Below are 57,671 nucleotides of genomic sequence, written 5' to 3'. Positions count from 1 at the left end.
ATTAATATAAGAAAATAGTAACGTGCTTTTAATTTCAAGAATAGTCCAAATCCTTAAGTTGATGGATGTGGGGTACAGCCACATCGCTATCAAGTTAAGAAATACATTATTCCCCAAAACAAAAAATATATATTTTTAGAACGTACTACAGCTTCTGTTTGGCTACTAAAGTATCTAAACAGACAAGGTCAACGCCAGCTCAGAAACTAGGTTTAACCGATAAACGATTTACTTTAACCGCTATTAATAAATAATTGGGCAATCATTCTATTTTAAAAAGGATGATTTTTTAGAGATTCCTGTGGAATTTTATGTTAAACTCACTATTAATATTTCGAAAATTCAATCTTCGACAACGGGCAGGAGTATTGAACAAGTTTTATGAACTTTAGTGGTTGCATCATTAGTGAAATGCTTTATAACAACTAATTAAGGAGGGATAGAATATGAGAAATAACTTTCAAATCGTTGCGTTACAAGAGAAGGAGTTTCATAACCTATTTCTAATGAATGAAGAAGAATTAAAAAGTATCGGGGCAGTCAAAATAATAGCAAATAAAAATCCTGGATATCCTTGTAGGATAAGTTTGAAGGATGCAGAGGTAGGAGAAGAGGTAATCTTACTGAACTACCAATATCATAATGTTAATTCGCCTTATAAAGCAAGTGGTCCTATATTTATACGAAAGGGGGCAACTACCGCTAAGCTAGGTGTAAATGAAATTCCGCTTATGTTACATCATAGGTATCTATCTATACGCGGCTACAATGCTGACTCAATGATTGTAGAAGCAAGGGTTACAGAAGGTGTAAATTTAAGAGAAAATATAGATGAAATTTTTGATAATAAAGAAGTAGAATATATTCACATTCTTAACGCTAAACCAGGATGCTATAACTGCCTTGTTAATAGAGCGTGAAAAAACTGAATTTCTGCTCCATACACCTCTGTTTTCAAGCGTATTCGTATTTTAGATTCAACTGTATTTCAGCTTCCAGATATATTTTCATCCATTTATCCTGGGGCGGAAGGGTGTAGCCATACTGCTGGAATGAAAATTCAACTTGAATATGATCTATTAAGCGGACAATTCCTACATATCCATACAGGTCCAGGTAAACAACATGATCGAACCTATGGCTCTCTGTGTGTCCCAACTGTAACAGCGAATGATTTGTCTATCCGAGATTTAGGGTATTTTCACTTGAAAGATTTGCAACATATACAAGATAAAAAGGCTTATTATATTTCTTGTATTAAATCCAACACATGTATTTATCAAAAAATCCCAACCCTGATTCTTTTCAAGATGGAAGAATCAAAAAAGGTACGGAGTGATGGATATGGAGGTCTTAATGAATTCTCTTCAGCCAGGTCAAACATATGAAATATCTGACGCTTATGTAGGAATGACGGATAAAGTACCAACTCGTGTGATTGTTCACCGACTTACAGATGAGCAACAACAAAAACTAAGCTATAAGAGAAAAAAGGAAACAACCACTACTCTATTTGACGTTGTATGGGCTTAGCTTGATACCGATGTTAAAGATAAAAACATTCTTTTTACATACATTAAACAAACTCATCGTTTATTTTGCATCCATTCTATAATCAATAAAACACCAGCAATAATAATTATCCAAATTCCGAAAGGATTTATTGTTTTTGTTATTGTTTGTGATAAACCGAAATACTTATATAATTCAAAATGATCAATAACAATAACAAGTATGATTATAAAAAATACAAGTTTTGAAACGATAGATAGATATTTCATAAACTACCTCCTTCTAATGTATTTAAATCGATAAATAGAATGTAATTGTTTTTACGACACCTTTAATTTTCCAATCTGGTACCCAAGTTGGAGCTACTTGTTGAATAGATCTAGTTAACGAATCTTCAATAGAACTAGAAATATCTAAATAATGCCCCATATATTTAATTGCCACTATCATTTTACTTTACAAATAAAATGATAAACTATTGGAAAAAGAATATAAGTCTTTTTGTCTATACATTGATTTGATATAATTCACATAGAAATAACCGGAAATTTAACAAGATGTATCATCGGGAATGTTCAGAAAAATGTTCTCCTTTGTTTTTGGGTGTGAGTGCTGGCTCGTCGTGTGGGGACGAAACCCCACATAGCGTTGATTCGTACAGAAAAATAATAATATTGAGAACGGAAAAACTGATGGTTCGGCTGATATAATTGCTAGTCCAAGTTGAGAAACTTAACCCCGTTTCTGGTCTGTTCGGCTTGTCGAAAGTTAAACATCAGCTGAATTTCGGAATGCAATGGAGGAAAGGTGGAGATTTTTTGAGTGGGTTTCTCCTTTGTTAGTTTAGCCGGGTGCGAACTAGTAAAATATCGGTTTATTGTAATTAATATGTATTTTTGGATATTTTTATATAAGATAAATACTTTTTACATCATGTGAATTGGAGGTTTTGTTTGAATAAATTTCAAGCTTTTTTGTTTAAACTTTGGATATCAATTCCAAGAAATTTTAGGTTAGCAATTCCATTAACCATAACAGTATATTTAATTTTACAAGTATTTTTTGAAGGTGTTATCACTTTCAAAAATTTAGTTTTTGATTTTAGTTCCTTTGGTTATAAATATTTAATTACTTATATGATTATCTCTTTAGTAATTTTTATAATTATTAAAATTACTAAAAAGAGAGAAAGGTAAATAGGAATATTAAATATATTTTAAATGCAATAAATTACAATGTTTGCATTTTTGTCTATTCCTTTTTCTGGTACCGTCAATATTTTTGCGCAAATGACTTTTTAACCTTTTCAGATAGAACGTCACTTTTGGTACGAAAATAACTTTATTTGTAGGTAAAATTTTACGCTTCAAGTTCCTCAAACATCGCTACTAATGCTGCACGTGCCTTATTAAAACCGATGTGGCAACGCGTGGCGAAGCGTTGATTATAGTGCTCAAATTGCGAGACTCGGAAGCGTTCCATTGACTCTTCATTTGGAAACTGTTTTTTACACTTTGAGTATTTTTTGATTTGTTTATTAAAAGATTCAATTCAATGTGTTGAATAAATACTTCTCCAAATCTCCTTTGGGAAGCTGTAAAACGTCAACATATGCTGATTGATTTGAAGTGATTTCACCATTTTTGGATAGGCCTTTTGCCATTTTAAACAGAAAGCATCAAGCGCTTCTCGACCAGATTCTAGGCAATCTGCTTTATAAACAGTCTTGAAATCATCGCATACCGCTTGCCGATTTTCTACGAGAACTTTGTGCGACAACTTGCGTGCTACATGGACTAAACAAGTTTGATATCTCGCTTTTGGAAATACGCTTGAGATAGTGTCTACCATACCTTTTAAACCATCTGAAATAAATAGAAGCACATCTTCCACACCGCGTTCGTTTAGTTCTTCTAAGAGCTCTTTCCAGTTATGCGCTGACTCGGTTGGTGCAATCGTATAGGCAAGTACTTCTTTTGAACCATCTTCATAAATGCCAATAGTGATGTAGACGGCTTCCTTTGACACAATTTCACGGCGCACGGCAATGTATGCCGCATCTAAATATACATACACGTAACGTGTATGTAAGGGCAGTTGGTTAAAAGCTTTTACTTGTTCTGATACAGCTTTGGTCACACTTGAAATGGTTTGAGTTGTGTAATAATGAACGTACATTTTCTCAATGAAATGTGCAATTTCTGTCATCGTAATTCCTTTTTGAAATAGGATGTATAACGGTTGCTTCTAGGGTATCATTTGAGCGCTGATAGGGCGCCACTGTCTGTTGTTTAAATTCACCGTTACGATCACGTGGAATTTGTATGTTTAAATCACCGTACTCTGTGTGTAGTGTACGTGAATAAGAACCATTTGTAATCGAAAAAATTTAGTCCAAACTATACTACATATACATTGAAAGATACAAAGCTGCCAGCACATTAATTTTGATATGTCTTTAAAACACGTTGAGAAAATCATAAGTGATAAAATGCTTTGGATAATATAATTGGTTAATGCAAATTTCCCAACTGTTTAAAATGATTATAACCATTTTAAATATTTCTGTGCTTTCGAAAAGGGGCTGTCCCATAAGTATCGGTGCATGCTTTAACAAGCTAGGGTCTTTGAGGCAGTTTGAGGTTTTAAGTGTCTTTGCTCGTATTACCGCTTCAAAATGCTCCCCACAATGAATAAATCATCCCAACAACAAAAAAAGCTAAAGCTAAAGCAAAAACAACTAAAGCGAGTATTCCATTCTTGTTATTTTCCATAAAATATCTCCTTGTCATGTTATATTCAAGAAAACTTTAGTTATAATTATGGCTAAAGGTTATGGTTATCATACTTCTTAGTTTAGATAATGTTGTATTTTATAACTTATTGTGATTTACATTCGTATAATAACCGACCCACCACCATTGGAAAAAATTTGTTTTTGCTGCTCAACTTTTGGGTAAGTTAGAAAAGGTTATCAACAGTATTGACAGGATATTGAGTTTTATTCGTTGAGATAATTTAAAAATAATCTTTGACTTAATCCACATCTAGAAATCATACAATAACAAGGAATGTAGACGAGCAGGAAACAGTATAATGAATAGGGGGAGTTTCCAAGATGTTACCTCAATATGTATCTGAAGAGTGTTGGTGTCTGCTAGAGGGCGTTTCTCTGTTTTGGGAAAGGACAAGCATATGATAGAGCGTGGACAAGTTCACCCATTCATTAGTGTGGTGCTATTCTATATCTATCATGTGTAGAAGGAGAATGTGGGATATAGTAATGTTATGATAGGCAATTTGTATACATATCCATTAATATTGTAATATATAATAAAATTATTTATTTTGCATTTTAATCCAATGGGTATACATTTGATATGGTGTTTTTTTACTGAGATTGTGAATAGAGTGCTTTGTGAGTATTGGTTATATTACTTCTATTCTTTTTGAAGGGAAAAATCAACATTCTTATTTTTAACTGGAAAAATGAGTAATCCAGCGATGGATTAGTTTAAGCATGGTTAGATGAATGTAAGTGGTATTATGAAAATTTAGAGTAAGATGAGAGGCTCTGCTCAACGACGAATAGCTCCTTTGTTTATTTCTATTAATTTTTGTATGAAAAAGTCTGTAAGATGAGGGGATACAAAATGAAGAAAATAAAGGTATTTCATTATGATGCATTTAGTCATAAACCCAATATGGGAAATCCAGCAGGGATTGTATTAGATGCAGAAGGATTAACAGATTATGAGATGCAGCGTATCGCGGAAAAAGTAGGATTTAACGAAACCGCTTTTGTATTCCCTTCAAATGTTGCCGATATAAAGATTCGTTACTTCACGCCAGGTCATGAAATGAATCTTTGTGGACATGCAACAGTGGCTACTATATATGCTCTTTACACAAGAGGAGTATGGAAAGAAGTCCGTAGCCTTTTGCTCGAAACGAAAGCTGGAATTTTACCAGTATGCGTAGAAATAGATGGGAATGGAGAAGTATATGTTCGAATGCGACAAGTAGAACCACAGTTTCAAGGATTTCATGGCTCTAAAGAAGAGGTAGCACGGAGCATCGCTCTTCATGAAGAAGATATAGATGAAACATTACCAATTGTATATGGAAGTACAGGGGTTTGGACATTATTAGTACCTATTAAAACATTGGTTGCCTGCGAAAAGATGAAACCAAATAATAAGATCTTTCCATCTATTTTAGTAGAAATACCTAACGCGTCTATTCATCCGTTTTGTTTCGAAACGTATCATGAAGAAGCGCATATGCATGGTCGTCATTTTTTATCACCGTATGCTGGAACAATTGAAGATCCAGTAACAGGAACAGCTTCTGGTGTAATGGGAGCCTATTATGCTACATTTTTGAAGGAAGATAAAGAACAGGAAATGATATGTATTGTTGAACAAGGGCAGGAGATACACAAAGATGGACGTGTACGAGTGTATGTGCAGAGAACAGAGAAAGATAATGTATTACATGTTGAAGTGGCAGGAACAGCAGTGTATGTAAGAGAGTTTGAAATTTCAGTGTAAGGATAAAAAAGTTCGGGATATGACCGAACTTTTTTCATTTGTTGATGACTTCAATAAATGATGTTTGTCCATTATGTCTTATTGCAGAATAGAAGTTTTGACTTTCTAATGTTTTCGCAACTTGTGTTAGTTTATTCGGATCATCATGATGAATGAGTAAGCTGTCCGCTCCGCTTTCTTCGATATGAATGTGTTCAATGTGACCAACAGCGTTTTGAATTGCTTGCAAGAAATCAGGTTTCATACAATGCCTCCTATGTGTTCAAAGTATTTTTTTATTATTCCCGTATTTTTTAAATATAAAAGCGAAGAGGGGGATTTGTGAAGTTGAGCGAAGTGACAGCATATGATGAGAAGCAGAAGAATGAAAATATATTCGCTACTGTATTATCAATAAAAACAAATCGTATTTTTTTTATATAATACAAGGATTTCTAAAGGTTTTTTCTCATAATTGTCTAATCATAGATAAGGTGGTTTCATTATGGTAATTCTAAATCTATTTGTGAAGTAGGAATGGGGAAAATGAATGTTTCAGAAATCATTGAACAATTGATTGGGAATGGTGTTATGGATGGTGGTACAATAAGTAGGGTATGTAATAATAAGGAGAGAGAAAAATGAATACATTCGTATGTTTTGGTGATAGCATTACAGCCGATGAAACATTTTGGAATGGTGCGCGTCGGTTAACACCGCGCCTACAAGAGCAATTTCCAGAGTGGAAAGTTGTAAATGCCGGAGTTCCTGGTGATGATACATTTGATGCTTTAAGAAGAATAGAAGAGGATGTTTTATCTTTGAACCCAGACTTTGTAACGGTCTTTTTTGGGACAAATGATGCGGCATTTTATAAGCAAGTGCCAAAGGAAGAATATAAAGAAAATGTAACAAAAATTGTACGAAGCATTTCTCCAGAAAAGGTACTTCTTATTAGTCCTGCGCCAGTCGATGAAGAAAGACAACTTGCGAGAACAAATGAAGTATTAAAGCAGTATGCAAAGGTGATGGAAGAAGTAGCGAAAGAAACAAAAAGTCATTTTCTAGATTTACATTCTCTTATGATACAAGAATCCAATTATAAAAGATTTTTAGAGAATGAAGAACGGGATGGATTGCATTTTAGTGAGCAGGGTTATGAATATTTAGCTACTATAATTGGTGATACATTAAAAGGGATTTTTAAATAGATGTTTCTTTTTCTTTGGTCTACGTATTAATTCACCTCCACAATTTGGACAAATATGATGCGTGTTTTCAGTACATGGAGCACAAAATGTACATTCATACGTACAAATATAAGCTTCCGAATCTAATTGTAGTGAATTGTTGCATGTTTGCCAGTTTTCTTTCATGTCCAATGCCATAGAGATCCCCCTATTGTGTGAATATTTATAAATTAATGGTAACATAAATAGAAAGATACTACCTTTACAAATAGAAGGAAATCATAGAATACAGGTGACATTTGGAATGAAATGTTAGCATATATTGTGAATAATAAACCATCACGTTTGACTGTACAGTTTATGTATTGTATGATGTTCTTAATATAAATGAGGGGGGAAGATCGTTGGGAAGGTGTATCGAATCGGACAGTTGGCTCACTTGGCTCATGTTTCGAAACGAACGATTGATTATTATACGAATCTAGGTATCTTAAAAGCGGAGCGATCTCAATCCAATTATCGCTATTACGACGAGACAGCATTTGAAACACTACAATTTATTGAGAAATGCAAAGAAATGCATATGCCGCTTTGTGAGATTAAAGAGAGGATCGAGGAGAAGAAAAAGCTGCTCGGTATCAATGAACACGTTTCGAAACAGGTGAACGAAGTGACAGAACATATCCAGCGATTAGAAACAGAATTAACACAGTTAAAACCTCTGTTAGATGGATTGACTGATTCACAACGAGAAAAAATATCAAAATCTTTATCTGGTCAAACGACAGCTTTGATGCAAACACTAATGATGTTTTTATAGTGTAAATTGTATCTATCCCCTTTAATTTCTGTATAGCGCTATGTTTTCTAAAGAAAAGAAACGTAAATGAGAAAACATTATAGTATACAGGAGGTGAACACCTTAGTTTTTTACTAAGGGGATTCATTGGAGATATTTAATTTAGTCATGGTTGCGATTTTAATCGCATTTACTGGATTTTTCGTAGCAGCGGAGTTTGCGATTGTAAAAGTACGTTCAAGTCGCATTGATCAGCTTGTTGCGGAAGGCAAACGTGGTGCGCTAGCAGCAAAAAAAGTAACAACGAATTTAGATGAATATTTATCTGCTTGTCAACTAGGGATTACAGTTACAGCAATGGGACTTGGTTGGCTAGGTGAACCGACGATAGAAAAATTATTGCGTCCATTGTTTGAAAAGTGGAATTTAACCCCTTCCATTTCACATGTGTTAACTTTTGGTCTTGCGTTTATGATTATGACATATTTGCATGTTGTAGTTGGAGAGCTAGCTCCGAAAACAATGGCAATTCAAAAGGCTGAAAGGATCACTTTATTATTTGCTGGACCTTTAATGATATTTTATAAAGTGATGTATCCGTTTATTTGGATGCTAAATAGCTCTGCTCGTGTTGTAACAGGCTTATTTGGCTTAAAACCAGCTTCTGAACATGACGTAGCACATACGGAAGAAGAATTACGTCTTATTCTTTCGGAGAGCTATGAAAGTGGAGAAATTAACCAAGCAGAATATAAATATGTAAATAACATTTTTGAATTCGATAACCGCATTGCTAAAGAGATAATGGTGCCACGAACAGAGATTGTTGGCTTTTATCTTGAAGATTCAGTAGAAGAACACATGAAAATTATCCAAAATGAGCGATATACACGTTATCCAATCTTTGGAGAGGATAAAGATGATATTATCGGTATGGTTAACGTAAAAGATTTCTTTATTCGATATATGAACAATGATACGAAAGATTTATCATCCATTCGTGCGTATATGCGCCCAATTATTGAAGTGATGGAAACAACTCCAATTCATGATTTACTTCTACAAATGCAGAAGAAGCGAATTCCGATGGCTGTATTATATGATGAGTACGGAGGAACAGCTGGAATTGTAACGCTTGAAGATATATTAGAGGAAATTGTTGGGGAAATTCGTGATGAATATGATGAAGATGAAGATCCGCCAATCCAACACGTAAATGAACATCATAAGATTGTGGATGGAAAAGTGTTGATTTCAGAAGTGAAAGATTTATTTGGTCTACACATTGAGGAAGAAGATGTAGATACAATTGGCGGTTGGATTATGATGCAAAATCATGAGATTGAAGAAGGACAATGTGTGGAAGCAGAGAATTATGAATTTAAAGTGCTTGAAAAAGATTCTTATCAAATTAAGCGCATTGAAATTCGGAAAATTGATCAACAACAAGAACAAGCAGCAACTGTTTAGGTTGCTGCTTTCTTTCTGAATCAAAAGAAAAATAAAATTGATAACTAGGAGCGGATATTGTTGATTCAAATGGCATTGCGCGTTTATCGATTGCAATTGTATATGATTTTTAGTAGTTTGCTACTTATAGGAACGATTACTCCGTTTTCCAAACAAGTAACCGGCTTTGGGATTGGATTAGCAGTAAGTGCATATTGTCTTTGGCTATTAGCTAGACGAGTTGAGAAAATAGGACGAAATATTATATTGAAGAAACGAGTTCCTGGAATCGGCATTTTAAATCGTTTTGCAGCTGCGATATTAGGAGCCATTATTATGTATGAAATCGAACATGAAATGGAAATGTGGGCATTTGGAACGGGAATTTTAGGAGGTCACTTTTTGATGATTGCAAACTTAGCTTATGCAAACATGCAATTAGTGAAAGAAGAAAACAAGAAAAAATAGAAAGGGTACTACATAAAGAGCGCTATGTGACGTGTAAGAAAATTCTTAAAAAATGTTAGGGAAAACCATCGCTTTCTCGAGCTTTTGTATGTTATGATGACAAAAGACTTTTTGAAAAGAGGTGGATATATATGTTACAAGCGTTACTGATTTTTGTACTTCAAATTATTTATGTTCCTGTTTTAACAATCCGGACGATTTTGCTTGTAAAAAATCAAACAAGATCCGCTGCTGGTGTTGGTTTACTCGAAGGTGCAATCTATATTATAAGTTTAGGGATTGTATTTCAAGATTTATCAAATTGGATGAATATTGTAGCCTATATAATTGGTTTTAGTGCCGGTCTTTTATTAGGTGGTTATATAGAAAATAAATTAGCTATCGGTTATATTACGTATCATGTTAGTTTGTTAGATCGCTGTAATGAACTAGTGGATGAATTAAGAAATGCGGGATTTGGTGTTACATTGTTTGAAGGGGAAGGAATTAATTCTGTTCGTTATCGATTAGACATTGTGGCGAAGCGTTCAAGAGAACAAGAGCTGTTGGAAATTGTGAACAGAATTGCGCCGAAAGCGTTCATGTCTTCTTATGAAATTCGTTCTTTTAAAGGTGGATATTTAACGAAAGCAATGAAAAAAAGAACATTAATGAAAAAGAAAGATCACGCATCTTAAAAAGAGGAGAAGCTTTTCAGTTTCTCTTCTTTTTGTTCACTTTAAGTTTCTAAAGAATGTATTCGCGTTTGACGAATTATCATCATAAAATAATACCAGATATTTTAGTCTATAAATAATTATCAGATAATACTAGATATTTTAGTCTATTAATTATTATAATAGAGTATGAGATGGTTATAATTGAGACAAAAAAGATATATTCCTAGGTGGGGCCTAGGGGGCATATTGCTTTTTATATTTGAGCATAGATGCCGATTCTTTTTTGCCAATATAGGGGATGGAGAGATTATCATGAGCAACATGCAGAAAAAAACAGACGTTATTTTAATTGGCGCTGGAATCATGAGCGCAACTTTAGGATCATTACTGAAAGAGTTAGCACCTGAATGGGAAATTAAAATGTTTGAAAAACTTGAGGGCGCAGGGGAAGAAAGCTCGAATGAATGGAATAATGCGGGTACAGGCCATTCTGCACTTTGTGAGCTTAACTATACATCCGAAAAACCTGACGGATCTATAGATATTAAAAAAGCCCTCAAAATTAATGAGCAATTTCAGCTTTCTAGACAGTTTTGGTCCTATCTTGTGAATAGCAATCTGATTCGTAATCCACAGAAATTTATTATGCCGATACCTCATATGAGTTTAGTACAAGGGGAAAAAAATGTAACATTTTTGAAAAAACGTTTTAAAGCGCTATCAAATATTCCGCTATTTCAAGGAATGGAATTTTCAGATGACCCTGAAAAATTAATGGAATGGATGCCGCTTATTATGGAGGGGCGTACATCAAATGAACCGATCGCAGCAACGAAAATGGAATCTGGAACAGATGTGAATTTTGGTGCTTTGACACGCATGTTATTTGAACACTTACAAAACAAGAATGTTGAATTAAATTATAAACATAGTGTTGAAAATATTAAACGCATGAAAAATGGATTATGGGAAGTAAAAGTTCATGATATGAACAATGGTAAAATTGAATATCATACTGCAAAGTTCGTCTTTATTGGTGCTGGCGGTGGAAGTTTACCTTTACTACAAAAAACAGGAATTCCTGAATCAAAACATATCGGCGGATTCCCAGTAAGTGGACTATTTATGGTATGTAACAATCCAAAAGTGATTGAGAAACATCATGCGAAAGTATACGGAAAAGCGAAAGTTGGTGCTCCACCAATGTCTGTTCCGCATCTTGATACAAGATATATTGACAATAAAAAGACATTGTTGTTTGGACCGTTTGCTGGATTTTCACCAAAATTTTTAAAAACGGGCTCAAATCTTGATTTATTAGGTTCTGTAAAACCAAATAACGTACTTACTATGCTCGCTGCAGGTGTAAAAGAGATGGCATTGACGAAATATTTGATTCAACAAGTGATGCTGTCGAACGAAAAGCGTATTGAAGAGTTGCGCGAATTTATTCCGAATGCGAAAGGGGAAGATTGGGACGTAGTGGTAGCAGGCCAACGTGTGCAAGTTATTAAAGATACTGAAACTGGTGGAAAAGGAACGCTTCAATTTGGTACGGAAGTTGTTAGTGCTGCTGATGGATCAATCGCTGCATTACTTGGTGCTTCTCCAGGTGCTTCTACAGCTGTTAATGTTATGCTTGAAGTGTTAGAAAAATGTTTCCCGCAATATATGGAAAAATGGGAAGAAAAAATAAAACATATGATTCCTTCCTATGGTATTTCATTAGTAGAAAATCCAAAACTTTTCCAAGAAATTCATACATCAACATCTAAGACACTTGGTTTAAGCAAGAAAGAAGCTGTGTATAGTTAAACTAAGGTTTTGTATTTGAAAATAAACATATATAAGCAAGTTAAATAAAACATATTCAATTTGAGCTAGGGATTATAAAAAATAAGAGGGGTGGCTGCCTATAAGTTGGTAAACTGGCTTATAGGCAGCTTATTTTTTAGGTCAAGTAAAGTGGTTACTTTGTTCTGAACGTATGCTCTATCGTAAGCGGCGTTTGTAGTTACTGGTTAAGTAAATACGCTTCTATGTACTAGAAACATTCCCTTTCAAGGTAATGTAGGTGGTAGGTAGTTTGTTAATAATATGTTAAAATAGAATCTAGCAGATTCAATCAACATAAGCAAAAGAGAAATAAGTTTGAAGCGAGGAAACAACATGAGTCAAATCAACACACACAAGCCCAAGAAGCTAAAAATATGTTTGAAAGTATTGATGATTATTATTGGGGCATTCATCACAGCATACGGATTAGAAGCGGTATTAATTCCAAATAACGTATCGGATGGGGGAGTAACAGGTTTAAGTATCGTTAGCTCACAACTATTTGGGTTACCATTAGGGATGCTAATTGGAGTCATTAATATTCCGTTTGTTTGGTTAGGATATAAGCAAATCGGTAAAAGTTTTGCTATTTTTTCCATTATCGGTATTGCTTCACTTGCGATTGGTACGATCCTGATGCATGAAATTCCAACGATTATTGAAGGAGATACATTGCTAGTTACCGTTGTTGGTGGTATTATTATAGGATTTGGGATGGGGCTCGCTCTTCGTAATGGCGGCGCATTAGATGGAATTGATATGTTAGCTGTATTATTGTCTCGTAAATTACCGTTTGGGACAAGTGATTTAATTTTGTTTTTAAATATGTTTGTTTTTATCTTTGTTTCAGCGGTGTTTGGCCTTCAAGGGGCGATTCTGTCAGCCATTGCGTATTTTATTGCATCTAAAGTAATCCACATTGTTGAAGTTGGTTTAAGCGGATCGAAAACATTTAAAATTATTACGAAAGAGCCAGATTTAATGGTAGAAACAATTCGAGAACGCTTAGGACGAAGTGCAACCTATAATGAAGTATATGGCGGTTATTCAAAGGAACAATTTAAAGAAATCACATGTGTGATTAACCGTTTAGAAGAAAGTAAAATGAAGGAACTTATTCATGAAATCGACAAAGATGCTTTTGTTACGGTATACGATGTAGCGGAAGTAAAAGGCGGTAACTTCAAAAAACATGATATTCATTAATAACACTGAAAAACACCTTTTAGTTAGGCTAAAAGGTGTTTTTTATATCTTAATAAAAAATATTGTTTTATAGATAAAACGACGCTTTTATTGTGATGTGTAAATTAGGGAAGTTCATTATATTAGGTGTATAAAAATTTTAAAAATTAAGATGATTAAATTTTTAAATCATGATAATCTTTGATTTGTAGTAAATATGTCTAAAAGGGAGAAAGGCTATATGAATAGTAAGATTGAGAACTTACCAAAATATCGAATTGCATATGTGCGACAAGTTGGTCCATACGGGTTTGGTAACGTGCAAACGATGGAGAAATTAAAAAATTGGGCTGCGGAGAAAAAACATTTAGATGAAACGGCGATTGTATTAGGAATTTCGCATGACAATCCAGAAATAACGCCACCTGAAAGTTGTCGTTATGATGCTTGCATCGTTATTGAAAAAAATGAACCAATTGACGATTTTGTTGCGGAAAGTGAATTACCCGGCGGGAAATATGCGATTTATGAAGTAGAGCATACGGCAGAGGCGATTCAAAAAGCATGGATTGAAATCTTTTCTAACTTGCTAAATAGCGACTATGAAATAGATACAAGACCAGTTTTTGAGCGATACATGAAAAAGATGGTTGATAACCATCTTTGTGAAATTTGTGTACCTATTAGAGCGAAACGGTAATTATTTTGCTAGTGTTACATAGTAAGGAATTAAGTGAAACGAAGATAAGTTATGAATAATGAAAGTTTCGCTTGATAAAAAAGAGAAAGTCATCATTTTGCTTGCACTGTTTCAAAATGATGACTTTTTATATAGGTAAAATGAGTGGTTTTACATATCTTGAATGAAATCTTTTTCTTGTTTTTGTCCAAACTTTTGTAAAAGAGAAAGCAACATAAACCCTGTTATACCTAGTGTGCCAAAGATGATCCAAAGGGCATAGGTTCCTTCATTTTGTGATGTAGACAATGTGCCGGTATAGCTTCCAACGATAAAGCCAATCGCAAGAGAAAGTTGATAGACGCCAAAATATGTTGCTGTATAAGATTCATTACTATAATTTGCAATTGTAATATCGGCGTTAGGTAATACAAGTGTTTCACCAATGGTAAATAAAATCACGCAGCTAAATAGCCAATACGGATGGGACAATAAAGGGATAAGTAAAAAAGAAAGTCCCATTAATAGTACGCCGCATTTTACAATTGAAAGGGTGTTGTAACGATGAAATGCCTTTCGAAATAGAATCATAAATAAAACACCTGTAATGGCATTTACTGTAACAACAAGTCCACCTAGCTTTGTACTATGACTAATATAGGTCATATAAAGTGGAAGAGCAACGGTAAGCTGCGTAAACATAATGTAAAAGAAAATCATAATGAATGAAAAGGAGAGAAAATGTTTGTTTTCGAAAACGTTTTTTAAACCAGATAAAAGATGTATATTTTCAGTAGAAACTTGGAAGTGAGGTTTAAGAAAAATAAACATAATAGCCAATAATAACATCATAAATCCAGTAAGTATAAATGGATATAAAGGGTTCCATGCGAGTAATAAAGTACCAGCAATTGGACCAAGCATCGCGCCGCTGTTAAAAGCGAGATTTAAGTATGTAAATAAATCTTTGCGCAGGTACGCGGGTTGTGAGCCGAATACGGCGCGAGCTGCTGGTTCATAAAGAGCAGTTCCAAACCCGATAAGCGAAGAAGAAAGTACAATCGTATGAAACTCTGAAAATATTCCTAGGAAAATAAAACCACCCCCCCTTAATAGTAAGCCGGCAATCATCATAATCATGTAACCAAACTTATCGGCAATAATGCCAGAAAGGAAAGGGATCATTCGTGAAGTAATAATAATAATTGTTAAAATGGTTCCAACTTGCAAAGCAGAAAAATGTAAGAAATTCGTTAAATAAATGGCAAGAAAAGCGTATACTGCAAAGTATCCAAATGACATAAAGAATGAAGAAATCAGTATAATGCGTATGGGTGTTGAAAAGTTTTTCATAAAGTCTCCTCCGAAAATGTAACCATTAAAACATTTTAATGGTTAACTGTTTTATACTATAATTATACACAAAGTCAGAAAAAAGTAAATTTTGGAAAGATGGTGAGTGTATTTGAATCAAAGTCAAGAAGCTCCAGAACAATTAGAAATTGTCAGGAGATTTTTAAATACGTGGAGAATTCCAAACGATACAAGGGAGGAAGTGGACGAGCTTCATACGATAGAAGATGTACTTCGTTTTACGAAAAGGCATTGGGATGAAGAGATTTCTTTTGGGACAGTGGATGAACTAAAACAGTTTCGAGATGAACTTCGCTTTATAGTTGAGGAAAAAGGCTCATTGCAACAATGGCTTGAAAAATATCCATTTCGTGTGTGTATAACAGAAAATATGGATGCGATTACATATGAACCAGTAGGGGAAAAGAATTTTTACACAATCCTATTACACATTATTTTAGTAGCAGTTGAGGAAGGAAAGTGGAGTCGATTAAAAGCATGTCCAGATTGTCGCTGGGTCTTTTATGATCATTCTCGCAATGGAAGTAAGCGCTGGTGCGGGATGTATGCGGGAGGAAAAGAAGGGAGAGCATGCGGAACGATTGCGAAAGTGAAAAAATATCGAGCGAAAAAAAGGGGGGGATATGGTTAATCTTGAAAAGAAAAAAGCTTTGCAATATGGTGCAAAGCTTTTTTCTACTTGTATATTTTTTTGATTGTTACTCTATCTTTTTGGCTGAAAAATGTGCTGGAAAAAGTATTTGTGATGCAAGTTGTTAACCATTTTATTTGCTTGATACGTACGTTGTTGTTCCAATCGAACACGCTGTTCCATCATTTTTATTTCATGATCTGATAAACGTAACATTGTACGAGTCTCCTTTACTATAAATATAGGTTTCTTGTGACATCGATTCCAAATCATTTATAGTTAAGGAGGAATGCTGTGTAACATCAGTAAAAAGCACCTTCCCTCTCCCATTACGCTTACGAGGTTAGCTGTCGGACTCGGGAAGTGAGAGTTTCCCTACTTAAAAAGATTCGCCCCAAGTAGCAAATGCTACAAAAATGGGTCCCCCGCTCCACATAGTGGATTCAGCAAAAGGTTTTATAATTAAAAAAATAACATACAAAAGAAATTAAGTCAAACTATTCATTTTTTTTAGATTTTTTTAACTTTACAAGAGGTGTTCCATCCGGTAACAAAATATTCTGTGTTGCAATAAATCCGTGCTTTTTATATAGAGAAAGGGCAGGCGTGTTTGCTTTGCCTGTCTGTACAATATATGTATGTATATGAGGGAAGAGTTGGAATAGATGAAGTAATAAGTCAGTAGCAATTCCTCTATGAAAATAGTTTGGTGATACGACGAGTCGATGGATATCGACGAAAGATTCCTCGTTTGTAAATGAAATAAAACCTACTAATGTGTGTGCTAAGAAATAGCCATAAAAGGTTTCTTCACAATTTTGAATATCGGTAACGCGGTCATATAAACGCGGAATGGCATGACTGTTTATATACTTTGCCTCAATTTCATAAGCCGGAATTTGAATAGCAAGAATAGCTTCTGCCATTTCAATAGAAGCTGGATTTAATTTAGAAATCATATGTGTCTCTCCTTTAAGAAAATTTATTTGAATAATTGTGTATGAAATGGTTTGGATAAGATTTTGAATGATTAAGTGTTCTACTTTTATAGATAATAAGACGTCTACCACAAATTTCGATAGGAGTAAGGTCGCTCATCCAAGCACGATTGGTGAAGATGAATAATTAATGAGGGATGAAGCGAAACTTACTTATTAAAGTTTCGCTTTCTTTATGCATTGCTGTGCATATTCACGTGCCCAATTATCTGCTGCTAATACTGCTTCTAAAGAAGGATTGATAATCGTATCGTGAGCTTCAAGTGTAGAGTAAATTGTTTTTTCGATATCAAAGAATGAAATGTCATTTTGTAAGTATCGAGCATTTGCGATTTCATTTGCTGCATTTAAGACAGTAGGGGCTGTACCGCCAAGTTTTCCAGCTTCATAAGCATAATATAAGCAAGGGAATTTCTTGAAATCTGGTTTTTCAAAATGTAAGTTACCAACTTCCAATAAATTTAGTTTTTTATAGTTCGATTGTAATCTAGTTGGATAATGAAAAGCATATTGAATAGGTATTCTCATATCAGGCGCACCAAGTTGGGCCATGACGGATCCATCTACAAATTCAACTAAGGAATGAATGATACTTTCGGGATGAATGAGAACATCCATTTTTTCATAAGGAATATTAAAGAGCCAACGTGCTTCCATAACTTCAAAACCTTTGTTCATTAATGTAGCTGAATCAATCGTTAATTTTGCCCCCATTAACCAATTGGGATGTTTTAAGGCATCCTGGACTTTTAGCATCGCCATTTCTTCCCGTGTTTTCTCTCGAAACGCGCCTCCCGAAGCGGTAATAATTAACTTTTCAATTTCTTGACTGTTTTCTCCATTTAAACATTGGAAAATAGCGGAGTGTTCACTATCGACAGGAATTAAGCGACAATTATTTTGATTAGCAAGATCAGTAACAATATGACCTGCAGCTACTAATGTTTCTTTGTTAGCTATCGCAATATCTTTCTTTTCTTTTAATGCTTCAATTGTAGGAAGAAGACCTGAAATACCAACAACAGAAGTAAGAACAAGGTTTGTATCAGGATGTGTTGCAACTTCAATTAATCCATCAGGACCATATGTGATTTTTATGTTGCCGGAGATTCGCTGACGAAGCGTAGTTGCTAATTCTTTTGTACCAACGCATACAATGCGAGGATGAAATGCTTCGATTTGTTTTTCAAGAAGTTCAATATTATGATTGGCTGTTAAGCCGATAATTTGAAAATGTTCAGGATGGTTAGCAATTACATCCAATGCAGATGTACCGATTGAACCAGTTGAACCTAAAATGGAAATATATTTAACCATGAAAAAATCCTCCAAAGATGAATGAATATTTTGTGAATCTATATATATTTAGACAAAATAAATGAGATTCCTTCTGGACAAAACAGAAAGTGAATGTTTATTAGATAAATATGTGTGTAATCCATACGGAAAATACGACGGTAGGAAAGAGCACATATTTAAAATTTTTTAGGGGTGAATAGTTGGATTGTAAAGAGAATGTAGAGGAGGTAAGTAAAAAAAAAAAGTAAGGGAGTGACAGACTTTCCCTTACTTTCTTTTGTTATGCATATGTTTCGTAACTTTGTTTCGATTGCCACATATTTTCATTGAACACCATTTTCGTCGTCCTGTTTTATCAAGAAAAAGTAAAATACATGCTTCTTATGCACGCTGTATTTTATATAAATTATAAACAAATTATGTTTTCATGTATGTAATGTTTCAATAATACTGCGGAAATTCTCGTAGTATTTTATCGACTCGGTTAGAAAGTGAGGTAAGATGAGGATCTTCTCTTGTTCGAAAAAGTAATGTGCGTAAAAAAGTTTTTATATTGGCGCATAGCATACAATATTCATCAAGGGATAGGCGCTTTCGAATTTGAGGTAGTCGCTTCATTTTCTTATATAAGATGGTGAAAAACGCTTCCTTTGGAAAATCACAATATAGCATAGCTAAAAGAGGAGTAGCAATTCTTTCATCTTCATTATTGTAATATACAGTCGAGTGAATGAATATTTTATTTAACAAGCAATGAATGATTTCTTCATAGCACGGACCGGATATGTGAGGGTTTTGAACAAGTTGATGAAAGGCGTCTGAAATATGTGCGATACTATGAGCCCATCCCTTTTGTTCGATATGTCCTCGGAAGTCTGATTCTAAATTCATACATGTAATAAGTTTTTCTTTTATTTCTAGTATGGTTTCGGGCAATAGAAATGTATGAACATTATCAAATTGAATAATTAAAGCAATTAATAACGCTGTATAAGAACGAGTGAATACCCCATCAGTATGTGGAGATGATATCTCGAAATATAAATACTCTTCACTAAGGCATGTTGTCAATAATAGTTCTAATTGATCGTGGGACAGAAAGTGATGTTGGATAAAATGAGAAAAAGACTCATATATTAATTGATTGCGAATATAGCTATCAGTTGTCCCGATATGCTGCATCATACCTAGGAGCAACTCATCTATATCGAAATGTTGCATTTGTGAGTAATCATTTTGTTGAATGAGTTCCAGTTGTTGCTGCAGCGTTTGGATATTCAAAGGTGAACCTCCTCTTTTCTTTAATTGTACAATGTTTTCTAGTATTCTATATATTCAAGGACAACTTTGTTCATGCAGAAGTACAAGCTAAATGTGTATAACAAAAAATGTTTAGTTTGTGAAAGAACGGTAATTGGGACAAAAATAGCATTTATGTAATACAATAATATATAAACAATACGCAGAAAGAGTTGATGAAATAATGAAACAGCAAAGAACTGGGTTACATGCTAGTGTTGAGCGAAATGAAGAGAATATGTTACATATACAATGGGAAGAGGGGCCGGAGGAAGTTCGTATATATTGGGATACTGTTTCAGAAGGAATTGAAGAAAATGGTGAATTGTTATTGAGAGTATCGGGACAATCATCATGTACAATTGAAAGTCCAAGCGACAATGCGCGTCCCTACTTTCGATTAGTAGGGAGTAATGGGCAGGCTGTTACAGTGGCCGAACGCAGGTTACCACTTCAAGGAGCATTTAATTTCCGAGATTTAGGGGGATATGAAACGACAGATGGACGCAGAGTAAAGTGGGGGAAAATATTTCGTTCGGAAGAATTAGCTGGTTTAACAGAGACTGATATAGATTATTTACAACAATCTGGTTTGAGATTAATTTGTGATTACCGGACAGATTTTGAAGTGAAACATAAGCCGAATCCTCGCATTCAAGGTGTTAGACAAGTATGCTTACCAGTTATGCAAGACTTAGCAAAAGATTTAAATATAAATGAATTTTTCCAAGTGGGCGATGTATCGAAGTTAGGAAAGCCAGGTGAATATTTGGTGAAAATGAATAAAGACTTTGTAACTGGAAATGAAGCGTTTGTGAAGTTTTTGCAACTTGCGCAAAATCCGGAAAACTTACCGCTCGTTAATCATTGTACAGCTGGTAAAGATCGCACTGGCTTTGGTTCAGCTTTACTATTACTTCTGCTTGGTGTTCCAGAAAAAACGGTAATGGAAGATTATTTATTAAGTAATGGATTTCGCGAACAATTAAATCAAAAAATGATGGAACTGTTAGGCGCAAATTTACAGAGTGAAGAGAGTAAAGCGATATTAGGTGCAATGTTTGAGGCTCGTGCTGAATACTTACAAGCAGCGATTGATGAAATGTATAATAAATATAGAAATATAGAAAACTATGCTAAGAACGGCTTAGGTTTCACAAATGAACAATTGGATAGAATGAAAGAATTGTTATTAGAGAAGTAAGGATGAGAAAAACAAACGAAGAGGATGTTGTATAGCATCCTCTTCGTTTGTATATGAAGAAGTTATTCGTCAAATATAAATATTTCATCAATTGTAGTCTGTAATGTTTTGGCGATATCATGTGCGAGTTGTAAAGAAGGATTATATTTGCCTTTCTCTAAATGGCTTATCGTTTCTCGGCGCACACCAACTCGCTTTGCTAGATCTTCTTGTGTCATATGTAACCTCGCTCGAGCTTCTTTTATTTTCGTTATGAACGCCATGGTGTATCTTCCATTTCATCCATTGGTATATCGTAAGCATAAATAGAGAAGCTGAATGTGAGAATCAGTAAGCCGAAAACGATAGCGATATCGAGTTCTTGTAAAGGTGAATTTGGGAGTAGAATTTCTATAAATAGAATGATAGCCGTTGCCAATAATGAAACGATAAACGCATTTCGACACGCTTTATTAACAATTTGTTCAAAGAGTTCATCGTGTTTGACCTTCCTATAAGTTGTAAAAAAGGAAAAGAAACAAAACATACTAAACAATCCTTTATAATAAAAGAACCCTAGGAAGCCGAAGAAGCCAAGGAATCCAAGATATTTGATCCATGTCGTTTTCATGTATAACCTCCTTTTAGATGATATATAACTTTATGTTATAAATATATCACATTTTTTACTAAGTATTAGTAATAATTGGATTTATTTCACATAATAGATGATAAAGAAAGAAGATTGAAAGTTTGGGGAAATGATACAATATAAGCATGATAAATAAAAAGAATAACATAAAATAGTTGTGGAGGAGGGGAAAGAAAATATGAAACAATTAGTGATACTTATGCTGGGATTTGTAGTAGTAACTGTAATTGGAACAGTTATGATAGGTAGGAAAGGGGATGAACATTATAGTAAAGAAACGAAGGGGAATATTAGGAGACTTACGATGATTTATCTTCTACTTGCAGCTGTGTTAACTGTTGGTTTAGGTTTATATATTTATTTTTATGGTTAAGAAAGCGTGAAAATAAAAAATATTAAAATTACAAGATATAACTATGATATAATAAATATACCATATTACAAGTAATACTAGTAATACTTGTAATAGAGGAAAGGATTGAATGGTATGATTGAAATTTCGAATGTTTCGAAAAGTTATAATGAGAATTCATATGCAGTAAAAGACTTAAACTTAACAGTTTCAGATGGAGAAATTTTTGGTTTTTTAGGTCCAAATGGTGCAGGGAAATCAACAACGATTAAGATGATTACAGGTATTCATACAATTGATAAAGGGACAATTGCAATTAATGGAAAAGATGTGGCACAAGAACCGTTGGAGGCGAAAAAAACTTTCGGTTATGTTCCAGATAGTCCCGATATGTTTTTACGCTTGAAAGGGATTGAATATTTAAATTTCATGGCGGATATGTATGAGGTGCCACATAACGTTCGGCAAGAAAAGATTCAATCGTTAGCAGAAAGATTTGATTTATACAATGCTTTATCTGATCAAATTCAAAGTTATTCGCATGGAATGAGACAAAAAATCATTATTATTGGTGTTCTTCTTCATGATCCAGATGTATGGATTTTGGATGAACCGATGACAGGATTAGATCCTAAATCAGCGTTTACTTTAAAACAAATGATGAGAGAACATGCCGATAAAGGAAAAACAGTATTCTTCTCTACGCATGTATTGGAAGTAGCAGAGAAGTTATGCGACCGCGTTGCGATTATTAATAAGGGGAGCTTACAGTTTCAAGGGAATTTAACAGAAATGAGAGATCATTTTAAATCGAATGAGTCCCTTGAAAAAATGTTCTTGGAGATGACAGGAAATGAATAAAATTTGGACATTAACAAAGGTACTGTTGAAATTAAATTATGCTGACATTATAACAGATAAAAAGAAACGATGGGCGTATGTCTTTTCCTTTGTAGCGCTATTATTTGCGGGATTCATATTTATTGGACCACTTACATATGGGATGTATGTACAAATGAAAGCGTTTGGGCAAGAAACGTTGCTGCTTGGTATGGGATTGGCTGTTGCGAGCATATGGGTATTTGTGATTAGTATTACGAATATTTTAACTGTATTTTATTATAATAATGACGTTGAAACGTTATTACCATTACCTTTACAGCCAGCTCAAATTATTACTGCAAAATTTATTACTGTATTAATTGCACAATATGTAATGGCATCATTTATTTTATTTCCTATTTTCATTGTTTATGGAATACAGAGTGGTGCATTTATTACGTATTATGTATACGTTCTAATCATTTATATCTTTTTCCCAATCATTCCACTTGTACTTGCTTCACTTTTAATGACATTGCTTATGCGATATACAAACGTTGCGAAAAATAAAGATAGAGGTAATATATTCATTGGATTAGTAACCTTATTATTGATTGTAGGCATTAATATATTTATGCAATGGAGAAACAAAAATGTAGCGTCAGAAGATATGGTAGCCAACTATTTTGCTGAGCATCAATCCTCCTTATTGGTTCAAATCACGAATTATTTTCCAACAACATATTTCGGAGCGATGGGATTAATAGAAAATGCATCTTGGCAAGGAATTGTTTATGTATTCCTTTTTGCAGTGATTTCATTTTCCTTTTTCGTGTTGTTTTTCTATGTTGCACAACGTACATATTTAAAAGGAGTTATCGGGCTTTCAACCAGTACGGCAAAAAAAGAACGTATTTCGGCAGAAAATTTTAAAAAATCGACTGTACAAAGTTCACACATAAAAGCATATATAAAAAAAGAGTTCAAAATTTTATTTAGAACTCCACAATTTTTTATCAATTGTATCGTGAACACCTTTGTTCTGCCAATTATGTTTTTCTTTATTATTTTCGTACAAGATGGAAACTTAACGTGGATTTCGAAGTTTGTAAAAAATCCAGAGTGGTCTAGTTTAGCGCTAGGCACTGGTTTTTGTGCTGGGTTATTTTTAATGGGGAGTAATGTTATTGCTACAACTTCTTTTTCTAGAGACGGAAGTTCATGGTATGTGAATCGTTATTTACCAGTAAAAGCATCAGATGTCTTTTTGGCAAAAGTATTTACAGCATGGTTTGTGAATATAACAATATTAGCTGTATTTGGAGCTGTTTTGACGATTTTTGGCGGTATTTCACCACTCTTTACATTATTATGGATATTGCTTAGTGCCAATGGTTTGTGGTTCACAAATATAATTGGTGTACGTTGGGATGCACAAACTGCGGATATACATTGGGACTCAGAGCAAAAATTATTTAAGAATAGATATACAACATTATGGAACTTCCTTGCCAATATTTTAATGGATCTAGTTATTGTAGGTGGAGTTTGCGCATTATTTTTCTATTTTGAAGTTGGTATGTGGGGGATGTTTATCATTCTATTCATTGCATTTACCATTATGAATGGAATTATTACTCGAAGTATACAATTAGGTGCGGAACGTATTTTAGCAAATATTAAGTAAAAAATAAATCCTCTGCATGTATGCAGAGGATTTATTTTTTACTTAATGAAAAGGGAAAGGATTATAAGTGGCAAAAATAGCACTGAAACAAGGACTCATTGCAAATAGCGTGAATGTAGAGCTAATAGATAGAATTCGTTTTATTTCCTTACTTAGTAAGGAAATAGGGTGGGGAATAACAGGAGAAATTATTGATGATGATATATAGTGATTAATAATATAATTATGTAAACAATGGTGATGTTATGTGATAAAATGAAGCTTTAATCAGCAGAGTGAATAAATTGATTTTTCTGATGTTTATTTATCAAATAAAGAGATTGTCAAAATAGCAGATTTTTTGATAAGTATACGATTGATAATATGACAATATCTTTTTTCTTTTCTTTTAAATGAGTAAAAAATCTACAAATATCAGCAAGGAATGCATAGTGCAATTCGATAAAAATATGAAGATAACTGTCGGGAAGAAAGTAGTTCGGACAGAAAGGGATTTGTATGAAGAAATAGAATCGTAAAGGGAGAGGATAAATTAGTAATGTAGGGGGCTTTTTTATGAAAATGAAAAAGATAACAATTGCATCGGTAGCGATTGGCACAATGCTTTCTATGACAGCTTGTAGCGGTACTTCCACAGAAAAAGATCAAGTGAAACAAGAACAAACAAATGTCCAAGAAGATGCGAAAACAGCAAGTGCGGATGCAACGACTACAACGAAAGATACAGAAACAAGCACATCCTCTAATGAAAAGACAGAGAAAGATCAAAAGACTAAGGAAACAAATGTGAGTGATCAAACAACAGGAAAAGAAGCAAGTGTAAAAACAGATGATCAAACGGCGAGTGGAAAAACGACAGAAAAAGAGACAAGTACAAAGTCGGCAGATCAAACGACAAATGGGAAAACAACAAAAGGTACGAAGCAAGGTGTAACTGTCAAAACAAATGTAAAAGAAGTTGTTCAACTTGTTGAAAGTTTGGATAAACATTTAGCAGCAAACCCCAAATTAGATACCGTAAATAAGCTGGGAAAACAAATAAATGAAAAATGGGATGTAGTTGAAAAAGAGTTAGAGGCTTCACATCCAACTGATTATAAAACAATCGGCCAAAGTATATATCCATTAATTGTAGGAGCGGAGAAACAAAAAATAGACATAGCAAAAATGAAATCATTAACAACGAAAACGAAAAAGGACTTGAGTCAATTGTTAACGAAACTTTCATAACGTACCGAATATATAAAAAAAGGAGAAACAACGGGAGTTTCTTCTTTTTTCTTTGAAAATATTCACCATAACTATGTTATGTAAACAATATGTAGAATAAAAATAGAAATCAGCAAAGACGAGCCTTCGCTGATTGCGGATGATAGATTAATAAATAATTTTTAAATGTTCCATCTGCAATGCATGAGAGGGGAAGTTTTCTTTCTATTCCTTTTTTATATTACAATGGAAGCAATCATAGCATTTCTTACTTGAATGAAATCTTTGCCAGATAGAAAAATTTGTAATCCTCTTTTGCCGGCGCTAATACTAATGACATCCCAATTCAATGCGGATTCATCCACATATAATGGATAATTCTTTTTCACACCTAAAGGTGAAACTCCTCCGCGAATATAGCCTGTCAGTCCTAATATTTCTTTCATGTGGACCATTTCCACTTTTTTATTATGACTTGCCGACGCAAGTGCTTTTAAATTCAGTTCTTTATGGGCAGGAACACATGCCATAAGAACCCCAGTTTTGTCTCCTCTAAGAACTAATGTTTTAAAAACTTGTTCTAGTTGTAAATCAATTTGTTCTGCGACATGCTTAGCGTTTAAGTTTTCTTCATCCCATTCGTACTCGTGGACATCGTACGGGATTTTATGTTGGTCAAGAAGTCGACAAGCATTTGTTTTGTTACTCATATAGTACACTTCCTTATATATAGTTCTATGTATAGTATACAAAATTTTGCAATGTAAGACAGGGGAAATAAAAAAATATAAGAATATGTAACATATCATGTAAAAGAAGAAAGGGAGAAACATATGGAAAACAGCAGGTCTTTGTGATGCCTTTGAAAATGAGGTACAAGTGTGTTAGCTAACTTTTCAATCATATGGAAAAAACAGTTTCATGGAAAAATTGCTACGGTGAAAGTAAAGGATGATAATCTTTTAGTGAAAGAATCATTAAAAACTGTACCAGCAGGAACCGTTCTCATTGTGGATGATAGTGCGTCTACAAATTGTGTATTACTCGGAGGTAATTTGGCGAGTATAGCGGAAAAATGACAATTAGCAGGTATTATTGTATATGGCTATGTTCGTGATTCCAAAGAATTAAAAAATATAAATATTGGTAATTTGGCGTTAGGTACGATGCCGAAAAGAAGTAAAAAAGAAGGAAAGGGAGAGACAGAAGTTCCATTACATTTTGGAGTAATCGATTGGATTCCAAATCAATATGTGTATGCGGATGAAGATGGTGTGGTTGTTTCGGAAAAGCAGCTTTATGAAGGCATGGAATAAAAAGTTTTTCACATAAAAAATAATCTATTAATCTTAGAAAATAAATCTAATAAAACATAGACAAAATCTTATGTCAATAGTAAAATAATACAGAAATTTATTATTTTATGAATATATGGGTGCGTCGTTTACCGATTCCTTAAAATAGAAGAATTTGTAGTAATGGATATTATTACACGTCTTCATGAGCTACATAGTTTTTTCTATACAAATAGAAATGCTATATATACGTAGAGAGTATGTAATTGATTTTTCACTTTAAAGTGAGATTGTATGCTCTTGAAGGGGCTTTTTTATGTCAATAGTAAGTAAAGGGAGGAATAATTAAGAATGGCAATATTTAAAAAATGGCTGCTGACATCGATAATGTCAGTCGCGCTCGTATTTGTGTCATTTGCAAATACAGTACATATTACGTTTGCGGAAGGAAAAACAGCAACGCTTGCGATTATTGGGGAATCGCAAAGAGGCATTATTCTTTGTCCGAAAGAAGTGTCAATTGAAGATGGGGAAACAGCTTACAGCTTATTACAAAAAGTCATGGGGGATAAAGTAGTAGCTGAAAATTCACAATACGGTATGTTTGTGAAAGGTATCGATGGTTTAATGGGCGGTGCTACAAGTGGCTGGACATATGATGTGAACGATAAGGCAGCAATGGTAGGAGCAGATAGTTATAAATTAACTTCTGGAGACGTTGTCGCATACCGTTTTGTTGTAGATTGGAACAATATGAATCAAGAAACGTTGCAACAAACTGTAGACAAAATAGGAACTTGTAAAACGGGTCAAAATCAGCAAGATGAACAAAAACAAGATAGTCGAGAAAATAAAGGCGTAGAAGGAACAAGTCAAGAAAATACAGGGACAGAAGTAAACGATGAAGCCAACAAACCAAAAGAACCAGAGCTAGAACAAAATACAAAAGCAGAAGAGCATCAATATGTAGACAACAATGAAGTAAGGAAAAAAGTAGAAGAGGCCATTTCTAAAACAGCAGAAAGAATGTTACAAGATGGGATTGGTACGGACTGGATGGCCGTTGGACTGTCGCGTTCAGGACAGGCAGTGCCAATGGAAGACAAAATCAATTATGTACAGTCGGTTACGAAAAAAGTTGAGAAACGTTTACATCGTTTTTCGGCAACAGATATTGCGAGAACTGTAATCGGATTGACAGCGATGAATGCAGATCCAACGAACGTAGCGGGGCAAAATTTGATACCGCTTCTTTATCAATCGGATACATTAAATTCTGTTACCGGCTATACATTTGCGTTAATTGCGCTTGATACAAAAAAATATGAAGTGCCAGTAGGAGCGAAATGGAGCCGCGTTGCTTTAGTGCAAGAAATCTTACATGCACAGCATACAGATGGTGGTTGGACATATAATGTGGAAAGTAGTAAGGAAGATGCTAGTAGTATAGATGTAACAGGGATGGTGTTAGCTGCGTTAGCACCTTATCAAAATCAACAAGAAGTAAAAGAAGCTATTGCGAAGGCAGAACAATATTTATCAAGTAAACAATTAGAAAACGGTGGATTTGAGGCAGATGGCCAAGAGAATGCTAACAGTGTTGCACAAGCTGTATTAGGTTTATCGGCGATAGGAAGTAATCCAACTGAATCTAAGTTTACGAAAAAGAATGGAAATGCAGTGCAAAATCTTCTTTCTTATCAACTAGAGAATGGTGAATTTAAGTGGTTGCCAAGCGATGCAGAAGGCAACACCATGGCTACTGAACAAGCACTTTTAGCGTTGATTCAGTATAAAGCATTTTTAGATCAGAACGGTTCTATTTATGATTGGTCAAATGATCGAATGGAAGCTGAAATTCCAAATCAACCAATTGTAGAGTCTGAGGTAGAAGCACCGGTAGTTGAACAAGAGATGAGAGAACAAATGCAACAACCGAAAGATGAACCATTACATGTTGCTGTACAAGAAGAAGTAGACCATCATAATGAGAAAACGACACAAACTCGTCAATTACCAAAAACAGGAGCAGCAACTGGTGAAGCCGCTATACCGGTCGGAATGGGTGTAATATGTATTGCTTCTGCATACGCTTTATGGAGACGAAAAGCAGCTTAACAAAAATTTAGGAGCAATGATTTGCTCCTAATTTTATTAGGGAAGGTGAAAATAACATGAACATGATGAAATGGTTTTTCACGCTTGTTTTATCATTTAGTTTGCTTGTAGGATGTGGGCAAAACGAAATAAAGCCTAAGCAGCAAGTTGCCTCTAAACAGACGGAACAAAAAGAGGTTGAAAAGCAAGCAGAAAAACAGGATGAACCGAAACAAGAAGAGCAAAAACAACCGGAACAACCGCAATCAAATGAAGAGCAATTAGAAGAGAAAAAACAAGCAGAAGAACAATCAAGTGAGAAACAAAAAGAGCAAAAAGAACAGCCTGAAGTAAAACAAGAAGAGCAAAAAGAACAAACAGTAGCTTCTGAAGAACAACCACTTGAACAACAAAAAGGAAATGAAGAAAAGGCCGAATCAAAACAGCAAGAACAGCCTGAAGCGAACAAAGAGCCGGAAATTGTTCATGAGCCAAAAGAAACGCCAAAGCAGGAACAGTCAGCTCCGCAACCAGTCGTTCCGAAGCATGACCCTAAGACAGATCCACAACAGCAGAAACAACAAGTTACAATTTCTGTGAAAGGGCATGAAGGGTATTTACTAGGTGCAACTAAAGTGGATGTGCAAGAAGGAGACACCGTTTATAAAGTATTGCAGCGTACAGGATTAGATGTAGATGCAAGTGGATTTGGAAATAGTATTTATGTAAAAGGTATTAATGATTTATACGAAAAAGATGTAGCGAGTACGAGCGGATGGAAATATCGTGTAAATGGAACTTTTCCAAACCGAAGTGCTGGTGCAGTGACAGTGAAGCCAGGAGATAAAATTGAATGGGTATATGTGTTAAATTAGGAAAGGGCATTGGGTAAAGGGTTATGAAAATTATTTTTTCTTCTTTACATCCTTTTGTAAATTTTATCTATTATATTGGGGTGATGATACTCTGTATGGTGTGTCTTCATCCTCTTTTTTTAATGAGCGCCATTATTTTGCTACTCATTTTGAACATCATGCAAGGCAATGGTGAAAAAATAAGAAAAATGCTGCCAAGTACGCTTCTTTTTTTTCTGCTCATTATTGCGCTGAATGCTTTATTCACGCATAGAGGAGCGACGACATTATTTCGTTTAGGGGATAATCGCATTACATTTGAAGCGTGTATGTATGGCATTGTCATGGGATTATCTTTAAGTGCCATTATGTTTACATTTACTTCTTACAATGATACGATTTCAAGTCATAAATTTTTATATTTATTTTCGAGAATTTCTCCGAAAGTTGCACTTTTAACGATGATTACAGTCCGCTTTGTTCCGTTGTTTATAAGAAGGCTGCGACAAATCACTCTCGTTCAAAAAACAAAAGGTGTACAACTGGATTCAGGTTCACTTACAGAGCGACTGAAAAACGGAATGAAGCTTTTGCAAGTATTGCTTGTTTGCTCGCTAGAAGAGGCGCTGCAAACAGCAGATTCTATGCAGGCGCGAGGGTTTGGGATTACAAAGCGAAGTACATATATTCGATATCGAATGGCTAAGCAAGATTGGTTTGTAGTCATCTATTTTATAATTGTATTACTTGTTTGCTGTTTATTTAGCTTTTATGGGGCTGGTAAACTGCTTATTTATCCGAGAGTAGAAACGATTCTGTTTCAGCAATATGATGGTATACAATTTGTTTTATTTATTTTGTTTATTAGTTTACCTATTATGATGGAGGGGAGGGAATGGATATGGTGGCGCATGCAGAAATGAAGAATGTATCGTTTATATATGCTGATGAAGACGTAGAAGCTTTAGCAGACGTTTCTTTATCTGTTACACATGGTGAATTTATTGTATTAGCAGGCGAATCAGGATGCGGAAAGACAACGCTTTTAAAACATTTCAAAAAAGAATTACTCCCGATTGGAAAACGAAGAGGCGATATTTTTTATGAGGGAGTTCATTTGCAGGAAATACCAGATATATTATCGGCACAAGAGGTTGGCATGGTATTCCAAAATCCTGAAAATCAACTTGTTATGGATACAGTTATACAAGAAATGGCTTTTTCTTTAGAAAATATTGGACTTCCATCTCATATGATTCAAAAAAGAATTGCAGAGCTCATTAGCTTTTTAGGCTTTCAAGACTTGCTACATCAATCTGTTCATACTTTATCTGGAGGGCAAAAGCAACTTGTAAATTTAGCAGCTGTTCTAGTTTTGCAACCTAAATTATTATTGTTGGATGAGCCGACAGCACAGTTAGATCCCATTGCCGCAAAAGATTTCTTAAGTCTTTTAAAGCGGATTAACGAAGAACTTGGGATTACGATTGTGATGAGTGAACATCGTTTAGATGAAGTCATTCCTCTTGCATCAAGACTTATATGTATGGAAAATGGGCGTATTAAGTATGACGGGAAACCAGCAGCTGTTGTAGCGAATATGTGGCAACATGAAAAGATGCATCCCTTTATTCCGCAAATTCCAAGATTATTTTTAGAATGGAATGTAGGGAGTATTCCTTTTACAGTGCGTGAGGCTCAGTCGCATCTTCGCTCTGGAATGGTGATAGAAAAGCAGAGTAAAAAGCAAGCGAAACAAGAAGATATTATATTAGAAGCAGATCATATATCGTTTCAATATGAAAAACATAGTCCGTTTGTTTTACAAGATTTAACGCTATGTATTGAAAGAGGAAAATGGATCGCACTTGTCGGAAAAAATGGTACGGGAAAATCGACATTGTTAACTGTTTTAGCAGGCTTACAAAAAGTAAGAAGAGGAAAAGTACGCTGGAATGGAGAAGCGATTCATAAACTTCATTCGAAGGAAAGGTTTCAACAAATTGGATATGTATCGCAACATCCATACTATCATTTTTCCTGTGATACAGTGAGGGAAGAAATATTTGAGCGAGCCCGTGAATTGTATGGAGCAGAAGCAAATGTAGTGACAGAAAATATGCTAGATCGGTTTTGGCTTCGTTCTATTTGTGAACGTTATCCACATGATTGTAGCGGTGGAGAACAACAACTCCTTGCATTATGTATCGCGCTATTATCAAAGCCTAGTTTATTATTATTAGATGAGCCGACAAAAGGGTTAGATCCAGCAAAAAAAGAAAAATTAGGCCGGTTGTTTCAAGCTTTACAAAGAGAAGGAACAACGATCGTCATGGCAACACACGATATTGAATTTGCTGCAAAATATGTGGAGCAGTGTATGATGTTATTTGATGGAAAGGTAATGATAAATGATGCATCAAAAGAATTTTTTAGCGGTAACTTCTTTTATACAACAGCGATTAACCGTTTTATTCGGAAAAGGTTGCCTTATGCATTAACGTGGGAGGATGTGTACGAAGCGTGTCCAAACGATACTTTACTTTTATAGTCTGTTTTTTTCTAGTCATTGTCAGTACACTTCTTTTTACATCGCTTATCATGAGCAAACATTATATATTGTCTAGCTTTTTATTGCTCTTTTTGGCGATGTTGCCATTTTATATACGTTTTGAAAAGCGCGCGTTTGTTTCACGTGAAATTGTGATGGTAGCTGTTTTAGCGGCTATAGCGGCTGTTAGTCGTGTCCCATTTTCTATTATACCGAGTGTGCAACCAACTTCATTTGTTATCATTGTATCGGCGGTTGTGTTTGGAAGCGAAGCAGGATTTATGATTGGTGCAACAGCAGCGATTGTATCTAATATTTTTTTAGGACAAGGTCCTTGGACACCATGGCAAATGTTTTCGTGGGGAATGATCGGGTTTATAGCTGGCTGTTTTCGTAACACATGGATGATGGAAAAGTTGCTTGGAAGAGTGATTTTCGGCTTTTTAGCAGGCTTTTTCTTTGGCTGGATTATGAATGCCTGGGGACTTCTTGGTTTTATACAAGATGTGACGTGGAAATCGCTTCTTTCATATTATGCGACAAGTTTTTATTTTGATATAAGTCATGCCATTTCAAATGTGATCTTTCTTATGTTATTTAGCTCTGCATGGATTAAGATTTTAATGAGATTTAAAAAGAAATATGGCATTTTGAATACGAATAGTTAGTGAATATGTGAAACCATTACAGCATACTCATATAGAGTAGGGTCGCGACTTACATATTCGTTTGCCTCTTTCATACTTCTTACGAAGGTAAGAAGTATTTTTTTTATCCACAAAAGTGTCAAGAAATTGATTGAATATATTCTAATTTTTGTATGGGATTTTTATATAATAGTGAATGAGAAAAGTTTTCAAAGAGGAGATGCAAAAACATATGAAGCTTGTAATTCCAAAGCAGCATGGTGCATGGGGAATGCTGCTTATTCCATTTTTACTTAGCATATTACTTGGTAATCCTACTATATATCATATTCCCTTATTTCTTGCTTGGTTATTTATATATTTGGCAACCTATCCATTTCTTATGTATATGAAGCAGAGACGAAAAAAGGAGTTTCTATATGCCGCTTTATTATATTTTATGATTGCGGGCATATTTGGGATAATATCATTATTATACGAATGGAAAATTGTTATGTTTATTGGTATCCTTATTCCTCTTTTTATAGTGAATATATATTTTGCTCATCAAAAAAAGGAACGCGCATTAACAAATGACATTTGTGCTATAATCATTTTTTGTATCGGTAGTCTAATTGGTTATTATTTTTCAATGAAAACTGTTGACACGGTTGCATTATGGATAGCGGCTGTATCCTTTCTTTATTTTTTAGGAAGTACGTTTTATGTGAAGACAATGATACGGGAAAAACATAATTTGTTATATCGCAATCTATCTTGGGGATATCATATTATGTTACCAATTCTATTATGTATTTGGAGTCCGCTTTTTTCTCTTCTATTCCTTCCGAGTTTAATTCGAGCCATTTTATTATATGGTAAGAAAATTTCTATTTTAAAAGTAGGGATTTTAGAGATTTTCAATTCAGTCTATTTTTTCATAGTATCGCTACTAGTGTTACCGTATACAATGTAAAGAAGGGTTCGATTTTTGATATGGATGAGCAGTAACACTTCTACTTTGAAAATTCGTGAGAACTAAGAGAGTTGGACAAGATTATACGTAAAATCCAGCACCGATTACGGTTTATTTCTATTTTTGTTCTAAAAGGTAAACAGTATCATCACATCTTTGCAAAGAATAAAAGGAATCTAGAACATATCTGCGCGCATGTTTCGCCATTATCAAGTCCTGCTTTTTGCGTATACTTGTAGTATGGGATATTTATAAAAAACATAAGCATGTTTATGATTTGACATTTATAAGAGAAGTGGGTATCATTGGAGATAAAGTGAATATTTTCTTATCCAGAGAGGTGGAGGGACTGGCCCAAAGAAACCCAGCAACCGCGATGCAGGTGCTAATTCCAGCAGAACATATTTGTTCTGAAAGATAAGATGAAGAGATGAAACGTAACTTCTTCTTATCGAAGAGGTTTTTTTATTATAAAAAAACATTCAATCATAAGAGAATAAGAAGAAAGGGGCTGCAAATATACGGTGAAACTTGAAAAGTACGTAAAACTGCGTAATGCAGTATATGAATATATGATGGAACAGGATAAAGCGATATCATTGGCAGATATTCAAGACTATATCGAATCGAATCATGAGGGGAAATTTACAAAAAAAATGTTACACCAATTTTATTTATCAAGACTATTAGATGAGTTAAAACTAGATGGGAAAATTACTTTAGCCAATGATGAATGCCATCATAGTGAAAAAGGTGTTTATTATAAGGCGCGAAAAGGGAGCTAGCCTCTCTTTTTTATCCTGCTATTTGAGGGCTCATAATCAGTGGGGATGAAGGAACCCCCACTGATTAAAATTTCACTTTATGCTATTAATTATTCGAAAATTATGACGATATGTAGAGTAAAAGACTGCGAAAGCAGCCTGATACAAGGGAATGGTGTTGAGTGTGTAGTATTAAAAGTTGAATATGCCTTGAAAGAGGCCATTCATTCGGCTAAACATGAAAAGAGACACCTTTGCCGATTAGGTGTCAGTTGTGTTGTCTTATAGGCTTGCTACTTGACATGTAATAGAATACCACATGATATAAAATGAAGTCAAAAGGGAATTTAAGGAAGGAAGGACAGTTCTATGTACGCTTTTTTAATAAACGAGATGAAAAAATGGATTCCTAAGCACATTATTAATAGAGGGTGTGAATATTATGAAGAGGGATATGTAGAAGATGTAGAAGTACATAATGATAAAGTATTTGCACTTGTAAGAGGGAACTACGGAGATTATGAGGTAGTGATTCATCTTGAAGACTTTATAAGCAGTAGTTGTGAGTGTCCTTATGAAAACTATTGTAAGCATATGGCAGCAGTTGTATATGAAATTCAAAGTATTGGAGAAGAGGTGATGAGAGAAAAGCTACAAACATTAGAGAAAGAAGAATTGATAAAAGTTATACAAAGACTATTAAAGAACTCTAAAAATGTAAAGATTGTAGAAAATATATTACAGAAAGAGAATTTTTAATTTTACTTTGGGGATGTAAGGGAAGTGAGTAACGATGAGTGAAGTGGAAAGAATTATGGAATGTTGTGAGCGGCAAGATGATGTATTTCGCACATATATAATGTGTTTGCTCCAACTGAAACAGTATCGCGAGCATTCTCAAAACGTATATCAGGAATTAAGGACCGATTATTTAGCAAGAGGAATTTGTGAGCGGGAGGTTGATCAGCTTATAAAAGAAAGTGAAACATTTCAAGCGTATTATCTCCCAAAAGTACTCTGTTGGGATTTTTTAAGTGAAAATCCGGCATATATAGAAAGTGCTTTAACCAATGTGTTGAAATATGAACCGTTACAACTATCTATTGTGCAATGGAGAAGAGTGATTGCTTGTGTAGAAAATGAAGTATCATATGAGTGATTAATGTCTATTGCACTTCACCATATAATGTATTTTGGATATGGTTTATCTTAACAATTTCAACTTTTTATCTAGCTCGTGTATTAAGAAAAATAGAAATGAAAGAAGAAAAGCTAGTATAAAAACTAGCTTTTTGGTATGATCATTTAAATGAAAAGTAAGCATAAACCGATGATGGCTCCTGCGTAGAGTAAATGAATCACACAAAATCCCATCATATCGCGAGCACCTAATCCTGCAATTGCTAAAGCTGGTAATGCCCAAAATGGCTGGATTAAATTTGTCCAAGCGTCTCCCCAAGCGATGGCCATCGCCGTTTTCGCAGCGGGAACACCGAGCTCTGCACCAGCTGGAATCATAATCGGAGCTTGTACGGCCCACTGCCCCCCTCCGGATGGAACGAAGATATTGACAATTCCTGCACTTAAAAATGTGAATAATGGGAAGGTTGTTTCGTTAGAGATTTGAATAAAGAAATTTGAAATAGCTCCGCCAAGTGAAAGTCCTTCGCTATTTGCACCCATCATCATTCCCATAATGCCAGCATAAAACGGGAACTGTAATAAAATGCCGGAAGCGCTTTTTGTTGATTCGGAAAAGGCACGAATATATTGAATAGGTGTACGATGAAAAATAAGGCCGGCGATTAATAATATAAAAATCACGATATCGAGCGTGAGATTAAAGCCTTTTGTACTAAAGTAATGGATCATATAAATGATTCCTAAAAGACCGATACAAATCGTAATCCAAATACTGTTTTCCATTTTCTCAGCAAAAGTACGAACTTCTGTTTCTTGAGCGGCTGCTTCTTCATGAAATACATTTGGAGCAACAGTAACAGTATGATTCGCATCTGGATGCATTGCTCTATTGATAAGTGGCATTGTAATAAAAAAGACAATGATAGGAACAAGAGCATATGGTGAAAATAATGTTTCGGTAATGGGAATTGCTTCTTTTAGGCTACCAGCCGTTGTTTTTATTAACGTCTCCCCTCCGGACGCTAATGTTAGTGGAATAGAGGCAGAAAGTCCAGCATGCCAGATGAGAAATCCAGAGTAAGAGGAAGCGATTGCAAGACGATAGTCTAATTCTTTTATATGCTTGGCAACTTCTTTAGCATATAAAACGGAGACAACAATGCCAAACCCCCAATTTATGTAGGCTCCTAACAAACTAACGATAGAGATAGCGATAATACCTTGCCCGCTTGTTCTTGGTAACTGAGCCGCTTTCATCAAACCTTTCCGAATTAGCGGGGCATTTGCTAAAGCGGAGCCGGTAACAAGTACAAGGGCCATTTGCATCGCGAAGGATAATAGCCCCCAAATGCCATCACCCCAATGAGCAATCATTTGAATGAGGGATTGCTCTGTAGCAAACATGCCAAAGAAAATGACAAAAACAGTTAACAAACAGGATAAAATAAACGGTTCTGGTAAAAAGCGTTGCACAAGAGCGACGCAGCCATTTGTAAAAGAGCGAAACAAGTTCATCAACCTCCTTCATATTTTTTGTAACTATTCGCTACATGGAGTACAATAACCTTTATTAAACTGAAAATTCAGATATTTAAAAAGAAAAGCTCTCACTCATGTGAAAGCTTTTCTAAATGTTTAGCGATATCTACATACATATCGGAATATGTTGTATGTACATCACTGCTTGGGGCAGCATTAGATGAAAAATGGACAATGACCATATTTGTTTTTGGATCGATATAAAGGCGTTGCCCATAGCTTCCAAGCACCTCGAAGGCACCATGTTCGTTATGAGGAATCCACCATTGATTATGATACGAAATGGATGTCCCTTGCTCAATTGCTAATTCACCTTTACGTACGCTTTTGATATTTTCTGAAATAGAAGAGGAGAGAACTTGCATACCATGATATTGTCCATTATGTAACAACAATTCCCCAAACTTTGCCATATCTCTTGCCGTTGCATTTAAACCAGCACTTGCTTGTTCAATTCCAGTTTCATCGGTAACATAATAAGCATTTTGCTCCATACCAATTTTTGACCAAATACGTTCACTTACATTTTCAGCTAAAGTCTTGCCAGTGATTGTTCGTATAATCCATGCGAGTGTTTCAGTAGATCCATTATTATAAGAAAAAGTAGTTCCGGGCGGGGCAGTCTCTTTTGCCTCGCGTAACAAATCATAAATATTCATCGGACCATCATAATTTGAGTGGCGCGGCAGCATATTGCTAGCTAAATACAATTGTGCATCTTGGTTTTCTAGCCCGGGCTGTCTGAATCCATGCGTAGGATATTCAACAGACACTTGCATGTCCATTAACTGCTGAATTGTCGCTTTTCCAAATGGGGTGCCTTGCAATTCTTTCACATATGTTTCGGCAGTCTGGTTTGCATCGATGCGCTTTTCTTCAATAAAAGATTGGATGAGTGCACCGGTAAATACTTTCGCTAAAGATGCCATTCCGTGTGGGGTATTTGGATTGTATCCATTGAAATAGCGTTCGTAAACAAGCTTTCCATTATGCACAACGACAAATGCATCGGTTTTATTTTCATCTAATAATTTTTTTAAAGGAATATCTCGCCCAATTTCTTGTTTTATAGAGAAACGATCTAAATTTTGTAGTGCGATAGGGAAGTGCGTAACGTTGTTTGGGTCATTATGTACTTCATGAATAAGGGCCAATTCTTTCATATTTGTATAGGACCAACGTAAGTATGGGTCTTGTAACCAATTTTCTTTTGTTACCGTATCTTTAGAAGGCGTTATTTTGTTGTGTTTAAAAAAAGCAAATCCAAGTCCTGTTATGATAAATAACAGTGTGAGAATAAGCAATAAGAGGGGAGATTTTTTTACATTCATGGATGTACCTCCTTATCATTTCTATTATAAGTATACGCTTGTTATTTTTGAAATACAAAATAAGGAAAGTAAACAGAGAAGTTTACTTTCCTTATGAATGTTAAGCAGACATTTGTCCGTCTGTACGTTGTCTTTTGAATTTCTGTTTTCTACCATGTAAAACGTAATAAATAAGCAATGTAAAGGCAACGACAATCGCAGCGATGAAATACATATTATGATAACTTGATCTTGCAGCTATAATACCTAAAACGGAAGAACCAATCCCAATACCGCTGTCAAAGAATGAAAAATACGTAGCTGTTGCAGAACCGCGGCGATGATTTGGAGCAGATGAAACGGCGATGGTTTGGAAACTTGGAATCAGTGTTCCGTACCCTAAACCGATTAATATGCCTGCACCAAGGAACCAAAATGATGTTTGTGCTTGACTTAAGATAAACATTCCAACTGTGAAAATAATAATAGAAGGATACACAAGCATATTCTCACCAAAACGGTCAAACATCTTTCCAGTAAATGGACGAGATAGTACAACAACAAGCGCGTATAAAATAAAGAAGTAACTTGCCATTTCTTCTAAACCAAGCTCTTTGGCGTAAATGGGAATAAAGGATAAAATACCACTATATGAAAATGCTAGAATAAAACCTGTTAGAGCAATCGGAATCGATGATGGTTCGATGAGATCTTTCCATTTCATTTTTTCGTGATCTTGTTTCTTTACTGGTTGTTCATGTGGAATCTTTACGAGTAAACCAAGTAAAAATGCAAATAATGAAAATATAGAGCTAATCATAAATAAAACAGTAAATGAGAAGTGCGCAATAATTGTTAAACCTAAAAAAGGACCGATTACCATCGGCAGGCTCATAAATACACCGAAATAGGCAAGTGCTTCACCACGACGATGCGGTGGTGCAACATCTGTTACGATCGTACCTGTTGCTGTCGTTGCCATCCCGAATCCAATTCCATGTAGAAAGCGAAGGGCAAGCAATAAAAAGAAACTTTGTACACCAAAGTACATAACGGTAGCGGCTAAAAATAGAGAAAGAGAAATAAATAATATTTTCTTTCTTCCTAAATCATCAAGCCATTTTCCTGTAAAGGGGCGACATAGTACAGAAGAAATCAGGAAAACGGTTGCGACTAAACCGATTTCTTCTGGTTTTCCTTTCAGACCATCAATGACATAGACCGGTAAAGTGGTCATAAGCATGTAAAATGTTAAAAAGATAAATAGACTACTGAAACAAGTTCCAAGGAAGTCCTTCGTCCAAAGTCTTTTACTCTGCATAATCATCCCTCCAATTTTAATGATTTAGATTTTGAATAATCGTTTGTAATACTTGAAATGTTCGTTGCATCTCTTCTTTACTAATATTCTGCAGTGCTTTTTCTTCGAAAGCAGCAACTTCTTGTTGCCATACTGGAATCATCTCCAGTGCAGTTTCTGATAAGGAAATAAGCTTTTCTCGGCGATCTTTTCCCTCCGTTCGAATAATCCAGCCCATAGATTCCATACGTGTTAATGTACGAGTCATTGTTGGAGATTCAACATTTAAGTATTGACACAGTTCCCTTTGTGTGCAAGGGCCTGTTTGATGAATACGGAAAATGACAGCCCACTGCGCACTAAATAAACCTGTAGATGATACACGTTCATTAAATTTCTTCGTAAACTTACGAGATGTTTGACTGACAACATGAAAAAAGTGCTGTTTTTCGTCCATTTATTTAATCCTTTCAAATTAGTTACCTAGCTAACTATATACTTTTTTGTCAAAATTGTCTAGTGATGGACATGTTGTTTTATGTAAAATTTTTGTATAGATTTTATATTGAGAACATATATTCTACATGTTATTCTAAGTTTAAGTTGGAATTTTCTTTCTATTAAAAATGAATGGGGGAACTTGTGATGCCTAAGTCTGCAACAATGGAGTTTGTCTCGTTACCCAATGGGGAAACAATCGCATACCAAGATGTCGGAAGGCAAAATAAAGAAATACTTGTACTCATTCACGGAAATATGACATCCTCGCAGCATTGGGATTTAGTTATAGAACAATTGCAGAATCAATATCATATTTATGCGATTGATTTAAGGGGATTCGGACAATCCACATATCATAGACCAATTGATTCTTTACGAGATTTTGCAGATGATGTGAAGTTATGGATTAATGAACTACAATTAAAAGAGTTTTCATTGATGGGTTGGTCGATGGGAGGCGGAGTTGCAATGGAATTTGTAGCTTCCCATAAAGAGCTGGTTAAGAACCTTATTTTAGTAGAATCTGTTGGCATGAAAGGATATCCAATCTTTAAAAAAGATGTGAATGGGCAACCAATCGTATCTACATTATTAAAAACGAAAGAAGAAATCGCGCAAGACCCTGTTCAAATTGTGCCTGTTTTAGAGGCAATAAAAAAGATGAACAAGCTCTACTACCGAACGTTATGGAATATGTTAATTTATACACATAATCAACCAGATCCAGAGCGCTATGACAAATATTTAGATGATATGTTAACGCAGCGTAATTTCGTTGATGTTAACTATGCTTTAATTACGTTTAATATTTCAGATGAGCATAATGGAGTAGTACCAGGAAATGGGCATATTCATCATGTACAGGTACCAACGCTTGTCTTGCAAGGGGATCGAGATTATGTTGTTCCGCAAGTGGTGGGAGAAGAATTGGCGAAACATCTTCCTCATGCAAAGTTAACGATATTAAAAGATTGTGGGCATTCCCCATTCATTGATTGCTTAGATGAATATATTCAGCACGTAACAAATTGGTTAAATGGTAAATAAGTTCTTCCAGAAGATACAAATGATACATATACTGTAGTATTTGTATCAAAGGAGGAATAAAAATATGATCCCGTTTAGAATGCATGAACCTTCTCTTATATTTCAATCTCCTTATGATGGGCATTCGTATAAAAAAGTGCTGATTCATCCGACGTATATGCAAGTGGTTGAACCACCGTTCTTCCCATATTTGTCAAGTTACGTTCCTTCATTTGTTCCAGCATATCCTGTTCTATACGGTTCGGTAGTATATACAAGTCCTTTTTATAAACATTTTCCTCATATTATAAAGGCAAAAGTGTGGGATGGGTAAGAAGTGAGAAGAGACATCTTCTTGCTTCTTTTTTCTTGTTCGATTTGTACACGTTGTTGTGAAAACAGTTTATAATAAGCTTTGGTGAGTATGAAAAGGGGGAGGGAAGAGAATGTCAATGCGCTTTACATTTTGGATTATGGTGGGGATTGTTGCAATTTCTGGTTTGTCACAAGGGATGTTATTGCCAGCTATCGCAATGATTTTTGAACAAGAGGGAATTCGTTCTAGTTTTAATGGCCTTCATGCAACCGCATTATATATCGGAATTTTATTTATTTCACCATGGCTTGAAAAACCAATGCAACGATTTGGAATGAAACCGGTGATTGTAATAGGTGGATTTCTCGTTATTATTTCATTATTCTTTTTTACCCAAATATTTTCATTTTGGGCCTGGTTTATTCTTCGTTTTTTCGTTGGGGTAGGAGATCATATGCTTCATGTTGGAACGCAAACATGGATTACGACAACTGCGGATCGAAATAAAATCGGAAAACAAGTGTCTATATATGGAGTCTTTTTCGGGATTGGATTTGCAGTAGGTCCGTATTTAGCTAGCACTGTCCAATATGGACTCGCAACGCCATTTATTGTATCAACAATTCTTTGTTTAATCGGGTGGTTACTATTGCTTCCGACAAAAAATGCATTTCCAATACAAGAAGAAAATGGAAAGGATGGTGGGACATCTTTCTCACGTTATAAACAAGTCATTCTTTTCGCATGGATTGCATTAATAGGCCCATTAGCATACGGCGTGTTAGAAGCCATGCTAAATAGCAACTTACCAGTATATGCACTTCGAAAAGGATGGTCTGTATCCGATGTATCGTTCTTATTACCTGCATTTGCAGTCGGAGGGATTATTACACAAATACCACTTGGTATATTAAGTGATAAATATGGAAGAGATCGAATTTTAACGTGGACCTTCAGCGTAAGTACAATCATTTTCTTAATTGCCGCTCTATTTGATGAGTATTATTGGATTGTATTTGGGTGTATGCTTCTAGTTGGGATGGTAATTGGCTCGTGTTTCTCATTAGGGCTTGGATTTATGACGGATTTATTACCGAGACATTTGCTGCCCGCTGGGAATATATTATCGGGAATTTCCTTTAGTATAGGAAGTATTTTAGGACCTGTATTAGGAGGCGTATTTATTGAAAGAATACAGTATACAAGCTTTTTTATAGCCGTTATGCTGATAATGGCAGTCATTGCACTTTTATATATCGCATATATGAAAAATCAATTTGCATCAAGAAAAATAGAAAGTAGGTTAGGACATGACAAAACAACCTAAAAAGAAGAAATTTGAAGTACAAGAAAATGAAACAATTACAGACTGTTTAGCGCGTATGGAACAAGAAGGATATGCGCCATCACGCCGCATGGAAGAACCGATCTTTCATGAAGTAAAGAAAGATGGGAAAATAGTTGTAGAACCATGCGGAAGAAGAATTGTATTTGAGGGAAAGTTGAAATAAAGAGAAGGATTGTGGAAGTGTATAAAACTTTACAAGTCCAGTTTTTTTTCGAAGTGAGAGATCACTTCGATTTTTTTCGTTATCACCTCATTTATAAGGATGACTCTTGCATTCCATTTAGCAGAACGGAACACAATACAAGCATTCTATTTTAATAGATGGTGAAATAGCTATTATTTTTTGATAGAATATCCATATGAAATTACTTATATAAGAAAAATTTCGAAAATAATTACAAGATGGACTATATGTAAAATATCGAAAAGACAATTATTTTATAAAGGAGGAAAAACATGGGGGAGCATTTGATAGATTCCATTGGTAACTTTCTTCATATTTCATATACAGATAGTGAAAGAAAGCGGGATAATTACGATAAACTACATGGATATTTAAAAGCGAAAGAAAGTAAACTGAGAACTTTAATCGAGGAAGCGGAATCAGCAAAGCGTAGTTACGAGGAAAGCAGTCATGGATTGCCACAAGATAAAATTCCTGCCCGTGAATTTGAAGCGGCTCGGCACAAGAAAGATTCGGAATTAACCGAGATGGTCAACTATTTTCGTCAAATGCTAGGAGACGTTACGTCTGCTAAAAATAAAGCGTATTACAAGTGGGAGGAATATAAAGCAAAAGCAGATGCGGAAAATAAAGCTGAAGCTGAAGCAGCGGCTAATGCGCTGAAAAATTTAATCGGAAAATAAGCGAAGATAAAGAAGTATGGAGTACGATGGGGGGATAGAAATGTACAGTAAAGAAATTGAAATTTATGGAAGTGAAGCGTTAAATGCTCTTTCTTATGCTGAGCAAATTGAACAAGGAGTAAAAGATTCACTCCAGCAAGCAAGGGAATTACAAGCATACGTCATAAGTTCACATTGGAATGGAAAAACACGTAATGCTTTTTTAAGCTATTTAGAATTATTAATTCAATTTAATACAAAAATGGCAGAAGCACTTGAAGGACATACGAAAGCATTAAAAGAGCTTGATGAACACATTCAATCCTTTACAAATCATCCTGAAGTTAAAGAGATAAAGAAACTGTAAAATAGAACTGGGGGAATGAGGGAATGGTACATACAATTGAAAGTTTTAGCCCTGGTGAACTTTATGTATTAGCTGGCGCCGCTGGCATTACATATTTATTTGGTTTACCAGAGCGCGAAAAACTTACTTTAGCAGATCCAGATTGTGTAACAACAGCGACAGAAAAGTTGAAAGCGAAGAGATTCATTACAGAGGAGAATGGTCTCACACCAGCGGCCTTCCAACTCATTGAATTATTAAAAGCGTATCAAGAAAGTAACGAGTACACGCGGTTTAATAACCTTTTAATCGGATTTCTGCCGCAAGATCAAGATAGAGTAGCCGTATTGACGGAACGAAAACAAAATGAGGAATACGAAATTGATTACATAGCGAAGCGCGATGTCTATTTTTCGTTATTACAACGTGTCCCATTTTTAATGCGAGAACCGAGAGAAATAGAGCATACTTTTTTAACGAATAAAATGACAGAAGAAAAGCAGCGGTTCTTTGAAGAAATGGATTTGTCCAAAAAAGATGTATTGGCTGTTGAAACATTTTCTCGTCCGCGGGATTGGCGACTAGGCAACAAGGGAAAATGGGAATGCTTCTTGTACTTTACGGAGGGAGAAAATTTCATTCAAATTGATATCGAACGTAAGCAGTATGAGTGGGCGAGTCTATATGCTGTGAACAAGAAGTTATACGACAGCTTGAAAATGCCGTATAAAAAGTTAATTGATCCAAGACAATTCTCATTAGGAGGAATGCGTTAATGGAAGTATCTATGGGTGGTGGAAGTACAGGAGGAGCAGGTGGTAATTCAGAAGTATTAGTAAATTTTTCTGAAATGGTTACAATCGCGATGCGCCTTGAAACAATTTATAATTTGTATGCGAATGGTGTACAGCAAAGTATTAATAAACTAGCACAGTCCCATTTCTATCAAAAAGGCGAGGCAACAAAAGTTACCGATCATTATAAAGACATATTAGAAAAAACCATGGAATTGGCGGATAACTATAAACAAGCTGCAATGGTTGTGAACTATACACTTGAAGAAATGATAAAAAAAGACGAGGAATTACAAAAAATATTAGAAGTTCTTGAATAATCTGGATACGGAAGTAGGGGATGGAAAAGAGATGGATGTGCATTATAGGTCAAAGCATTGGCAACAAATGAAAGATGGGATCAATGAGATTACAAAAGATGCAATCACGAACTTACGGCAAGCAGATGAACTTTTAGAGGATATACAAGAGAGAATACAAGACTTAGATTCAGATAGATGTATTGATTTCTATCATAGAAAACAAGAAAAGAAAATAAATACATTACTTGAGGATTATACAACGCTGCAAAACTATTGTGATAAAGCGGGACAGATTGTATATGAACATATAGATGAACCGTTCTATAAAAAGATGGATGAATTTGCTCAAAAAATGAGAGACATATCCATTCGAGACTTTCAAACAAAAAATCGAATTGGTGCCACAACGACAACAACATTACCAAGTAGCCATGCATACGGGGTTCCGCAAACCATTACGACAAAAAAAGAAAAAATAACAGTAGATGATATTTTCAAAGATTCACTGGCCTTTGATCACGTACTTCGCGCGCAGTATAAAGAAGTCAAAAAGCAAAATCCAGATGCGAAACTAAACTACAAAGAATATCGTCAACTAGTCCCATCTATGCGAGGATTCGAGTATACCTCTATAGAAGACGAACAGAAAAAATTAGAAGCATGGCGTGATGTAGCAATCAGCGGAGCGCTGATTATCACGACAATCTTCTGTCCACCGCTCGGAATCGCAGCTTCAGTTATATACGGTGGTCTCCAAGTAAAAAGTGCCATCGAAGGGGAGGACTGGGGAACGCGCCGAAAACTAAGCAAAGAAGAACAAGTAGAAGCTGGCTTCTTCGGAGCACTTGACCTTGTCCCAGGACTCGGTTCAGCAACAAAAGCATTCAAAGGAACAATCGACTTCGGATCCCTTGCAAAGCTCACAAAATGGAAAGAGGGAATCGCTGACTTCCATCCAAATATGGGGAAAAATGTGGTACAATCGTTAAAGGAGAATGAGACATTAAAGAGTGCATTACATACATGGAAAAAAACGAAGGTCCCCGTAGCAATCAGGTCAGCAGACACTGGAATGGGAATAAAAATTCCTCATATAGAACATGCAACTGTTGGAGAAATAGCAGAAAACTTGGCAAGAGTGCGAGCAACCGCTAAAGAGGATGCTTATCAACTTGCGAAGGGGAATGGTGGTTCGGGAGTTAAGGGTACGGGTAAAGAATATAAAAACTATAAGGATGTAGAATATACTGGAACAACTAAAGTTAATGGAGAAGTAAGGGATATTAGCAGACGGGTTTTTCAAAGGTTAGATATTGATTATATGAGAATTGACCCTAAAACTGGTATGACAAATCTCCAATTGATGAAAAAAGGAAGAGCACCAATTTGGCAAGATGGGACTGCTATAGAACTTCATCATTTAATTCAAAGAGAGCCTGGATCAATGGTGGAGCTCCCGGGTAGTATGCATAAGGAATATTATAAAATATTGCATGGCTTAGTGGAGAATGGTGGAAGCTTTAGAAACGACCCTGTGTTAAAAAAGCAATATGAAAATTTTAGGTCGAAATATTGGAGATGGAGAGCTAAACAAATAGATAAAGCTGAATTATAAAAGGAGGAATTTTGAATGAATAAAGAGGAATTAACCAATTTTATTAAGGTAAATATGGAATCAGATGACTTTACTGGTGGAGTAGATAAAAAACAAGTTGATTATGTTCAAGATACCCTACAGTTAAAATTGCCAGAAAGTTATAAGTGGTTTTTAACTAATTATGGCTCTGGTGGGTTATTTGGTGTTGATATTTTAGGGGTGGCTAAGTCTAATATAGCTTCTGTTGTTATTGAAACAGAGAGTTATAGGGATTTAGGAATGAGTGAGAATTTAGTAGTTATTGAAGATATTGGGGAATATGCTTATTGTCTAGACACTAGTAATATGGAAAACAATGAGTGCCCAGTAATAGCATGGGATAGACAAGGTGGACTTGATGACTACAATACAGCAAAGAATTTTTATGAGTTTTTATCACAAAGGTTATTGGATGCAAAAGAAGCATGGGAAGAAGAGTTTTAATATAGATAAATGACCTTGTTTAGCTTAAAGCTGAATAAGGTCATTTATTGTTTATGATGAATAGAAGTTATAAGTATTATTATTATATTTTTTATTTTTTATATGAGGATATTTAAAGTTTAATACGTAGGTAGACAAGAAAAGAGAATGAAAACGAATTTGTTTTTGATGTGGATAGAAAAAATATATGGTGTTTGAAAGTAAGTACTCCATGATGGTTGTACCATCATGGAGTACTGTGTGCAATGATAGAATAGAAAACGAAGTACGAGCTTAGGCGAGATGACATTTTACTGGATGATGAATATTAAGGCATGGAATGGACATAAAACTAACGAATTCGTACAAACTCGTAAGTTTTAACGTAGTAGTTGTCACGACATATAAAAGGTGTCATACTGTTGCCATAAAACTTACAAATTTAATGCTACTTAAAAACATATGAACTTAAAGCACTTGATTGTCAACTAGAGGCAACAAGTGTTTTTTTTGCGTTTTAGCGTAGAAATTTAAAAGAGCACTATAATTTTATAAGTGCATTAAGTGTTAAATTTTTATTGTTGTTTTATAGATTGTAATGGCTATGTACAGCGTACGACGATAGTAGAGGAAAAAATAAAGGGTTGTATTATTTTTGGAAATCATCGTAAAGTACGTTTTAACGGATGGACGTTATGCACACGTTATCCGCAAAAAACGGGTAAACGTTACAGGGATTGTAATTGCTGTAACGGGAAGGGACTCAATATGGAAGAGAAAGTTGTTGGTTATGTACGAGTTTCAACAGAAGGACAAGTACGTGAAGGGTACAGCTTGACGTATCAAGTAGAAGAAATTCAGCGGTACTGTAACGAGAATGAATTACAACTGCTTCACATATACGAAGATAAAGGAATCAGCGGAGCGACAGTAGATGAAGATGGATTAACAGTTGAACGTGATGGACTACAAGAGCTATTGTCCGATATGGCGTATAAACAAGTAAGCTATGTTGTTGTGTTGAATACATCACGATTGTGGCGCTCTGATATGGCGAAAGTATTGATACAACGAGAACTAAAGAAACATGAAGTAGATGTGAAGGCAATTGAACAATCAAGCTATAGTATTTACACACATGATTCAAATGACTTTTTGGTGAATGGCATGTTAGAACTATTAGACCAATATCAAAGACTTGAAATAGCATTAAAGCTAAGTAGAGGCAGAAAGAAAAAAGCAGAACAAGGTGAGTATGCGGGGGCGGTGTGATGTTTGGTTATAGAGTAAAGAAAGGACAAAAAGTGTTAGAGGTAGATGCGGAGAAAGCGATAGTTGTACGTAGACTATTTGAATTACGACACTTTTTTTAACATTGGTCGCTAACTCAATTGGCAGAACGACTGAATAGGGAAGGTTATCGTACAGAGAAAGGAAAACAATTTACGAAAGTACAAGTGAAACGCATGTTAGACCGAGAGAGTTTTTATCGAGGGATATATACATACGGGCAAATATAAACAATTGGGAAACATCCAGCAATTATTTTATAAATTCACTTAAAAAATCAGCTCATTTTACTATATGTACTTATGAAATTATGAAAATGGATAGGCTTGCGTACCTATGCGCATCGGAAGATGAACGCTCGAACTAAGGTTGCCGACATTTTTATATATGGCTAAATTATTGAATAGAGGAATGAGTTATGCATAATAGGCAGTAATATCCGTCACCCTCTTGTTTAGAGGGGGCGAATATAAAGCAATTAACAGCTTTTTTTATTAGATGTTAGCAACAATACATGTTCAGTAAAGAAAGCAAGCGACATATTAAAACTTGTAAAAGGAGATGGACAAACAATGAAAGAGTATCAGGAAACACGAGATTTTTTAGTAAGAAGTATTGTGAGGGACATTTTATTTAAAAAGCAAGAAATGAAATACATTGAGAGAGAAATAAAACAGTTAATGAATATATTAGATTATCAACTAGACACGATGTCGGGAATAGAACTTGTGACTGTATCAGCATTAATAGCTGAGATAGGAGATGTAAGACGATTTCCGGGGATTGCGCCTGTTTACTTTGGTTTTGGTGGGAAAGGTAAGACACATAAAAGTAAACAAGGAAACAGGGTGCTACACGCTTTATTTTATAATTTAGCTGTACAGCAAGTGCAAGTAGCGAAAGGAAGTAAGATACCACGAAATCCAGTGTTTCATGCTTATTATCAAAAGAAACTTAAAGAAGGAAAAACAAAAGGACAGGTTTTGGTGTGTATTATGAGAAGGTTTGTGAACATTGTATATGGCATGATGAAATATAAAATAGCTTATGAGTTGCCGGTAGTACAAGAGAAGAAAGTAGTTAATAAGGTTTTATATGGTTTGCTTTTTTATTGTGAGAGTTTAAGATTACAACATAGGGTACGGGTAAAAATCTTCTAGCTTCTAATGGGAGATTTATAGATTCAAATTTAGAATCTGATTATGGAAAATATCTTGCACGTAAAGCAAAAGAAGGTAAAACTACGAGGGATAGGATAGAATGGAAAGAAGCAAGAGATTATTGGTTAAATGATTCTCCTATGGCAAGGGGAAATAAGTTTAATAAGACTGTAAGAAACAGGGATATTTATGATTATCATGAAATACACTTGGAAAATGGAAAAAGATTAGATTCATATGATCCTTTTGCTAAAGAAATAATCTCAAGGAAAGCAACAGATTTAGATATGATTGATGAAAAAACTTATAGAGAATATTTAAAAGAAATGAATAAGAAATATTCTGCAGGTACAAAAATACGTTCAAATGCTTATCCTGAGTTAGATGGTAAGCCATTGGAAGGAAAACAAATATTAGAAATTCCAGCTACAAATAAAAATATTACTGATATTGAAAAGTACAAAGAAATAGCAAAAGAATATAGAATAGAATTAAGGTTTATGGGGGAATAGAGAATGAGTTTTGAGATGAAGCCTGAAATCAAAGTGGTATTGGAAAAAATTAGATTTGTAGATAGGTATAAAAAATTATCTGAAAACTTTAGAGGTAATCCTAATGATTTAAATGATAGGTTAGAGGATTATGATATAGAAAAAGTAAATGAAATATTTAAAAGATTAGGATATGTTTCAACTTTTGATAAGAAGGAGAAGTTTTTTAAAGTAGGGGTTATAGATAATTCTCCAAATTATATGATATGGTTTAATATAATTTTAGAATATGGAATGACAGAGTTTATTTGGGTGGTATATCATAATGATGAGGTGAGACTGGGAAGTCCTTGGAGTGTTTACTCAAGGTTATTAATTAACCCAAGAGAAAGGATTAAAAAGCCAGTTTATCGAAGCTATGAAGAATTAGAAGATATATTAAAAGAAGCATTTTTAATGTATGATGATTTTAAGAGTGAGTTAATTAGTGTGTATAGTAAACAATAATAGAACGTATAATAGGATATGATTAATATATACTATAACTTGATGGGATTCTATATATTGAATAAAATAATAAAATTATGCTGTTGAAAATAGACATGTATAAGTATATTTTCAGTGAAAAGAAAAAGAATAGGCTGTTAGAAAGTATGTACTCCATGATGGTTGTACCATCATGGAGTACTGTGTGCAATGATAGAATAGAAAACGAAGTACGAGCTTAGGCGATATGACATTTTACTAGGCGATGAATATAATCACATGGAATATATATTAAACTAACGAACTCGTACAAACTCGTAAGTTTTAATATAGTATTTGTCATGATGTACAAAAGGTGTCATACTGTTACTACAAAACTTACAAATTTACGCAACTTCAAAACATATGAACTGAAAGCACTTGATTGTCGACTAAAGGCAACGAGTGCTTTTTGCGTTTTAGCGTAGAAATGTAAAAGAGCACTATAATTTTATAAGTATATTAAGTGTTAAATTTTTATTGTTGTTTTATAGATTGTAATGGCTATGTACAGTGTACGACGATAGTAGAGGGAAAAATAAAGGGTTGTATTATGTTTTGAAGTCATCGTAAAGTACGTTTTAACGGATGAACGTTATGCACACGTTATCCGCAAAAAACGGGTAAACGTTACAGGGATTGTAATTGCTGTAACGGGAGAGGACTCAATATGGAAGAGAAAGTAGTTGGTTATGTACGAGTTTCAACAGAAGGACAAGTACGTGAAGGTTATAGCTTAACGTATCAAGTAGAAGAAATCGAACGTTACTGTATGGAAAATAACTTACAATTGCTTCATATATATGAAGATAGAGGACTAAGTGGCGCAACTGTTGATGAAAATGGATTAACAGTTGAACGTGAAGGCTTACAAGAACTATTGTCAGATATGGCATATCAACAAGTGAGGCGCGTGATTGTACTAAATACATCTCGGTTATGGCGCTCTGATATGGCAAAAGTATTAATACAACGAGAACTAAAGAAACATAAGGTTGATGTGAAAGCGATTGAAGAACCCAATTATAGTATATACACGCATGACCCAAATGACTTTTTAGTAAATGGCATGTTAGAACTACTAGATCAATATCAACGTCTCGAGATTGCATTGAAGCTGAGTAGAGGCAGAAAGAAGAAAGCGGAACAAGGTGGATATGCGGGGGGGCGGTGTGATGTTTGGTTACACAGTCAAGAAAGGACAAAAAGTGTTAGAAGTAGATGCAGAAAAAGCAGTGGTTGTACGTAGACTATTTGAGTTACGACACTTTTTTAGGCAGTGGTCGCTGACTCAATTGGCAGAACGACTGAATGCAGAAGGCTATCGCACAGAGAAAGGGAAACGGTTTACGAAAGTACAAGTGAAACGCATGTTAGACCGGGAGAGCTTTTATCGAGGGATATACACATATGGTCAAATACAGACAAATGGGAAACATTCAGCAATTATTTTATAAACTCACTTAAAAAATTAGCTCATATTACTATATGTACTTATGAAATTATGAAAATGGATAGGCTTGCGTACCTATGCGCATCGGAAGATGAACGCTCGAACTAAGGTTGCCGACATTTTTATATATGATTAAATTATTGAATAGAGGGATGAGTTATGCATAATAGACAGAACTATTTGTATGTAGGAGTAGATTTACATAAGGAGCATCATACGGCTGTTATGATTAATTGTTGGCAAGAGAAATTAGGAGAAATACAGTTTGATAATAAACCATCTGCATTTTCGAAATTTTTATTAGAAGTAGAGACATATGTGAGTGATGGTTTATCAGTTGTATTTGGTTTAGAAGATGTTGGTGGTTACGGAAGAGCATTAGCGAAATATTTAGTAGACCATGAACGAGTAGTGAAAGAAGTAAATCCAGCTTTATCATTTTTAGAACGAAAGAGCCAAGTGATGATACAAAAAAATGATAGTTGGGATGCGGAATGTGTGGCACGCATATTGGTAAACAAATTTAATCAATTGCCAGATGCAAAGCCAAACGATTTATTTTGGTCGATACAACAATTGGTTTCAAGAAGGAATGCATTAGTAAAAGCACAAAGTGCATTAAAGAACCAATTACATATTCAATTAAATCACCATTATCCAAGTTATAAAAAGTTTTTCTCAGAGTTAGATGGAAAAACAGCATTAGCGTTTTGGCAGCAATATCCGTCACCCTCTTGTTTAGAGGGGACGAATATAAAGCGATTAACAGCTTTTTTATTAGATGTTAGCAACAATACATGTTCAGTAAAGAAAGCAAGTGACATATTAAAACTTGTAAAAGAAGATGGACAAACAATGAAAGAGTATCAAGAAATGCGAAACTTTTTAGTAAGAAGTATTGTACGGGAGATTGAGTTTAAAAAGAAGGAGATGAAATACATCGAAAGAGAATTAAAACAGCTAGTAAAACTACTAGATTATCAATTAGAAACGATGCCGGGAATAGAACTTGTGACGGCATCAGCATTAATAGCTGAAATTGGAGATGTAAGACGATTTCCAAATGCCAATAAATTAGCACGATTTGTGGGGATTGCGCCTGTTTACTTTGGTTCTGGTGGGAAAGGTAAGACACACAAAAGCAAACAAGGAAACAGGGCGCTACACGCTTTATTTTATAATTTAGCTGTACAACAAGTGCAAGTAGCAAAAGGAAGTAAGATGCCACGAAACCCAGTGTTTCATGCTTAAAGAAGGTAAAACAAAAGGACAAGCACTTGTGTGTATTATGAGAAGGCTTGTAAACATTATATATGGAATGATGAAATATAAAACAGCATATGAATTGCCGATAGTGGAAGAAAAAGAAGTAGTTTAATAAGGTTTACATGGTTTGCTTTTTTATTGTGAGGGTTTAAGATTACAACATAGGGTACGGGTAAAAATCCAGAAATAGTAAAGTTTACAGAGGAACAATTATCTACTAAACCCTTATATTCTAGGGATCCTGAAAAATGGCAGAAAAAAGGTGGGAAAATCGAAATTAGTGAGGAAGGAATATGGACTTATATTGATTGGGAGATTCCTCCAAATCGAGTTTCTTATCCTGGAGGTTTTCCCGACTTTAAATCTGCTGGGTTGGTAAGACAAGAAGTTCCGATAGGTGAATTTAATAGATATGACATTGATTTTGCTAAGGCTGATGAATTAGCTCCAAATGGACCAAAATTAGATGAAAACACATGGCACCATCATCAAGATTTAACAACAATGCAAGAAGTTAGTAAAGAGATGCACAGAAGATTTCGACATATGGGTGGAATGTCATTAGCTAAGAAGTTAAAAGATTAAATAGGAGTGAAATAAATGAATTTAAATGCTTTTGGTAAAGCAACTGAAGAATCAATTAAAGAATTAGAAGAGTTTTTAGGATTTTTACTTCCGGAAGATTATAAAAATTTTTTAAGTGAATATAACGGAGGGACTTCGAAAGTTAGGTATAGTAAATTTTTTGTTAAAGAATTAAATCAGGAAATCCCTTTAGATGTTTTGTATGGTATAGGTGTAAAAAAAACTTTTGATTTAAGTGAATGCTATGAAGAGTTTGAAGAAGATATGTTACCGAACAGTTTAATAATAGGAGATGATCCGAGTTCAGGGTTAATTGTACTTATTACAGATACTGAAAACCATGGTGTATATTATTGGGATCACTCTTTTTATTTTCCACATTCTAGTGAAGAAGAAAATACGTATAAAATAGCTAATAGCTTTAAGGATTTTATTAATGGATTGAAGAATCCTTAATTATTAACTTTTGTATATTGTAATTAATAATTTAAGAGGTTAAGCAAATATACGAAATGAATTACAGTGACTTTACACATGAGAATGTCAAAAGTTGTGGTGCATGGTTAAAGATAACAAGCATATATGTAGATGAGTAAAAAATAAAGTATATTTGCAGTGAAAAAAAGCATAGGCTGTTAGAAAGTACGTACTTCATGATGGTTGTACCATCATGGAGTATTACGTACAATGATAGAATAGAAAATAAAGTACGAGCTTAGGCGAGATGATATTTTAATGGGTGATGAATATAAACACATGGAATGTATATTAAACTAACGAACTCGTACAAACTCGTAAGTTTTAATATAGTATTTGTCATGATGTACAAAAGGTGTCATACTGTTACTACAAAACTTACAAATTTACGCAACTTAAAAACATATGAACTGAAAGCACTTGATTGTCAATTAAAGGCAACAAGTGCTTTTTGCGTTTTAGCGTAGAAATTTAAAAGAGCATTATAATTTTATCAGTGCATTAAGTGTTAAATTTTTATTGTTGTTTTATAGATTGTAATGGCTGGGAATAGGGTATGACGATAGTAGAGGGGAAATAAAAGGTTGTATTATGTTTTGAAGTCATCGTAAAGTACGTTTTAACGGATGGACGTTATGCACATGTTATTCGCAAAAAACGGGGAAACGTTACAGGTACTCAAATTACATGTGGAAAAATGTGGTGTAATCGTTAAAGGGTAATGAGACGTTAAAGAATGCATTACATACATGAAAAAAACAAAAATTCCCGTAGCAATCAGGTCAGCAGACACTGGAATGGGAATAAAAATTCCTCATATAGAACATGCAACTGTTGGAGAAATAGCAAAAAACTTTGCAAGAGTGCGAGCAACCGCTAAAGAGGATGCTTATCAACTTGCGAAGGGGAATGGTGGTTCGGGAGTTAAGGGTACGGGTAATAATTCTTCAAGTAAGGATGTTTATGGACCTTATTATGATGAGGCAAAAAAATTACACGAAACTAACCCTGATTGGTATCCTAACCCTGATGAATCTACAATAGTAAAGGGTAAAGAACTAAAGGAAGCAAGGGCAGACTATCAAGCGTTGGTTAGAAGAGGGGAACTTGAAAAAGGTCACCATGTACAAGGTTTATCTTTTGGGGGAGAGAATGTAAGTTCAAATATAAAGAATACAGGAGAATCAACTATTCGTCGAGAACAAATTGATGATTTGAATTTGGATTTTTATCATGAAATGGGTTATGGTAAAGAAAATGCTAAGATACTAAAAATACATGAGAATGAAAAGGGGATTATTGTATTTGGTAATAATCCACAACATACTGAGGTTACTGTTTTTCAAAATAAAGTTCTGAAATGGCAACGAGAAAATGGAAAGAGATAGTTTAATGAAAGTAGGTGCATTTATGGGAGAAACGAGAAATCTTATGAATAGTATATGGTTTGGAGAAAAAACAATTTTAGCTAAATCGGAAATAAAAGAAAAAATTTTAAAATCTGTAACAGAAACGGAAGTTTTATTTAACTTAATAGAATTATTTAAAACGGGGGATTTTACTCAAAAACCACTATTAGTTCAATTAATGAATCAGACTAAAGATGAAGCGGTTCTGAATTTATGTATTAGAGTATTTTTAACTGTCGCAACACATGAAGACTTAAGAAATTCAAATAATCTCCGTTTTCTTAGTGAGGTAACTGAAGAAACAGTAGACACTTTTGCATCAGCAGCCACAACCTCACTTTCTCTTGAGGTAATTCCATATTTATTGGCTTTACTTGAAGAGTGGGAGGAATTCAGTGATACAGCTACTATTATAAGAGACTCTATTGATTCTTTTATTAATTTTGAAGAGCATATTGGTGAAGATGCAACTATAGATGAAATTGGAAATTTTTATTTTAAGTATTGTCAGGAAAAGGATACAAATAGTTATTATTTTCAACAGAATTTAGCTTTTCCTGGAGACTTAGCTAAAAAATTGATTCAGCGGGTTATGATTGCTGCGAATAATGAGGAGCAATTAAAAATGGAATTAATACCATCTTTATTATCAATTTGGACTGGTAAAAGAGTACCTGCGGATTACAACACTATTATTAGTGCAAGTAATTATAAAGATCTTATTGACTATATAAACGAACTTTCAAGTGAAAATTGGGAAAAGGGACAAAAATATTTTTACGGATATAAGCTTTAACTATAACCTATGAAAAACAAGTATATGTGAAGTAAATAGAAAAATATATGGTGTTTGAAAATATATACTCTATGATGGTTGTACCATCATAGAGTATTATGTGCAATGATAGAATAGGAAAAGAAGTACGAGCTTAGGCGAGATGGCATTTTACTGGGTGATGAATATGAAGACATGAAATGACATTAAATTAACGAACTCGTACAAACTCGTAAGTTTTAACATAGTAGTTATTACGACATATAAAAGGTGTCATATTGTTACTATAAAACTTACAAATTTACGCTACTTAAAAATAGATGAACTTAAAGCGCTTGATTGTCTCTGAAAGGCAACAAGTGCTTTTTTCGTCTTAGTATAGAAATAAGATATAATAAAAAAGTTAATATTTTGTTAGATTGAGAAAATAAA

59 protein-coding genes, 9 pseudogenes and 2 riboswitches are annotated in these 57,671 nt (G+C 34.6%); of the genes and pseudogenes, 49 read left to right on the top strand and 19 right to left on the bottom strand.

The window, feature by feature from the left end; all coding sequences use genetic code 11:
• Positions 1-446: 446 nt before the first annotated feature.
• Positions 447-920 (top strand): DUF1203 domain-containing protein, encoded by a 474-nt coding sequence (locus MR059_RS19540; RefSeq protein WP_012094601.1) that lies wholly within the window; start codon positions 447-449, stop codon positions 918-920.
• Positions 921-929: 9 nt separating this feature from the next.
• Positions 930-1,473, top strand: a pseudogene (locus tag MR059_RS19535) (IS4 family transposase); the annotation flags it as partial.
• Positions 1,474-1,586: 113 nt separating this feature from the next.
• On the opposite strand, the gene MR059_RS19530 reads toward MR059_RS19535, so the two are convergent.
• Together MR059_RS19530 and MR059_RS19525 are read right to left on the bottom strand one after the other, a co-directional pair.
• The gene (locus tag MR059_RS19530; RefSeq protein WP_048724434.1) at positions 1,587-1,781 is read right to left on the bottom strand and encodes a hypothetical protein; all 195 of its coding nucleotides are present in this window, start codon (positions 1,779-1,781) and stop codon (positions 1,587-1,589) included.
• A 22-nt stretch (positions 1,782-1,803) separates the two neighbouring features.
• The gene (locus tag MR059_RS19525) at positions 1,804-1,956 is read right to left on the bottom strand and encodes a hypothetical protein (RefSeq protein WP_157671234.1); all 153 of its coding nucleotides are present in this window, start codon (positions 1,954-1,956) and stop codon (positions 1,804-1,806) included.
• Between the two features lie 509 nt (positions 1,957-2,465).
• Here MR059_RS19525 and MR059_RS19520 point away from each other — a divergent pair.
• Entirely contained in the window at positions 2,466-2,708 is a 243-nt protein-coding gene (locus MR059_RS19520) for a hypothetical protein (protein ID WP_041809818.1), read from the top strand.
• A gap of 163 nt (positions 2,709-2,871) precedes the next feature.
• Here the strand turns inward: MR059_RS19520 and MR059_RS19515 are convergent.
• A pseudogene (locus MR059_RS19515) lies at positions 2,872-3,886 on the bottom strand (IS256 family transposase); the annotation flags it as partial.
• Positions 3,841-4,044 (bottom strand): annotated as a pseudogene (locus MR059_RS19510) (DUF418 domain-containing protein); the annotation flags it as partial. The pseudogenes MR059_RS19515 and MR059_RS19510, both read right to left, overlap by 46 nt.
• Before the next feature lie 1,121 nt (positions 4,045-5,165).
• Here MR059_RS19510 and MR059_RS19505 point away from each other — a divergent pair.
• On the top strand, positions 5,166-6,065 hold the full coding sequence (locus MR059_RS19505; protein WP_242161948.1) for a PhzF family phenazine biosynthesis isomerase: 900 nt from the start codon (positions 5,166-5,168) through the stop codon (positions 6,063-6,065).
• Positions 6,066-6,099: 34 nt separating this feature from the next.
• On the opposite strand, the gene MR059_RS19500 is transcribed toward MR059_RS19505, so the two are convergent.
• Positions 6,100-6,309 carry a hypothetical protein gene (locus MR059_RS19500; protein ID WP_012094598.1) on the bottom strand — a complete coding sequence of 70 codons (210 nt, stop codon included), beginning with the start codon at positions 6,307-6,309 and terminating at the stop codon, positions 6,100-6,102.
• A 376-nt stretch (positions 6,310-6,685) separates the two neighbouring features.
• Here MR059_RS19500 and MR059_RS19495 point away from each other — a divergent pair, with 376 nt between their 5' ends.
• Complete coding sequence (locus MR059_RS19495) at positions 6,686-7,255, top strand: SGNH/GDSL hydrolase family protein (RefSeq protein WP_012094597.1); 570 nt, start codon at positions 6,686-6,688, stop codon at positions 7,253-7,255.
• On the opposite strand, the gene MR059_RS19490 is transcribed toward MR059_RS19495, so the two are convergent.
• Positions 7,235-7,432 carry a DUF1272 domain-containing protein gene (locus MR059_RS19490; protein WP_242161947.1) on the bottom strand — a complete coding sequence of 66 codons (198 nt, stop codon included), beginning with the start codon at positions 7,430-7,432 and terminating at the stop codon, positions 7,235-7,237. The genes MR059_RS19495 and MR059_RS19490 overlap by 21 nt on opposite strands.
• A gap of 214 nt (positions 7,433-7,646) precedes the next feature.
• Between MR059_RS19490 and MR059_RS19485 the strand changes: the two genes are divergently transcribed.
• From MR059_RS19485 to MR059_RS19455, 7 genes are all read left to right on the top strand, one after another.
• Positions 7,647-8,054: a MerR family transcriptional regulator gene (locus MR059_RS19485; RefSeq protein WP_012094595.1), complete on the top strand. Its 408-nt coding sequence runs from the start codon at positions 7,647-7,649 to the stop codon at positions 8,052-8,054.
• Between the two features lie 126 nt (positions 8,055-8,180).
• Positions 8,181-9,503: a hemolysin family protein gene (locus MR059_RS19480; RefSeq protein WP_012094594.1), complete on the top strand. Its 1,323-nt coding sequence runs from the start codon at positions 8,181-8,183 to the stop codon at positions 9,501-9,503.
• Between the two features lie 60 nt (positions 9,504-9,563).
• Positions 9,564-9,950, top strand: a complete 387-nt coding sequence (locus MR059_RS19475) for an ATP synthase subunit I (protein ID WP_041809815.1) — start codon at positions 9,564-9,566, stop codon at positions 9,948-9,950.
• Positions 9,951-10,081: 131 nt separating this feature from the next.
• Positions 10,082-10,627, top strand: a complete 546-nt coding sequence (locus MR059_RS19470; RefSeq protein ID WP_012094592.1) for a DUF2179 domain-containing protein — start codon at positions 10,082-10,084, stop codon at positions 10,625-10,627.
• A 294-nt stretch (positions 10,628-10,921) separates the two neighbouring features.
• A complete protein-coding gene (locus tag MR059_RS19465) occupies positions 10,922-12,424 on the top strand; it encodes a malate:quinone oxidoreductase (protein ID WP_048724428.1) in 1,503 nt (500 codons plus the stop codon).
• A 354-nt stretch (positions 12,425-12,778) separates the two neighbouring features.
• The gene (locus MR059_RS19460; protein WP_012094590.1) at positions 12,779-13,651 is read left to right on the top strand and encodes a YitT family protein; all 873 of its coding nucleotides are present in this window, start codon (positions 12,779-12,781) and stop codon (positions 13,649-13,651) included.
• Positions 13,652-13,871: 220 nt separating this feature from the next.
• Positions 13,872-14,330, top strand: coding sequence for an AraC family transcriptional regulator (locus tag MR059_RS19455; protein ID WP_012094589.1), 459 nt, complete (start codon positions 13,872-13,874; stop codon positions 14,328-14,330).
• A gap of 150 nt (positions 14,331-14,480) precedes the next feature.
• On the opposite strand, the gene MR059_RS19450 is transcribed toward MR059_RS19455, so the two are convergent.
• Positions 14,481-15,662 (bottom strand): MDR family MFS transporter, encoded by a 1,182-nt coding sequence (locus MR059_RS19450; RefSeq protein ID WP_242161946.1) that lies wholly within the window; start codon positions 15,660-15,662, stop codon positions 14,481-14,483.
• A 112-nt stretch (positions 15,663-15,774) separates the two neighbouring features.
• Between MR059_RS19450 and MR059_RS19445 the strand changes: the two genes are divergently transcribed.
• Positions 15,775-16,314: a CGNR zinc finger domain-containing protein gene (locus MR059_RS19445; protein ID WP_164468649.1), complete on the top strand. Its 540-nt coding sequence runs from the start codon at positions 15,775-15,777 to the stop codon at positions 16,312-16,314.
• A gap of 72 nt (positions 16,315-16,386) precedes the next feature.
• Here MR059_RS19445 and MR059_RS19440 read toward each other — a convergent pair whose 3' ends face one another.
• The 5 genes and pseudogenes from MR059_RS19440 to MR059_RS19420 all read right to left on the bottom strand — a co-directional run bounded on the left by MR059_RS19440 (position 16,387) and on the right by MR059_RS19420 (position 19,892).
• Positions 16,387-16,530 carry a hypothetical protein gene (locus MR059_RS19440; protein ID WP_012094586.1) on the bottom strand — a complete coding sequence of 48 codons (144 nt, stop codon included), beginning with the start codon at positions 16,528-16,530 and terminating at the stop codon, positions 16,387-16,389.
• Between the two features lie 100 nt (positions 16,531-16,630).
• Positions 16,631-16,773, bottom strand: a riboswitch (cyclic di-AMP (ydaO/yuaA leader).
• Positions 16,774-16,811: 38 nt separating this feature from the next.
• Positions 16,812-17,273, bottom strand: coding sequence for a GNAT family N-acetyltransferase (locus MR059_RS19435; RefSeq protein WP_048724419.1), 462 nt, complete (start codon positions 17,271-17,273; stop codon positions 16,812-16,814).
• A gap of 195 nt (positions 17,274-17,468) precedes the next feature.
• Entirely contained in the window at positions 17,469-18,629 is a 1,161-nt protein-coding gene (locus MR059_RS19430; protein ID WP_087095060.1) for a 1-deoxy-D-xylulose-5-phosphate reductoisomerase, read from the bottom strand.
• Positions 18,630-18,878: 249 nt separating this feature from the next.
• Positions 18,879-18,992: pseudogene (locus tag MR059_RS19425) on the bottom strand (CGNR zinc finger domain-containing protein); the annotation flags it as partial.
• A gap of 60 nt (positions 18,993-19,052) precedes the next feature.
• Positions 19,053-19,892, bottom strand: coding sequence for a DUF2785 domain-containing protein (locus MR059_RS19420; protein ID WP_012094583.1), 840 nt, complete (start codon positions 19,890-19,892; stop codon positions 19,053-19,055).
• A 202-nt stretch (positions 19,893-20,094) separates the two neighbouring features.
• Here MR059_RS19420 and MR059_RS19415 point away from each other — a divergent pair, with 202 nt between their 5' ends.
• Positions 20,095-21,114 carry a tyrosine-protein phosphatase gene (locus MR059_RS19415; RefSeq protein ID WP_242161945.1) on the top strand — a complete coding sequence of 340 codons (1,020 nt, stop codon included), beginning with the start codon at positions 20,095-20,097 and terminating at the stop codon, positions 21,112-21,114.
• A gap of 62 nt (positions 21,115-21,176) precedes the next feature.
• Here the strand turns inward: MR059_RS19415 and MR059_RS19410 are convergent, their stop codons facing one another.
• Together MR059_RS19410 and MR059_RS19405 are read right to left on the bottom strand one after the other, a co-directional pair.
• Positions 21,177-21,377: a helix-turn-helix transcriptional regulator gene (locus MR059_RS19410; RefSeq protein ID WP_012094581.1), complete on the bottom strand. Its 201-nt coding sequence runs from the start codon at positions 21,375-21,377 to the stop codon at positions 21,177-21,179.
• A complete protein-coding gene (locus MR059_RS19405) occupies positions 21,365-21,724 on the bottom strand; it encodes a DUF2178 domain-containing protein (protein ID WP_012094580.1) in 360 nt (119 codons plus the stop codon). Before MR059_RS19405 ends, MR059_RS19410 begins: the two co-directional genes overlap by 13 nt.
• 199 nt (positions 21,725-21,923) lie before the next feature.
• Here MR059_RS19405 and MR059_RS19400 point away from each other — a divergent pair, with 199 nt between their 5' ends.
• The 5 genes from MR059_RS19400 to MR059_RS19380 all read left to right on the top strand — a co-directional run bounded on the left by MR059_RS19400 (position 21,924) and on the right by MR059_RS19380 (position 25,836).
• Positions 21,924-22,118 (top strand): hypothetical protein, encoded by a 195-nt coding sequence (locus MR059_RS19400; RefSeq protein WP_012094579.1) that lies wholly within the window; start codon positions 21,924-21,926, stop codon positions 22,116-22,118.
• A 114-nt stretch (positions 22,119-22,232) separates the two neighbouring features.
• Positions 22,233-22,958 carry an ABC transporter ATP-binding protein gene (locus MR059_RS19395; RefSeq protein WP_012094578.1) on the top strand — a complete coding sequence of 242 codons (726 nt, stop codon included), beginning with the start codon at positions 22,233-22,235 and terminating at the stop codon, positions 22,956-22,958.
• Entirely contained in the window at positions 22,951-24,606 is a 1,656-nt protein-coding gene (locus tag MR059_RS19390) for a putative ABC transporter permease subunit (RefSeq protein WP_242161944.1), read from the top strand. The genes MR059_RS19395 and MR059_RS19390 overlap by 8 nt, the downstream gene beginning before the upstream one ends.
• 67 nt (positions 24,607-24,673) lie before the next feature.
• A complete protein-coding gene (locus MR059_RS19385) occupies positions 24,674-24,814 on the top strand; it encodes a hypothetical protein (protein WP_162533162.1) in 141 nt (46 codons plus the stop codon).
• Between the two features lie 347 nt (positions 24,815-25,161).
• Positions 25,162-25,836, top strand: a complete 675-nt coding sequence (locus MR059_RS19380) for a hypothetical protein (protein WP_048724415.1) — start codon at positions 25,162-25,164, stop codon at positions 25,834-25,836.
• 215 nt (positions 25,837-26,051) lie between these two features.
• On the opposite strand, the gene ybaK is transcribed toward MR059_RS19380, so the two are convergent.
• The gene (gene ybaK, locus MR059_RS19375; protein ID WP_048724414.1) at positions 26,052-26,525 is read right to left on the bottom strand and encodes a Cys-tRNA(Pro) deacylase; all 474 of its coding nucleotides are present in this window, start codon (positions 26,523-26,525) and stop codon (positions 26,052-26,054) included.
• Positions 26,526-26,646: 121 nt separating this feature from the next.
• Between ybaK and rraA the strand changes: the two are divergent.
• The 10 genes and pseudogenes from rraA to MR059_RS19325 all read left to right on the top strand — a co-directional run bounded on the left by rraA (position 26,647) and on the right by MR059_RS19325 (position 36,137).
• Positions 26,647-27,131: pseudogene (gene rraA, locus MR059_RS19370) on the top strand (ribonuclease E activity regulator RraA).
• 330 nt (positions 27,132-27,461) lie between these two features.
• Positions 27,462-29,228: a DUF4430 domain-containing protein gene (locus tag MR059_RS19365; protein WP_087095058.1), complete on the top strand. Its 1,767-nt coding sequence runs from the start codon at positions 27,462-27,464 to the stop codon at positions 29,226-29,228.
• A 56-nt stretch (positions 29,229-29,284) separates the two neighbouring features.
• Positions 29,285-30,082: a DUF4430 domain-containing protein gene (locus MR059_RS19360; RefSeq protein ID WP_087095057.1), complete on the top strand. Its 798-nt coding sequence runs from the start codon at positions 29,285-29,287 to the stop codon at positions 30,080-30,082.
• A 23-nt stretch (positions 30,083-30,105) separates the two neighbouring features.
• Complete coding sequence (locus MR059_RS19355; RefSeq protein ID WP_041809811.1) at positions 30,106-30,984, top strand: energy-coupling factor transporter transmembrane component T; 879 nt, start codon at positions 30,106-30,108, stop codon at positions 30,982-30,984.
• Positions 30,957-32,612: an ABC transporter ATP-binding protein gene (locus MR059_RS19350; RefSeq protein WP_048724410.1), complete on the top strand. Its 1,656-nt coding sequence runs from the start codon at positions 30,957-30,959 to the stop codon at positions 32,610-32,612. Before MR059_RS19355 ends, MR059_RS19350 begins: the two co-directional genes overlap by 28 nt.
• Positions 32,585-33,280 carry an ECF transporter S component gene (locus tag MR059_RS19345; RefSeq protein ID WP_242161943.1) on the top strand — a complete coding sequence of 232 codons (696 nt, stop codon included), beginning with the start codon at positions 32,585-32,587 and terminating at the stop codon, positions 33,278-33,280. The genes MR059_RS19350 and MR059_RS19345 overlap by 28 nt, the downstream gene beginning before the upstream one ends.
• Before the next feature lie 211 nt (positions 33,281-33,491).
• Positions 33,492-34,214, top strand: a complete 723-nt coding sequence (locus MR059_RS19340) for a YwiC-like family protein (RefSeq protein WP_048724407.1) — start codon at positions 33,492-33,494, stop codon at positions 34,212-34,214.
• Between the two features lie 325 nt (positions 34,215-34,539).
• A riboswitch (SAM riboswitch) is annotated at positions 34,540-34,638 on the top strand.
• Positions 34,639-34,738: 100 nt separating this feature from the next.
• Positions 34,739-34,999 (top strand): hypothetical protein, encoded by a 261-nt coding sequence (locus MR059_RS19335; RefSeq protein ID WP_012094568.1) that lies wholly within the window; start codon positions 34,739-34,741, stop codon positions 34,997-34,999.
• Positions 35,000-35,347: 348 nt separating this feature from the next.
• A complete protein-coding gene (locus MR059_RS19330; protein ID WP_012094567.1) occupies positions 35,348-35,737 on the top strand; it encodes an SWIM zinc finger family protein in 390 nt (129 codons plus the stop codon).
• 34 nt (positions 35,738-35,771) lie between these two features.
• Positions 35,772-36,137 carry a hypothetical protein gene (locus MR059_RS19325; protein ID WP_012094566.1) on the top strand — a complete coding sequence of 122 codons (366 nt, stop codon included), beginning with the start codon at positions 35,772-35,774 and terminating at the stop codon, positions 36,135-36,137.
• 146 nt (positions 36,138-36,283) lie between these two features.
• Here MR059_RS19325 and MR059_RS19320 read toward each other — a convergent pair whose 3' ends face one another.
• The 4 genes from MR059_RS19320 to MR059_RS19305 form a co-directional block, all read right to left on the bottom strand.
• A complete protein-coding gene (locus tag MR059_RS19320) occupies positions 36,284-37,630 on the bottom strand; it encodes a short-chain fatty acid transporter (protein WP_012094565.1) in 1,347 nt (448 codons plus the stop codon).
• A 98-nt stretch (positions 37,631-37,728) separates the two neighbouring features.
• Positions 37,729-38,991, bottom strand: a complete 1,263-nt coding sequence (locus tag MR059_RS19315) for a serine hydrolase domain-containing protein (RefSeq protein WP_012094564.1) — start codon at positions 38,989-38,991, stop codon at positions 37,729-37,731.
• Positions 38,992-39,091: 100 nt separating this feature from the next.
• A complete protein-coding gene (locus MR059_RS19310; RefSeq protein WP_012094563.1) occupies positions 39,092-40,291 on the bottom strand; it encodes an MFS transporter in 1,200 nt (399 codons plus the stop codon).
• A gap of 16 nt (positions 40,292-40,307) precedes the next feature.
• The gene (locus tag MR059_RS19305; protein ID WP_087095056.1) at positions 40,308-40,727 is read right to left on the bottom strand and encodes a MarR family winged helix-turn-helix transcriptional regulator; all 420 of its coding nucleotides are present in this window, start codon (positions 40,725-40,727) and stop codon (positions 40,308-40,310) included.
• A 173-nt stretch (positions 40,728-40,900) separates the two neighbouring features.
• Here MR059_RS19305 and phaZ point away from each other — a divergent pair, with 173 nt between their 5' ends.
• The 20 genes and pseudogenes from phaZ (at position 40,901) to imm47 (ending at position 57,260) form a co-directional block, all read left to right on the top strand.
• Entirely contained in the window at positions 40,901-41,818 is a 918-nt protein-coding gene (gene phaZ, locus MR059_RS19300; RefSeq protein WP_176371939.1) for an intracellular short-chain-length polyhydroxyalkanoate depolymerase, read from the top strand.
• 64 nt (positions 41,819-41,882) lie between these two features.
• Entirely contained in the window at positions 41,883-42,131 is a 249-nt protein-coding gene (locus tag MR059_RS19295) for a hypothetical protein (protein ID WP_048724398.1), read from the top strand.
• Between the two features lie 112 nt (positions 42,132-42,243).
• The gene (locus tag MR059_RS19290) at positions 42,244-43,440 is read left to right on the top strand and encodes an MFS transporter (protein ID WP_012094559.1); all 1,197 of its coding nucleotides are present in this window, start codon (positions 42,244-42,246) and stop codon (positions 43,438-43,440) included.
• Positions 43,424-43,624 (top strand): NETI motif-containing protein, encoded by a 201-nt coding sequence (locus MR059_RS19285; protein WP_012094558.1) that lies wholly within the window; start codon positions 43,424-43,426, stop codon positions 43,622-43,624. The genes MR059_RS19290 and MR059_RS19285 overlap by 17 nt, the downstream gene beginning before the upstream one ends.
• A gap of 293 nt (positions 43,625-43,917) precedes the next feature.
• Positions 43,918-44,328, top strand: coding sequence for a hypothetical protein (locus MR059_RS19280; RefSeq protein ID WP_012094557.1), 411 nt, complete (start codon positions 43,918-43,920; stop codon positions 44,326-44,328).
• Positions 44,329-44,368: 40 nt separating this feature from the next.
• Complete coding sequence (locus MR059_RS19275) at positions 44,369-44,674, top strand: WXG100 family type VII secretion target (protein WP_012094556.1); 306 nt, start codon at positions 44,369-44,371, stop codon at positions 44,672-44,674.
• A gap of 23 nt (positions 44,675-44,697) precedes the next feature.
• Positions 44,698-45,429 carry a DUF5081 family protein gene (locus MR059_RS19270; RefSeq protein ID WP_242161942.1) on the top strand — a complete coding sequence of 244 codons (732 nt, stop codon included), beginning with the start codon at positions 44,698-44,700 and terminating at the stop codon, positions 45,427-45,429.
• On the top strand, positions 45,429-45,767 hold the full coding sequence (locus MR059_RS19265; RefSeq protein ID WP_012094554.1) for a hypothetical protein: 339 nt from the start codon (positions 45,429-45,431) through the stop codon (positions 45,765-45,767). Before MR059_RS19270 ends, MR059_RS19265 begins: the two co-directional genes overlap by 1 nt.
• 31 nt (positions 45,768-45,798) lie before the next feature.
• Positions 45,799-47,364: an HNH/ENDO VII family nuclease gene (locus MR059_RS19260; RefSeq protein ID WP_242161941.1), complete on the top strand. Its 1,566-nt coding sequence runs from the start codon at positions 45,799-45,801 to the stop codon at positions 47,362-47,364.
• 15 nt (positions 47,365-47,379) lie between these two features.
• Entirely contained in the window at positions 47,380-47,829 is a 450-nt protein-coding gene (locus tag MR059_RS19255) for an SMI1/KNR4 family protein (protein WP_070179869.1), read from the top strand.
• A 747-nt stretch (positions 47,830-48,576) separates the two neighbouring features.
• Positions 48,577-49,328, top strand: a pseudogene (locus tag MR059_RS19250) (recombinase family protein).
• Between the two features lie 206 nt (positions 49,329-49,534).
• A pseudogene (locus MR059_RS19245) lies at positions 49,535-50,180 on the top strand (transposase); the annotation flags it as partial.
• 218 nt (positions 50,181-50,398) lie between these two features.
• The gene (locus MR059_RS19240) at positions 50,399-50,770 is read left to right on the top strand and encodes a hypothetical protein (RefSeq protein ID WP_098345585.1); all 372 of its coding nucleotides are present in this window, start codon (positions 50,399-50,401) and stop codon (positions 50,768-50,770) included.
• A gap of 3 nt (positions 50,771-50,773) precedes the next feature.
• On the top strand, positions 50,774-51,256 hold the full coding sequence (locus MR059_RS19235; RefSeq protein WP_053564627.1) for a hypothetical protein: 483 nt from the start codon (positions 50,774-50,776) through the stop codon (positions 51,254-51,256).
• 688 nt (positions 51,257-51,944) lie between these two features.
• Positions 51,945-52,731, top strand: a pseudogene (locus MR059_RS19230) (recombinase family protein).
• A 155-nt stretch (positions 52,732-52,886) separates the two neighbouring features.
• A pseudogene (locus MR059_RS19225) lies at positions 52,887-54,105 on the top strand (IS110 family RNA-guided transposase).
• Between the two features lie 74 nt (positions 54,106-54,179).
• Positions 54,180-54,578: an HNH endonuclease gene (locus MR059_RS22040; RefSeq protein ID WP_098343884.1), complete on the top strand. Its 399-nt coding sequence runs from the start codon at positions 54,180-54,182 to the stop codon at positions 54,576-54,578.
• Positions 54,579-54,593: 15 nt separating this feature from the next.
• Complete coding sequence (locus tag MR059_RS19215) at positions 54,594-55,034, top strand: SMI1/KNR4 family protein (RefSeq protein ID WP_016129282.1); 441 nt, start codon at positions 54,594-54,596, stop codon at positions 55,032-55,034.
• Positions 55,035-55,804: 770 nt separating this feature from the next.
• Positions 55,805-56,443 carry a hypothetical protein gene (locus MR059_RS19210; protein ID WP_242161940.1) on the top strand — a complete coding sequence of 213 codons (639 nt, stop codon included), beginning with the start codon at positions 55,805-55,807 and terminating at the stop codon, positions 56,441-56,443.
• 4 nt (positions 56,444-56,447) lie between these two features.
• Entirely contained in the window at positions 56,448-57,260 is an 813-nt protein-coding gene (imm47, locus tag MR059_RS19205) for an Imm47 family immunity protein (RefSeq protein WP_242161939.1), read from the top strand.
• Positions 57,261-57,671 lie beyond the last annotated feature (411 nt).

The sequence above is a fragment of the Bacillus cereus group sp. BfR-BA-01522 genome, assembly GCF_022662635.1.
GTDB lineage: Bacteria > Bacillota > Bacilli > Bacillales > Bacillaceae_G > Bacillus_A > Bacillus_A cytotoxicus.
Note: the sequence above shows the minus strand (reverse complement) of the source record. Positions and strands in the feature narration are given on the sequence as shown.

What these genes read in the sequence shown, in the direction of transcription:
- MR059_RS19210 (WP_242161940.1), top strand. Translation starts at nt 55,805, where the DNA reads ATGAAAAAAACAAAAATTCCCGTAGCAATCAGGTCAGCAGACACTGGA.
- MR059_RS19365 (WP_087095058.1), top strand. Translation starts at nt 27,462, where the DNA reads ATGGCAATATTTAAAAAATGGCTGCTGACATCGATAATGTCAGTCGCG.
- MR059_RS19295 (WP_048724398.1), top strand. Translation starts at nt 41,883, where the DNA reads ATGATCCCGTTTAGAATGCATGAACCTTCTCTTATATTTCAATCTCCT.
- MR059_RS19330 (WP_012094567.1), top strand. Translation starts at nt 35,348, where the DNA reads ATGTACGCTTTTTTAATAAACGAGATGAAAAAATGGATTCCTAAGCAC.
- MR059_RS19435 (WP_048724419.1), bottom strand. Translation starts at nt 17,273, where the DNA reads ATGATTTCTAAATTAAATCCAGCTTCTATTGAAATGGCAGAAGCTATT.
- MR059_RS19490 (WP_242161947.1), bottom strand. Translation starts at nt 7,432, where the DNA reads ATGGCATTGGACATGAAAGAAAACTGGCAAACATGCAACAATTCACTA.
- MR059_RS19215 (WP_016129282.1), top strand. Translation starts at nt 54,594, where the DNA reads ATGAATTTAAATGCTTTTGGTAAAGCAACTGAAGAATCAATTAAAGAA.
- imm47 (WP_242161939.1), top strand. Translation starts at nt 56,448, where the DNA reads ATGAAAGTAGGTGCATTTATGGGAGAAACGAGAAATCTTATGAATAGT.
- MR059_RS19505 (WP_242161948.1), top strand. Translation starts at nt 5,166, where the DNA reads ATGAAGAAAATAAAGGTATTTCATTATGATGCATTTAGTCATAAACCC.
- MR059_RS19235 (WP_053564627.1), top strand. Translation starts at nt 50,774, where the DNA reads ATGAGTTTTGAGATGAAGCCTGAAATCAAAGTGGTATTGGAAAAAATT.
- MR059_RS19470 (WP_012094592.1), top strand. Translation starts at nt 10,082, where the DNA reads ATGTTACAAGCGTTACTGATTTTTGTACTTCAAATTATTTATGTTCCT.
- MR059_RS19390 (WP_242161944.1), top strand. Translation starts at nt 22,951, where the DNA reads ATGAATAAAATTTGGACATTAACAAAGGTACTGTTGAAATTAAATTAT.
- MR059_RS19260 (WP_242161941.1), top strand. Translation starts at nt 45,799, where the DNA reads ATGGATGTGCATTATAGGTCAAAGCATTGGCAACAAATGAAAGATGGG.
- MR059_RS19415 (WP_242161945.1), top strand. Translation starts at nt 20,095, where the DNA reads ATGAAACAGCAAAGAACTGGGTTACATGCTAGTGTTGAGCGAAATGAA.
- MR059_RS19325 (WP_012094566.1), top strand. Translation starts at nt 35,772, where the DNA reads ATGAGTGAAGTGGAAAGAATTATGGAATGTTGTGAGCGGCAAGATGAT.
- MR059_RS19430 (WP_087095060.1), bottom strand. Translation starts at nt 18,629, where the DNA reads ATGGTTAAATATATTTCCATTTTAGGTTCAACTGGTTCAATCGGTACA.
- MR059_RS19240 (WP_098345585.1), top strand. Translation starts at nt 50,399, where the DNA reads ATGGCAAGGGGAAATAAGTTTAATAAGACTGTAAGAAACAGGGATATT.
- MR059_RS19255 (WP_070179869.1), top strand. Translation starts at nt 47,380, where the DNA reads ATGAATAAAGAGGAATTAACCAATTTTATTAAGGTAAATATGGAATCA.
- MR059_RS19530 (WP_048724434.1), bottom strand. Translation starts at nt 1,781, where the DNA reads ATGAAATATCTATCTATCGTTTCAAAACTTGTATTTTTTATAATCATA.
- MR059_RS19280 (WP_012094557.1), top strand. Translation starts at nt 43,918, where the DNA reads ATGGGGGAGCATTTGATAGATTCCATTGGTAACTTTCTTCATATTTCA.
- MR059_RS19290 (WP_012094559.1), top strand. Translation starts at nt 42,244, where the DNA reads ATGTCAATGCGCTTTACATTTTGGATTATGGTGGGGATTGTTGCAATT.
- MR059_RS19410 (WP_012094581.1), bottom strand. Translation starts at nt 21,377, where the DNA reads ATGGCGTTCATAACGAAAATAAAAGAAGCTCGAGCGAGGTTACATATG.
- MR059_RS19465 (WP_048724428.1), top strand. Translation starts at nt 10,922, where the DNA reads ATGAGCAACATGCAGAAAAAAACAGACGTTATTTTAATTGGCGCTGGA.
- MR059_RS19340 (WP_048724407.1), top strand. Translation starts at nt 33,492, where the DNA reads ATGAAGCTTGTAATTCCAAAGCAGCATGGTGCATGGGGAATGCTGCTT.
- MR059_RS19275 (WP_012094556.1), top strand. Translation starts at nt 44,369, where the DNA reads ATGTACAGTAAAGAAATTGAAATTTATGGAAGTGAAGCGTTAAATGCT.
- MR059_RS19265 (WP_012094554.1), top strand. Translation starts at nt 45,429, where the DNA reads ATGGAAGTATCTATGGGTGGTGGAAGTACAGGAGGAGCAGGTGGTAAT.
- MR059_RS19450 (WP_242161946.1), bottom strand. Translation starts at nt 15,662, where the DNA reads ATGAAAAACTTTTCAACACCCATACGCATTATACTGATTTCTTCATTC.
- ybaK (WP_048724414.1), bottom strand. Translation starts at nt 26,525, where the DNA reads ATGAGTAACAAAACAAATGCTTGTCGACTTCTTGACCAACATAAAATC.
- phaZ (WP_176371939.1), top strand. Translation starts at nt 40,901, where the DNA reads ATGGGGGAACTTGTGATGCCTAAGTCTGCAACAATGGAGTTTGTCTCG.
- MR059_RS19350 (WP_048724410.1), top strand. Translation starts at nt 30,957, where the DNA reads ATGGATATGGTGGCGCATGCAGAAATGAAGAATGTATCGTTTATATAT.
- MR059_RS19400 (WP_012094579.1), top strand. Translation starts at nt 21,924, where the DNA reads ATGAAACAATTAGTGATACTTATGCTGGGATTTGTAGTAGTAACTGTA.
- MR059_RS19440 (WP_012094586.1), bottom strand. Translation starts at nt 16,530, where the DNA reads ATGTTACGTTTATCAGATCATGAAATAAAAATGATGGAACAGCGTGTT.
- MR059_RS19305 (WP_087095056.1), bottom strand. Translation starts at nt 40,727, where the DNA reads ATGGACGAAAAACAGCACTTTTTTCATGTTGTCAGTCAAACATCTCGT.
- MR059_RS19360 (WP_087095057.1), top strand. Translation starts at nt 29,285, where the DNA reads ATGAACATGATGAAATGGTTTTTCACGCTTGTTTTATCATTTAGTTTG.
- MR059_RS19380 (WP_048724415.1), top strand. Translation starts at nt 25,162, where the DNA reads ATGAAAATGAAAAAGATAACAATTGCATCGGTAGCGATTGGCACAATG.
- MR059_RS19315 (WP_012094564.1), bottom strand. Translation starts at nt 38,991, where the DNA reads ATGAATGTAAAAAAATCTCCCCTCTTATTGCTTATTCTCACACTGTTA.
- MR059_RS19355 (WP_041809811.1), top strand. Translation starts at nt 30,106, where the DNA reads ATGAAAATTATTTTTTCTTCTTTACATCCTTTTGTAAATTTTATCTAT.
- MR059_RS19405 (WP_012094580.1), bottom strand. Translation starts at nt 21,724, where the DNA reads ATGAAAACGACATGGATCAAATATCTTGGATTCCTTGGCTTCTTCGGC.
- MR059_RS19495 (WP_012094597.1), top strand. Translation starts at nt 6,686, where the DNA reads ATGAATACATTCGTATGTTTTGGTGATAGCATTACAGCCGATGAAACA.
- MR059_RS19310 (WP_012094563.1), bottom strand. Translation starts at nt 40,291, where the DNA reads ATGCAGAGTAAAAGACTTTGGACGAAGGACTTCCTTGGAACTTGTTTC.
- MR059_RS19285 (WP_012094558.1), top strand. Translation starts at nt 43,424, where the DNA reads ATGACAAAACAACCTAAAAAGAAGAAATTTGAAGTACAAGAAAATGAA.
- MR059_RS19455 (WP_012094589.1), top strand. Translation starts at nt 13,872, where the DNA reads ATGAATAGTAAGATTGAGAACTTACCAAAATATCGAATTGCATATGTG.
- MR059_RS19270 (WP_242161942.1), top strand. Translation starts at nt 44,698, where the DNA reads ATGGTACATACAATTGAAAGTTTTAGCCCTGGTGAACTTTATGTATTA.
- MR059_RS19460 (WP_012094590.1), top strand. Translation starts at nt 12,779, where the DNA reads ATGAGTCAAATCAACACACACAAGCCCAAGAAGCTAAAAATATGTTTG.
- MR059_RS19540 (WP_012094601.1), top strand. Translation starts at nt 447, where the DNA reads ATGAGAAATAACTTTCAAATCGTTGCGTTACAAGAGAAGGAGTTTCAT.
- MR059_RS19395 (WP_012094578.1), top strand. Translation starts at nt 22,233, where the DNA reads ATGATTGAAATTTCGAATGTTTCGAAAAGTTATAATGAGAATTCATAT.
- MR059_RS19500 (WP_012094598.1), bottom strand. Translation starts at nt 6,309, where the DNA reads ATGAAACCTGATTTCTTGCAAGCAATTCAAAACGCTGTTGGTCACATT.